Annotated in this window: 9 protein-coding genes (2 of these 9 only partly in view); 8 read left to right on the top strand and 1 reads right to left on the bottom strand. The window is 72.8% G+C overall.

The window, feature by feature from the left end:
• Window positions 1-2,370, top strand: the 3' portion of a protein-coding gene (locus FH608_RS11405; protein ID WP_139630380.1) for a helix-turn-helix transcriptional regulator. The gene continues 411 nt to the left of window position 1, outside the view; the window shows 2,370 of its 2,781 coding nt (coding positions 412-2,781); its start codon lies off the left edge, out of view; the stop codon is at window positions 2,368-2,370.
• 33 nt (window positions 2,371-2,403) lie between these two features.
• Here FH608_RS11405 and metF read toward each other — a convergent pair whose 3' ends face one another.
• Window positions 2,404-3,312: a methylenetetrahydrofolate reductase [NAD(P)H] gene (metF, locus tag FH608_RS11410; RefSeq protein WP_139630381.1), complete on the bottom strand. Its 909-nt coding sequence runs from the start codon at window positions 3,310-3,312 to the stop codon at window positions 2,404-2,406.
• A 328-nt stretch (window positions 3,313-3,640) separates the two neighbouring features.
• Here metF and FH608_RS11415 point away from each other — a divergent pair, with 328 nt between their 5' ends.
• The 7 genes from FH608_RS11415 to FH608_RS11490 all read left to right on the top strand — a co-directional run.
• Window positions 3,641-4,573 carry an ABC transporter ATP-binding protein gene (locus FH608_RS11415; RefSeq protein ID WP_226899304.1) on the top strand — a complete coding sequence of 311 codons (933 nt, stop codon included), beginning with the start codon at window positions 3,641-3,643 and terminating at the stop codon, window positions 4,571-4,573.
• Window positions 4,557-5,330 (top strand): ABC transporter permease, encoded by a 774-nt coding sequence (locus FH608_RS11420; RefSeq protein WP_139630383.1) that lies wholly within the window; start codon window positions 4,557-4,559, stop codon window positions 5,328-5,330. The genes FH608_RS11415 and FH608_RS11420 overlap by 17 nt, the downstream gene beginning before the upstream one ends.
• A gap of 182 nt (window positions 5,331-5,512) precedes the next feature.
• Window positions 5,513-11,182 carry a non-ribosomal peptide synthetase gene (locus FH608_RS11425; RefSeq protein WP_193318355.1) on the top strand — a complete coding sequence of 1,890 codons (5,670 nt, stop codon included), beginning with the start codon at window positions 5,513-5,515 and terminating at the stop codon, window positions 11,180-11,182.
• The gene (locus tag FH608_RS52565; protein ID WP_226899306.1) at window positions 11,182-29,364 is read left to right on the top strand and encodes a type I polyketide synthase; all 18,183 of its coding nucleotides are present in this window, start codon (window positions 11,182-11,184) and stop codon (window positions 29,362-29,364) included. The genes FH608_RS11425 and FH608_RS52565 overlap by 1 nt, the downstream gene beginning before the upstream one ends.
• A gap of 25 nt (window positions 29,365-29,389) precedes the next feature.
• Window positions 29,390-45,649: a type I polyketide synthase gene (locus FH608_RS11480; protein ID WP_139630385.1), complete on the top strand. Its 16,260-nt coding sequence runs from the start codon at window positions 29,390-29,392 to the stop codon at window positions 45,647-45,649.
• A gap of 18 nt (window positions 45,650-45,667) precedes the next feature.
• Window positions 45,668-56,932, top strand: coding sequence for a type I polyketide synthase (locus FH608_RS11485; RefSeq protein ID WP_139630386.1), 11,265 nt, complete (start codon window positions 45,668-45,670; stop codon window positions 56,930-56,932).
• Window positions 56,933-56,982: 50 nt separating this feature from the next.
• Window positions 56,983-57,671 carry the 5' portion of a beta-ketoacyl synthase N-terminal-like domain-containing protein gene (locus tag FH608_RS11490; RefSeq protein WP_317135554.1) on the top strand. It continues 1,612 nt past the right edge of the window, so only the first 689 of its 2,301 coding nucleotides appear in the window; the start codon lies at window positions 56,983-56,985; its stop codon lies beyond the right edge, outside the window.

Below are 57,671 nucleotides of genomic sequence, written 5' to 3' on the forward strand. Positions count from 1 at the left end.
GACGTGCAGCACGCCGACAACGCGTCCCTGGTCTGCCTCGCCTACCTGTGCAGGCGCGTGCGCTTCGCGCGGGTGGCGGCGGTGTTCGGCCACGCCGACCACGGCGGCTACGCCGAGACCTCGTTCCAGACCGAGCTGACGCGCCAGCCCCACTGCCGCCGCGTCCAGCTCCCGCTGCTGTCGCGCGACGGCGTGCTGGAGCTGGCGGCACGCCGGCTCGGGCCGGGGCCGGCCGAGCGCTTCGCCGCGCCCTGGTACGACCTCAGCGGCGGCAACCCGCTGCTGGTGACCGCGCTGGCCGAGGACCACGAGGACGCCGGGCGCGCGGCGGGCGAGCCGCCCGAGGACGTGGTGGTCGGCGACAGGTACGGCCACGCCGTCCTGTCCTGCCTGCGCCGGGGCGGCCCGCGGCTGCTCCGCGTGGCCAGGGGCCTGGCGGTCCTGGGCGGGACGGACGGGCTCGACGAGCTCCTCGGCCTCGGGGCGGCGGACGTCGCCCGGGCCGTGCAGGCGCTGGCGGTCGCCGGGCTGCTCGCCCGCGACGGGTTCCGCCACGAGGCCGCGCGCTCCGCCGTACTGGCCGAGATGGCGCCGGAGGAGCGGGCCGGGCTGTTCCAGAGGGCGGCCGAGCTGGCCCACGGCAGCGGCGCCCCGGCGAGCGTGGTCGCCGGGCACCTGCTGAGCGCCGGGCGGGCGGACGGGGCGTGGGCCGTGCCCGTGCTCGAAACCGCGGCCAGGCAGGCGCTGCGCGACGGGCTCGTCGAGCCGGCCGTCGCCTACCTCAAGCTCGCCCTGCACGCCTGCACCGACGAGCGCGAACGGGTCAAGATCACCACAGCGCTGGTACGGGCGGAGTGGCGGATCAACCCCAGCGCGTCCGCCGGGCACTTCCCCGAGCTGACCGACGCGATGCACCGCGGCATCCTGCGCGGCTACCCCGCCGTGGTGCTGGCCAAGGCGCTGCTGTGGCACGGCAGGTTCGACGACGCCCAGGAGGTGCTCGACCACGTCGCCGACCCCGGCGCGGACCTGGACCAGGAGGCGCAGGCCGAGCTGGGCGCCGCCCGCTCGTGGCTGCGCTCGGCCTACCCGTCGCTCGTCGCCCACCTGCCGCGCGCCCTGGGCGAGCGGGGGCAGGCGGCGCTCTCCTCGGTGGCGGCCAACCGGCGCGGCCGGGCCGCGGCCATGCTCGAAGGCGTGCTGACGCGCGGCCCCGGCGACGACCTGATCGCCGTGTCGGAGCGGATCCTGCGCAACTCCAAGCTGGACGAGGGCTCCCTGGACACGGTCGAGAGCGCGCTGCTCGCGCTCACGTACGGCGGCGCGGCCGACGCCGCCGCGCCCTGGTGCGACCTGTTCATGGAGGAGGCGATCACGCGCCGGGCGCCCAGCCGGCAGGCCAGGCTCGCCGCCGTCTGCGCCGAGGTGGCGCTGCGGCGCGGCGACCTGCCCGCCGCCGAGCGGCACGCGCGGCTCGCGCTGGAGATCATGCCGCACACCAGCTGGGGCGTGGCGGTGGGGGCGCCGCTCGGCACGCTCGTCCTCGCGGCCACCGCGATGGGCAAGCTCGCCGACGTCAACGACCTGCTCGACGTGCCGGTCCAGGACGCCATGTTCCAGACCAGGTACGGCCTGCACTACCTGCAGGCGCGCGGCCACTACAGCCTGGTCACCGACCACCCGCGGGCCGCGCTGAGCGACTTCGAGTGGTGCGGGCGGCTCATGGACGAGTGGGGGCTGGACGTGCCGGGCCTCATCCCCTGGCGGATCGACGCGGCCGAGGCCTGCCTGCGCATGGGCGGGCACGACCGGGCCCGCCGGCTGGTCGAGGGCCAGCTGGCCAGGTGCGGCACGAACGCGCCGCGCGTCCAGGGCGTCGCCATGCGGCTGATGGCCGCCATGAGCGAGCCGCGGCACCGCCCCATGCTGCTGCGCCGGTCGTCGGACCTGCTGCAGTCGGCGGGCGGCGACCGTTACGAGCTGGCCAGGACGCTGTTCGACCTCACCGACGCCTACCACGCGCTGGGGGAGTACCGCCGGGCCGGCATGATCACTCGCAGGGCGACCGCGTTCGCCCGCGAGTGCGAGGCGCAGCCGCTGCTGCGGGCCCTGTCGCGGGGCGGTGCGGGCGGCGAGGCGCAGGCCGCCGACACGGAGCCGGCGGCCATGCTCAGCGACGCCGAGCGCCGGGTGGCCGCGCTCGCCGCCGCCGGCTACACGAACCGGGAGATCGCCGGCAAGCTCTACGTCACGGTGAGCACCGTGGAGCAGCACCTCACGCACACGTACCGCAAGCTCAACATCACCAACAGGGCGGACCTGCCGACGAGCGCGGAGCTCGGCTCGTCGACCGCCATCCTGGAGCTGTGACTGCGACCCGCGCGAGCGACCGGCCGCCCGCCTTCAGGGGCGGGCGGCCGGCAGGCCGAGGGCGCGGTGGATGTCCAGGACGACCCCGGCCCGGTTCAGCGTGATGAAGTGCAGGCCGGGGGCGCCCTCCGCGAGCAGGCGGGCGCCCATCATGGTGGCGTGCTCGACCCCGATGGCGCGCACGGCGGCCGGGTCGCCGGCCGACCGCACCCGCGAGGCCAGCGGCTCCGGCAGGGTGGCGCCGCTGAGCGCCGCGAACCGCTCGATCTGCGCGGCGTCGGTCACCGGCATGATCTCGGGAATGATCTTCACGTCGCAGCCGGCGGCGGCCACCCGGTCGCGCAGCCGTAAGTAGTCCTCCACGTCGAAGAACATCTGGGTGATCGCGTAGTCCGCGCCGGCCCGGCACTTGTCCACGAAATGGCGGATCTCGCTCTCCCAGTCGGGGGAGCGGGGGTGCTTCTCGGGAAACGCGGCGACGCCGACGGTGAAGTCCCCGTGTTCGCGGATCAGCCGGACCAGGTCCACGGCGTGGGCGACGCCGCGGGGATGGGGCACCCACTCCGCCTGGGGGTCGCCGGGCGGGTCGCCGCGCAGCGCGAGCACGTCCCTGACGCCGGCCTCGCGGTAGCGCTCCAGGATCAGCCGCAGGTCGGCCACCGAATGGCCGACCGCGGTGAGGTGCGCCACCGGAATCATGGTGGCCGTCCTGGCGACGGCCGCGACCACGTCGATCGTGCGGTCGCGGGTCGAGCCGCCGGCCCCGTAGGTGATGGACACGAAGCTGGGCCGTACGGCCTCGATCTCCCGCACGCACTCCCAGAAGCGCCCGGTCGCGGCGCCGTCCTTCGGCGGGAAGAACTCGAATGAAATGGTGGGCCGTCCTGAGGCGAGCGCCTCTTTCACCGTGGCCGGCCGTCGGGCGAGCATGCTGATGGACATGCGACAAACGTACGGAGCGAACGCGCGGGCGATAACCGGTAGGCCGGGAAAGCCATTCCCTAGGGGGCCGGCAGGGGTTTCGCGCGACGCCCGGGAATACCTACCCTCGGGGTGTCGGCTTGCGCGGGAGTTTAACCCATCGGCGAGGTGATGAACGACTTTCGAACGTCTGCCCCTCATGGCTCGGGAGCCGCCCGGCGAAGCATTCTTCGCGGGCGGCTCCCGGTGTTTTCTGGGGTGAGCGGCCGCCGGAATAGGGGTGTCGCCAGGGCAGCCGAGAAAGGCTCGTCGAATCTATCCTGACCCGTGAGAAATGGAGGTGAACGAGTTGCTGGAAATCGCAGGACTCGCAAAGCGTTACGGTGACAGGGAAGTGCTGCGCGGTGTCGACCTGACCGTACGCGCCGGGCAGGTCCTCGGCCTGCTGGGAGCCAACGGCGCGGGAAAGACGACCATGGTGTCGATCTGCGCGGGGCTCAGGTCGGCGGACGGCGGGAGCGTTCACGTCGCCGGGATCGACGTGGCCCGTCACACCGGCAGGGCCCAGGCCCGCATGGGCATCGCGCCGCAGGCGCTCGGGGTCTACCCGACGCTGTCGGTGGCGGAGAACATCGCGCTGTTCGCGCGGCTCGCCGGCATGAAGCCGGCGGAGGTGCGCGCGCGGGTGACGGAGGTCGCCCGCCTGATGGGCCTGGACGACCGGCTCGGTGTCAAGGCCGAGGTGCTGTCCGGCGGTCAGAAGCGCCGGCTGCACACCGGGATGGCGATCGTGCACCGCCCGGACGTCCTCTTCCTCGACGAGCCGACGGTCGGAGCGGACGTCCAGTCGAGGTCCGGCATCCTGGACGTCGTGCGCGACCTGGCCGCCTCCGGGAGCGCGATCGTCTACACCACCCACTACATGACCGAGCTGGAGCAGCTCGACGCCGACATCGCCGTGCTGCACGACGGCCGGATCGTGGAGTCCGGCTCCATCGACGAGCTGGTGCAGCGGCACGCCACCGCGTCCGTGCGGCTGAGGTTCGAGGGCGACGCCCCGGCCGAGCCGCCGTCCGGCTGGGAGGCGGAGGGCGAGCTGCTGGTCTCCACGCTCGCCGCGGCCAACCCCGGCCCGGCGATCGCGCAGGTGCTCGCGGAGCTCGGCGAGGACGCCAACCGGCTCAAGGGCATCGACCTGGAGCGGGCCAGCCTGGAGTCCGCCTACAGAGCCATCACCGGTGACACCTCCAGGAAGGAGGAGCTCGATGTTGTCGCGGCGTAGCCTCGTCATCGCCCGTTCGGGGCTCAAACTGGTGCTCACCGACCCGGCGCCGATGGTCACCACCATCGCGATGCCGCTCCTGCTGGGCGCCTTCCTCATCCCCAACGCCCGCGCCACCCTGCGCCTGCGCGGGTTCGCCAACGCCACGGGAGCCGAGTACGTCATCCCCGGCATGGCCGTCCTGTTCGCGTTCTTCGGCATCACGATGATCGGCACCCTGTTCTTCCGCGAGCACGCGTGGGGCACCTGGGACCGGCTGCGCGCCAGTTCCGCCACCACGGCCGACCTGCTCGTCGGCAAGCTGACCCCGCTCTACCTGTGCTACCTGGTGCAGATGGCGGTGCTGTTCGGGCTCGGCTACCTGCTCTTCGGGTTCCGCGTGACCGGCTCGATCATGGGGCTCGCGCTGCTGGTGCTGGTGCTCGTCCTGGTGCTGGTCGCCTTCGGCGCCATGCTGGTGGCCGTCTTCTCCACGATGGACCAGGCGCTGACCGTGGGCAGCCTGCTCGGCATGGTCATGTCGGGCCTGGGCGGCGCGCTCGCCCCGTCCAACACGCTGCCGGAATGGTCGCAGGCGATCGCGCACTTCATGCCGCCGTACTGGGCGCTGGAGGGGCTGCGGAAAGTCAGCCTGGAGCACGGCACGCTGAGCGACGTCACCACCAACCTGCTCGTGCTGGGCGTTTTCGCGGTGATATTCGCGGGCGTCGCCACGTTCCGGTTCAACGCCAGCGACGCGAAGGTGGGGAACACCTGAATCGCATTCATGTGCAAGGGCCCGGCACCGCCGGGCCCTTTTTCGTGCCCGGGGTGGGGCCGACGGCCATTAGGGGCCTATTAGGGGAACGGAAAACAATCCCCGGTTTATAGCATTTTCTCGCGGCTGTCCGGATGAACAGCCTGGTCCGCTTTGGCCGTGCACCCGAATACGGAGTAGTGATGGCGACAGCAGAAAGCAACGCGCCGCGCGGCATCCGCCGCGGGGAGAGGCCGGCCCGGCTCCCCCTTTCCTTCGCGCAGGAGCGCCTGTGGTTCCTGGAGCAGCTGGTTCCCGGCACGGCCGTGCAGAACGTGCCGCTGGCCGCCCGGTTGCGCGGCCCGCTCGACGTCTCCCTGCTGCGCGCCGCGCTCGGCATCGTGATCCGCCGGCACGAGGTGCTGCGCACCGTCTTCGTGACCGAGGGCACGGGGCCCGAGCAGCGGGTCCTGGCCGAGCTCGACCTGCCGCTGGAGACGGCCGACCTGAGCGGGGAGGACCCCGCCGTCCGGGAGGCCGCCTGCGCGGACCTGCTGGCGCGCCGCGCCGGCGAGCCGTTCGACCTCGGGACCGGGCCGCTGATCCGCGCCACGCTGGTCCGCACCGCCCCCGACGACCACGTGCTGCTGCTGGTGATCCACCACATCGTGGCCGACGGCTGGTCCGTGAGCGTGCTGCTGACCGAGCTGTCGGCCATCTGCGCCTCGCTGCACGCGGGCGGCGGCGACCCGCTGCCCCCGCTGACCGTCCAGTACGCCGACTTCGCCCTGTGGCAGCGCGAGCGCCTGGCCACCGGCGGCTACGACCGGGACCTCGCCTACTGGAAGCAGCGCCTCGGCGCCACCCTGCCCGTGCTGGAGCTGCCCATGGCACGGGCCGCCGCCCCCGGCGAGTTCACCGGCCGGGTGCTGACCCGCGAGCTGAGCCCCGAGCTGTCCGAGGCGGTCGAGCGGACCAGCCGCCAGGAGCACTGCACGCCGTTCATGACGCTGCTGGCCGCGTACGTGACCCTGCTGCACCGGCACAGCGGCGAGAACGCCCTGGTCGTCGGCACGCCGATCGCCAACCGCAACAACCTGGACACCGAGCAGCTGATCGGCTTCTTCGTCAACACGCTCGCGCTGCGCTTCGACGTCGACCCCCGCCAGAGCTTCCGCGACCTGCTCAAGCAGGTCCGCAAGGTCGCCATCGGCGGCTTCGCCCACCAGGACCTGCCGTTCGAGAAGCTGGTGGAGGAGCTCAGGCCGGAGCGCCGGGTCAGCCAGGCCCCGCTGTTCCAGGTCATGTTCGTGCTGCAGAACGCGCCCAGGCAGCCGTTCGAGCTGCCCGGCCTGGAGATCAGCGCGGTGGACGTGCACAACGGCACCGCCAAGTTCGACCTGCTGCTGTCGGTGTGCGCGCGCGACGGCCGGCTCTTCGCCACGTTCGAGTACGACGCGGCCAAGTTCGACGAGGACACCGTCGGGCGGCTGCTCGACCGCTACCGCACGCTGCTGGAGTCGATCGTCGAGGACCCGGGCGCCACCCTGTCGGCGCTGCCGATGACCCCTCCCGAGGAGCGCGCCGAGCTGCTGCGCAACGGCCGCGCCAGGGCGAGCTTCCCCGCCGGCGCCTGCCTGCACGACCTGTTCGCCGAGCAGACCGCCCGCACCCCGAACAACATCGCCGTCACCTTCCAGGGCCGCCACCTCACCTACGCCGAGCTGGACGCCCTGGCCGAGGACCTGGCCGCCCGCCTGCACGCGGCCGGCCTGCGCGACGGCGGGCGCGTCGGCCTGTTCCTGGACCGGTCGCTGGACACGGTCGTCGCCATCGTCGGCGTGCTCAAGGCCGGCGGCGTGTACGTGCCCATGGACGCTGCCTACCCCGCCTCCCGGCTGCGGGCCATCGTCGAGGACGCGCGCCCGGACGTCATGCTCACCCAGCGGCCCATGCTCGACCGGCTGCCCGCCTGCCCCGGCACGCTCATCTGCGTGGACGAGCCCTCCCCGCGGGTGGAGGCGCCGTACTTCCCCGTCCCCGGCGACCCCGACTCCGGCGCGTACGTCATCTACACCTCCGGCTCGACGGGCCGGCCGAAGGGCGTGCTGATCAGCCACCGCAACGTGGTCCGCCTGTTCGAGTCCACCGAGGCCATGTTCGGCTTCGGCGAGAGCGACGTGTGGACCCTGTTCCACTCCGCCGCCTTCGACTTCTCGGTCTGGGAGCTGTGGGGTGCGCTCCTCTACGGCGGCCGGGTGGTCGTGGTCCCCGCCGACGTCGCGCGGGCGCCCGAGACCTTCTACGAGCTGGTCGCCGCCGAGGGCGTGACCGTGCTCAACCAGACCCCGTCGGCCTTCGTGCACTTCGCCGCGGCCGACGCCCAGCGCCCCGGCTCCGAACTTGCGCTCCGGTACGTCGTCTTCGGCGGCGAGGCGCTGGAGCCCGGCTCGCTGCGCCAGTGGATCGCCCGGCACGGCGACGACCACCCCCGCCTGATCAACATGTACGGCATCACCGAGACCACCGTGCACGTCACCTACCGGCCCATCACCGCGGCCGACATCGACCAGCCGGGCCGCAGCCCGATCGGCGCCCCGCTGCCCGACCTGGAGCTGTACGTCCTGGACGAGCACCTGGCCCCGGTGCCGTACGGCGTGACCGGCGAGCTCTACGTCGGCGGCGCGGGGCTGGCCGCCGGCTACCTCGGCGCGGTGGACCTGACCTCGCAGCGCTTCGTGCCGCACCCGTTCGCCGCCACCGACGGCGCCCGCCTCTACCGCAGCGGCGACCTGGCCAGGGTGACGCCCACCGGCGACATCGAATACCTGGGCAGGGCCGACCACCAGGTGAAGATCAGGGGCTTCCGCATCGAGGCCGGCGAGATCGAGGCAGGGCTCCTGGCGCACCCCGGCGTCTCGGCCGCCGTGGTCACGCCGCACACCGCCGCCGACGGCGACAGGAAGCTCGTCGCCTACGTCGTGGCCGACCCGGCAGCCCTCCCCGACGACGACGTCACCGCCACCGACGGAGCCTCGCAGGAGCAGGTCGGCGAGTGGGAGCTGGTCTTCGACGGCATGTACGGCTCCACCCGCGAGGGCCTGGCCGACGACTTCGTCATCACCGGCTGGAACAGCAGCTACACCAACGAGCCGATCGCGGCGGAGGAGATGGCCGAGTGGGTGAGCGCCACCGTCGACGGGATCCGGGCGCTGGAGCCCCGGCGGGTCCTCGAGATCGGCTGCGGCACCGGCCTGCTGCTCCAGCGGCTCGCCCCGCACGCCGACGACTACTACGGCACCGACCTGTCGGGCGGCGCCCTCGCCTCTCTCAGCAGGCGGCTGACCAGCGACAACGTCACCCTGCTGCACCAGGCCGCCGACGTGATGGACGGCCTGCCCGCCGGCCACTTCGACACGGTCGTGCTGAACTCCGTCGCCCAGTACTTCCCCGACGTGCACTACCTGACGGACGTGCTGGTCCGCACCGCCGGGACCGTCGCCCGCCCGGCCACCCTGTTCGTCGGCGACATCAGGGACCTGCGCCTACTGGAGGCGTTCCACCTGTCGATCGAGCTGTTCCGCGCCGAGGACTCGATGCCGCTGTCGCGGCTGCGCCGGCAGATCGCCCGCCGCATGCAGGAGGAGGACGAGCTGCTGTGCGACCCGCGCTACTTCCACGCGCTGCACCGCCTCATCCCCGACCTGGCCGGGGTGGAGATCCTGCTCAAACGCGGCAGGCACCGCAACGAGATGAGCTGCTTCCGCTACGACGTCCTGCTGCACCTCGGCGAGCGGCCCGAGCGCGGCACCGGCACGCGCCTCGACTGGAACGCCGACCGGCTCGACGCCGCCCGCCTCGACCGGCTGCTCGCCAGTGGCGCGCCCCTCACCGTCGGCGGCATCCCCAACCCGCGCGTCGCCACCGAGCTGCTGGCCCTTGACCTGCTCGACGCCGCCCAGCCCGAGGCCACGGTCATCGACCTGCGCAGGGAGCTGGAGCGGGCCGGGCTGGACGGCGGCGGCATCGAGATCGAGGACCTGCACGACCTGGCCGCGCGGCACGGTTACGAGCTGCGCACCGTCGCGCACCCCGACCTGCCCGGCGCGTACGACGCCGAGCTCGTCCCGGCCGGCACGTCCCGCACCGCCACGGCCGCGGCCACGCGCTGGGAGGCGGGCCTGGCCGAGCCGCACCACTACGCCAACGACCCGCTGCGGGCACGCAGGCGCCGCAACCTGGTGCCGGGGCTGCGCTCCTTCCTGAAGGACCGGGTCCCGCACTACATGGTGCCCTCCGCGTTCATCGTCCTGGACGAGCTGCCGCTGACCCCCAACGGCAAGGTGGACCGGCAGGCGCTGCCGCATCCCGACGCCGAGCGGGCCGTGCAGCACCACGCCTACGTCGCCCCGCGCACCCCCACCGAGCGCGCCGTGACCGAGCTGTGCGCCGCCACCCTCGGCATCGAGCGGGTCGGCGTGGACGACAACTTCTTCGAGCTGGGCGGCCACTCGCTGCTCGCCACCCAGCTCGTGTTCCGGCTGCGCGACGAGCTCGGCGTCGAGCTGCCGCTGCGCGTGCTGTTCGATTCGCCGACCATGGCCGGCATCGCCGCCGCGATCGACGCGGGCACCGACGGCACGGCCGGCGGCGCCGCGGACGAGGACCTGGCCGCCGAGGTGGGCACGCCCGCCGACATCCGGCCGGCGGCCGAGGTCGTCACCGTCGCGGCCGACCCGGCCACCGTCCTGCTGACCGGGGCCACCGGCTTCCTCGGCGCGTTCCTGCTGCGCGAGCTGCTGCGCCGTACCCGGGCCGAGGTGGTGTGCCTGGTGCGCGGCCGGGACGAGGAGGACGCGGCCGAGCGGCTGCTCGGCACGCTGGAGCGGTACGGCGTCCGGGACGAGCCGGGCGTGTCCGGGCGGGTGAGCGTGCTCGTCGGCGACCTGGCGGCGCCGCGCCTCGGGCTGACCGCCGAGCGCTACGACCACCTGGCACGCACCGTCGACGCCGTCTACCACTCGGGCGCGAGCGTCAACCTCGTCTACCCGTACTCCGAGCTGAAGGCCCCGAACGTCACCGGCACCGAGGAGATCCTGCGGCTGGCCGCCGCGCACCGCACCGTGCCCGTGCACTACGTCTCCACGATCGGCGTGTTCGGCGCGCCCCCGGCCGACGGCGTGGCGATCAGGGAGGACGACGTCACCGGCCCGCCGCGCGGGCTCGGCACCGGCTACACGCGCAGCAAGTGGGTGGCCGAGGAGAACGTCAGGATCGCCAGGGAACGCGGCCTGCCGATCTCCGTGTACCGGCCGTCCAGGATCGCCGGCGACTCCTCGACCGGCGCGTGCCAGAGCGACGACTTCCTGTGGCGCGTGCTCAAGGGCTGCGTCCAGGCCGAGGCGACGCCCGCCGGCGCCGAGATGCTGGTGGACCTGGTGCCCGTCGACTACGTCAGCTCCGCCGTCGTGGCGCTCTCGCGGTGGGAGCCCGCCGGCCGGGCCTACCACCTGACGAACTCGGGCGACCGCGTCCGGCTGTCGGAGGTGTTCGAGCACCTGCGCTCGTTCGGGTACGCGCTGCCCGAGCTGCCCTTCCAGGACTGGGGGCGCATCGTCGCCGCCGACCCTGACAACGCCGCCTACCCGCTGCTCGGGGTGCTCGGCGACGCGCCCGCAGGCGGGCTCGGGGACCTGGCGTTCGACGCCGCGAACACCGAGCGCGGCCTGTCCGGCACCGGCGTCGCGGTGCCCGCCATCGACCGCGAGCTGTTCGCCACGTACGTGGCCTACTTCGTCCGGTCCGGCTTCCTGCCCCCGCCCGACGGGACGGCCGCCGAGAGCGGCATCGACATCGAAGGAGCGACCCGCTGATGCGCGACTCCGCCGCCGCCCGCCCCACCCCGCCCGCCCCCGATCTCGACGACGTCGCCGCGCGGTCGGGGCAGGCGGTCGCCATCGTCGGGCTGGCCTGCCGCCTGCCCGGATCCCCGTCCGTCGCCGCCTTCTGGCGCCTGCTCCGGGACGGCCGCGACGCCATCACCGACGCGCCGCCCGGCCGCTGGGACGCCGGCCAGGTCACCATCCGCAGGGGCGGATTCCTGGACGAGGTGGACGCCTTCGACGCCGCCTTCTTCGGCATCGCGCCGCGCGAGGCGGCCGCCATGGACCCGCAGCAGCGGCTCGTGCTGGAGCTCACCTGGGAGGCGCTGGAGGACGCCGCCATCGTGCCGGGCGACCTGCGCGACAGCCGTACCAGCGTGTTCATGGGCGCCATGAACGGCGACTACGCGACCCTCGCCGGCGGCCTGGACGAGATCACCCCGCAGACCCTCGCCGGGCTCACCAGGGGCATCATCGCCAACCGCGTCTCCTACACCCTCGGGCTGCGCGGCCCCAGCCTCACCGTCGACTCGGCGCAGTCGTCCTCGCTGGTCGCCGTCCACCTGGCCTGCGAGAGCCTGCTGCGCGGCGAGTCCTCCCTGGCGATCGCCGGCGGCGTCAACCTCAACCTCACCCCCGAGGGCACGCTCGCCGCCTCCCGCTTCGGCGGCCTGTCGCCCGACGGCCGCTGCCGCACCTTCGACGCCGCCGCCGACGGGTACGTGCGGGGCGAGGGCGGGGCCGTCGCCGTCCTCAAGCCGCTCGCCGCCGCCCTGGCCGACGGCGACGACGTGTACGCCGTCATCCTGGGCAGCGCCGTCACCAACGACGGGGCCACCGACGGGCTCACGTCGCCCAGCCCTCAGGCACAGGCCGACACCATCAGGCTCGCCTGCGCGCGGGCCGGCGTCCCCGGCACGGCCCTGCGGTATGTCGAGCTGCACGGCACCGGCACCCGACTCGGCGACCCCGTCGAGGCGGCCGGCCTGGGGCTGGCGACCTCCGACGGACGCGAGTCGGAGCTGGTCGTGGGCTCGGCCAAGACCAACGTCGGGCATCTGGAGGGGGCGGCCGGCATCGTGGGGCTGGTCAAGACGGCCCTGTCGGTCCGGTACGGGCAGATCCCCGCCAGCCTCAACTTCGAGACGCCCAACCCGGACATCCCCTTCGATGAGCTGAAGCTCCGCGTGCAGACCGCCCTCGGGCCGTGGCCGGGCGGAGATCGGGTGGCGGGGGTGAGCTCGTTCGGGATGGGCGGCACCAACTGCCACGTGGTGCTGGGCGACCTGCCCGCAGGGCGTCCGGGCGCCGGTGCGGCGGACGGTGCGGCGGATGGGGCGGCGGCGCCCGTGACGCTGTGGCCGATCTCCGGCAAGGGCGAGGCGGCGCTGCGCGGGCAGGCCGCTCGGCTGCGGGCGCACCTCGACGAGGACGGCGCTGAGCACCCGACCGCCTCGGTGGGGTACTCGCTGGCGACCACCCGCGCCGCCTTCTCCCACCGCGCCGTGATCGTGGCCGGCACCCGCGAGCGGTTCACCCAGGCGCTCGACGCGCTCACCCGGGGCGAGCCGTCCCCGGACGTCGCGCGCGACCGGGCCGGCGACGGGCGGGCCGCGTTCCTCTTCTCCGGCCAGGGCAGCCAGCGCCCCGGCATGGGCCGGGACCTGTACGCCGCGTACCCCGTGTTCGCCGACGCCGTGGACGAGATCACCGCCCACTTCGACGCGGGCCTGCGCGAGGTGATGTTCGACGACGGATCCGGCCTGCTCGACCAGACGGCGTACACGCAGACCGCGCTGTTCGCGTTCGAGGTGGCGCTGGCCCGCCTGGCCGGGCACTGGGGGCTGCGGCCCGCGTACCTGATGGGCCACTCGATCGGGGAGATCGCCGCCGCGCACGTGGCGGGCGTGCTCACCCTGCCGGACGCCTGCGCGCTGGTGGCCGCCCGCGGCCGCCTCATGCAGGCACTCCCCGCCGGCGGCGCGATGGTCTCCCTCGCCGCCACCGAGGACGAGGTGCGCCCCCTCCTCACCGGCGGCGCCGACATCGCGGCCGTCAACGGGCCGAACTCCGTCGTCGTGTCCGGCGACGAGGACGCGGTGGCCGCCATCGCCGCCCACTTCGACGCGGCCGGCCGCAAGACCAGGCGGCTGCGGGTCAGCCACGCCTTCCACTCGCCCCGCATGGAGCCCATGCTCGCCGAGTTCGCCGAGGTCGCGGGCGGGCTGTCGTACGCGCCGGCGCGCATCCCGCTCGTGTCCAACCTCACCGGCCGCCTTGCCGGCGACGAGCTCGGCACCCCTGACTACTGGGTCCGCCACGCGCGCCAGGCCGTCCGCTTCCACGACGGCGTACGAGCCCTCGCCGCCCTGGGGGCCGGCACGCTCGTGGAGGTCGGCCCCGACGGCGTGCTGTCCGGCATGGCCCAGCACTGCCTGCCCGGGGACGGGGACGCCCCCGCGTGCGTCCCGCTGCTGCGGCGCGGCCGGCCCGAGCCGGACAGCGCCCTCATGGGGCTGGCCCGCGCGTACGCACGGGGCTGCGACGTGTCGTGGGATGCGGTGTTCGAGGGGCAGGACGCCCGGCGAGTCAAGCTTCCGACGTACGCCTTCCAGCGCACCCGCCACTGGGTCTCCCCGGCCGCCCCCGGCTCGCGCCTGGAGGGCCAGTCGCCGGTCCGGGCAGCCGCAGGCGGGCCGATTCCTTCGGAGGAGCAGGCTCCTTCCGAGCACCAGGCTCTTCCGGAGCGGCAGGCTGCTTCGCAGGAGGGGACTCTTCCGGAGCGGCAGGCTGCTTCGGAGGAGCGGCCTCTTTCGGAGGAGCAGGCCGTACGGGTGGTGCGGCAGTGCGCCGCCGCCGTTCTCGGACACGCCTCCGCCGAGTCGGTCGACCTGGACCTGACGTTCAAGGACCTGGGATTCGACTCGTACAGCACCGTCGAGTTCCGCGACCAGCTCAACGCCGCGACCGGCCTCAGCCTCCCCGCCACCCTCCTGTACAGCTACGCGACGCCGAGAGCGGTCGCCGGCCACCTCAGCTCGGCCGCACCCCGCCCCACTGACGACCCGGGCGTCACCGCGTCCGACGAGCCGATCGCCATCGTGGGCATCGGCTGCCGGTTCCCGGGCGGGGTGTCCTCGCCGGAGGACCTGTGGCGGCTGGTGGCCGGCGAGGTGGACGCGGTCGGGGCGTTCCCCGCCGACCGGGGCTGGGACCTGGAGGGGTTGTACGACCCGGACCCGGATCATGCGGGTACGTCCTACGTCCGCGTGGGCGGGTTCCTGGGGGACGCCGCCATGTTCGACCCCGCGTTCTTCGGGATCAGCCCGCGTGAGGCGCTCGCCATGGACCCGCAGCAGCGGTTGCTGCTGGAGACGGCGTGGGAGGCGATCGAGCGGGCCGGGATCGACCCGCTGTCGCTCCGGGGCAGCCGCACCGGCGCCTTCGTCGGCGCCGTCACCTCCGACTACGGACCTCGCCTGCACGAGGGCACCGAGGGCGCCGACGGCTACCTGCTGACGGGGACGTCGGCGAGCGTGGCGTCGGGGCGTCTGTCGTATGTGTTCGGGCTTGAGGGTCCGGCGGTGACGGTGGACACGGCGTGTTCGTCGTCGCTGGTGGCGCTGCACCTGGCGGTTCAGGCGTTGCGGAGCGGGGAGTGCTCGCTGGCGCTGGCCGGGGGCGCCATGGTGATGGCCAATCCCGGCATGTTCGTGGAGTTCAGCCGGCAGCGGGGGCTCGCTCCTGACGGTCGGTGCAAGGCCTTTTCGGCGGCTGCCGATGGGACGGGGTGGGCTGAGGGTGTCGGGTTGCTGCTGGTGGAGCGGCTGTCCGATGCCGAGCGCAACGGGCATCAGGTGCTGGCCGTGGTACGGGGTTCCGCGATCAATCAGGACGGGGCCTCCAACGGGTTGACGGCGCCGAACGGGCTGTCCCAGGAGGGGGTCATTCGCCAGGCGCTGGCGAACGCGGGGTTGTCGGCTTCGGAGGTGGATGCGGTCGAGGCCCATGGGACCGGCACGGCGCTGGGTGATCCGATCGAGGCTCAGGCGCTGCTCGCTACCTATGGGCAGGGGCGTGAGGAGCCGTTGTGGCTGGGGTCGTTGAAGTCGAACATCGGTCATGCGCAGGCGGCTGCGGGTGTCGGCGGTGTGATCAAGATGGTCATGGCGATGCGGTACGGGGTGCTGCCCAAGACGCTGCATGTGGATGAGCCGTCGCCGCATGTGGACTGGGCGTCGGGCGCGGTGGAGTTGCTGACGGACGCTCGTGAATGGCCCGGGACGGATCGGCCTCGGCGGGCGGCGGTGTCGTCTTTTGGGATCAGCGGCACGAACGCCCACGTGATTTTGGAGGAGGGCCAGCAGCCGGTCGAGATGTCGGTTGAGGGTGTCGTGCCGTGGGTGCTGTCGGCGAAGTCGGAGGCGGCGCTGCGGGTTTCGGCCGAGCAGTTGGCCGGGGTCGAGGCGGATCCGGCCGGGGTCGGGTTGGCGTTGGCCAGGCGTTCGGTGTTCGAGCATCGGGCGGTCGTGGTGGGTGGCGGGCTGGAGGAGTTGCAGTCTGGTGTGGCGGTGCCGGTTGGGTCGGTGGGGGTGTTGTTCACCGGTCAGGGTGCGCAGCGGGTTGGGATGGGTCGTCAGTTGGCGGCTCGGTTCCCGGTGTTCGCGCGTGCACTGGATGAGGTGTGCGGGGAACGTCTGCGGGCGGTGATGTTCGGCGACGACACCACGGCAGACCTGAATGACACCGAGTGGGCGCAACCGGCGTTGTTCGCTTTCGAGGTGGCCATGTATCGGCTGCTCGAATCATTCGGCATCGCACCGAAGATCCTGGTCGGTCATTCGATCGGGGAGATCGCCGCTGCTCATATCGCCGGAGTCCTCGACCTGGACGATGCGCTGGCGTTGGTGACTGCGCGCGGCCGGTTGATGCAGCAGCTCCCGTCTGGTGGCGCGATGGTGGCTGTCGAAGCCGCCGAGGCCGAAGTCGAGCCCCTGCTGGAAGGGTTAGTGGGCGTCGCGGCGGTGAATGGGCCGCGCGCGGTGGTGGTCTCCGGCGAGCAGGGTGCGGTGGAGCGGATCGCCGCTCACTTCCAGGAGTTGGGTAGACGGACTCGGCGGTTGCGGGTGAGTCACGCCTTCCATTCGCCGTTGATGGAGCCGATGCTGGCCGACTTCGCCCAGGTCGTGGAGGGCTTGACCTTCCGCGAGCCGGCCGACGACTTCATGCTGGTCTCCACGGTCACCGGGCAACCCATCGAGCCAGGGGAGTGGTCCACTCCGCAGTACTGGGTGGAGCATGTGCGTCGCCCGGTCCGCTTCGCCGACGCCCTGACCGCAGCACAGGCGGACGCCTGGGTAGAGGTCGGCCCGGATGGGGTGCTGACCGCGCTGGCTGATGCCTGCCTGACCGACCCGGTGCCGTTGGCGGCGCTCTCCCGTAAGGGCCAGGACGAGGTAGTGGCCCTGATCAGCGGGTTGGGCCGGTTGTGGACAGCGGGAGGCCACGTCGACTGGCGGCCGTTCTTCCTCGAAGGCGTCACCGCGAGCGTGGACGTGCCGACGTATCCTTTCCAGCGTCAGCGTTACTGGCTGGAGTCCTCGGCCGGACGGGCGGATCTGTCGTCGGCCGGCCTGACCGCACCCGGGCACCCCTTCCTGACCGCCACAACCCCGCTGGCCGACGGTGACGGTCACCTGTTCACCGGGACGGTCTCTCTCGACACCCACCCCTGGCTGGCCGACCACGCCATCATGGCCGTGCCGGTCATGCCTGAAGCGGCGCTGGTCGAGCTGGCGTTGTTCGCGGGTGACCAGGTTGGTTGTCCTCGCATCGGCCGGCTCACCGTCGAGGAGCCTCTGCTTCTCCCCGAGCATGGCGGCGTCCGCATCCAGGTCAGGATCGGCCTGAGCGACGAGCCGGACGGCCGTACGATCACCATTCACGCCCAAACCGGTGACGCCGAATCCGGCTGGACGAGGCATGCCCACGGCCGGCTGACCGGCAAAACAGCGGTCACGACACCAGACCTGACGGTGTGGCCGCCGAAGGGCGCCGCGCCGGTGCCCGTCGAAGGCGTCTACGACTCGCTGGCCGAGCAGGGGATCGACCTCGGGCCCGCATTCCAGGGGCTCACGGCGGTGTGGCGCCAGGGCGGGACAACCTACGCCGAGGTGCGCGTACCGGATGGGGACCAGAACTTCACCCTCCACCCCGCCGGCTTGGACGCCGCTCTGCGAGCCCGCACCGACGAGTCGGGCATCGCCTGGCGTACGTCGTGGACGGGTGTTTCGATCGGCGCTGTCGGCGCCACGGCCCTGCGGGTTAGGCACACCCCCTCGGGCGAGATCACGATCGCCGACCACACGGGCGCGCCGGTGGCGACGATCGACTCGGTGGCCACGACGTCCCTTCAGCTGTCCGCGTTCAAGCCCGTCGCGAAAGACGGCTCCCTGCTCGCACTCGACTGGGTTCCTGTGGCGGTGCCTGAGCGGGTGGAGCGTGGTGCGTGGGCGGTCATGGACGATCCGGTCCTGGCTGAGGTGCTGGGCGCAGGGTCGTCTGATGCTCTGGATGTGGTGTTCGTGTCCGCCCCCGACGGGGATCCGTTGGGTGCGGTGACGGAGGTCCTGTCGAGGGTTCAGGCGTTCCTGGCCGAGGAGCGGGACTCGCGGCTGGTGGTGCTGACCGCTGGAGGGTTGGCGGGGGCGTCGGTGTGGGGGTTGGTGCGGGCGGTTCAGCTGGAGCACCCAGGCCGGATCGTGCTGGTCGACTGGGACGGTGACGTCGTCGGGCTGGCGGGGGCGCTGGCCACGGGTGAAGGCCAGCTGGTGGTTCGTGATGGCGCGGTGCTGGTGCCGAGGCTGGGCCGGGCATCGGCGCAGGCTGAGGGCGGGCCGGTGTTCGATCGTGAGGGCACGGTGTTGGTGACCGGCGGCACGGGTGGGCTTGGTGGTGTGGTGGCCGAGCATCTGGTGGCCTCTTATGGGGTGGGCCGGTTGGTGCTGGTCAGCCGCCGTGGTGAGGGCACCCCCGAGTTGCGGGAGCGGTTGGAGGCGGCCGGGGCGCGGGTGGAGTTCGCCGCCTGCGATGCCTCCGACCGTGATGCGCTCGCCCGCGTGGTCAACACGATCCCCACCGAGCACCCGCTGGTGGGTGTGGTGCATGCGGCCGGCGTCCTGGATGACGCCGCGGTCGAGAACCTCACCCGGGAACGGGTGGAGCGGGTGTGGGCGGCCAAGGCTCAGGCGGCGTGGAACCTGCACGAGCTGACCACCGACCTCGATCTGTCCGCATTCGTGCTGTTCTCGTCGGTGGCCGGCGTCGTGGGCAGTGCCGGACAGGCCAACTACGGTGCCGCCAACGCCTTCCTGGATGCTCTGGCCGAGCACCGCCGGAGCCTGGGTCTGCCGGCGACGTCGCTGGCCTGGGGGCTGTGGGCCGACGGCATGGGAGCGAATCTCACCCAGGCCGACCTCGCGCGATGGTCGCGCCTCGGCGTGGCGCCCATCTCACGCCAGGAAGGGCTCGCACTCCTGGACGCCGCGCTCCGCCGCCCCGAACCGGTGCTGGTCCCCGTACGGCTCGACCTGGCGGCTCTTCGCGCCCACGGTGTGATCCCACCGATCCTGCGAGGCCTGGTCCACGTTCCCAGGCGCCGCAAGGCCGGTCCAGCGGCCCCGGCCTCCACGCTCGCACAGCGCCTGACAGCTCTCCCGGAGGGGGAGCGGGCGGCGCACCTGCTCGACCTCGTACGCGCGCAGGTCTCCCTCGTCCTGGGCCATGCCACGCCGGAGACCATCGACCCCGGGCGGGCGTTCAAGGACCTCGGCTTCGACTCGCTCACCGCCGTCGAGCTGCGCAACCGCCTCGCCGCGACCTCCGGTCTGAACCTGCCCAGAACACTCCTGTACGACTACCCGACCCCGAACGCCGTGGTCGAATACCTCCTGTCGGAGTTCCCCGGCGCGCGTACGGAGACCACTGCTGAAACCCGCACCGCGACGGACGAGCCGATCGCCATCGTGGGCATCGGCTGCCGCTACCCCGGCGGGGTGCGTTCGGCGGAGGACCTTTGGCGGCTCGTGCTGGCCGAGACCGACGCGATCGGCGACCTGCCCACCGACAGAGGGTGGGACATTGACGCTCAGTACGACCCCGACCCTGACAAGGTCGGCACCTTCTACGCCAAGACCGGCGGCTTCCTGTACGACGCGGCCGATTTCGACGCGGAGTTCTTCGGGATCAGCCCGCGTGAGGCGGTGGCGATGGATCCGCAGCAGCGGTTGCTGCTGGAGACGGCGTGGGAGGCGGTCGAGCGGGCCGGGATCGACCCGGCGACGTTGAGAGGCACGGACACCGGGGTCTTCGTCGGCGCCGCGCCTCAGGACTACGGGCCTCGCCGCGACGCGGTGCCGGACGGTGTCGAGGGCTATCTGCTGACGGGGACGTCGGCGAGTGTGGCGTCGGGGCGTTTGTCGTATGTGTTCGGGCTGGAGGGGCCGGCGGTGACGGTGGACACGGCGTGTTCGTCGTCGCTGGTGGCGCTGCATCTGGCGGTTCAGGCGTTGCGTAATGGAGAGTGCTCGCTGGCGCTGGCCGGGGGCGCCATGGTGATGGCGACCACCAACACGTTCGTGGAGTTCAGCCGGCAGCGGGGGCTTTCTCCCGATGGTCGGTGCAAGGCGTTCTCGGCGGCTGCCGATGGGACGGGGTGGGCTGAGGGTGTCGGGTTGCTGCTGGTGGAGCGGCTGTCCGATGCCGAGCGCAACGGTCATCAGGTTCTCGCCGTCGTTCGAGGGTCGGCGGTCAATCAGGATGGCGCTTCCAACGGGCTGACGGCTCCCAACGGGCCTTCGCAGCAGCGGGTGATCCGGGCTGCGCTGGCGGGTGCTGGGTTGTCGGCTTCGGAGGTGGATGCGGTCGAGGCGCACGGCACTGGTACGGCGCTGGGTGATCCGATCGAGGCTCAGGCGCTGCTCGCCACCTATGGGCAGGACCGCGTCGAGCCGCTGTGGCTGGGGTCGTTGAAGTCGAACATCGGTCATGCGCAGGCGGCTGCGGGCGTCGGCGGTGTGATCAAGATGGTAATGGCGATGCGGCACGGGATACTGCCCAAGACGTTGCACGCTGACGAGCCTTCACCGCACGTGGACTGGGCCTCTGGCGCGGTCGAGCTACTGACCGAAGCTCGCGAATGGCCGCAAACAGGTCGCCCCAGGCGGGCTGCCGTGTCGTCGTTCGGCGTCAGCGGCACGAACGCCCACGTGATCCTGGAGGAGGGCCGGCACCCGGTCGAGACGTCGGTTGAGGGTGTGGTGCCGTGGGTGCTGTCGGCCAAGTCGGAGGCCGCGCTGCGTGCTTCGGCCGGGCAACTGGCGGCGGTGGAGGCTGACCCGGCCGGGGTCGGGCTCGCGCTGGCCAGGCGTTCGGTGTTCGATCACCGGGCGGTCGTGGTCGATGGCGAGCTGGAGAATCTGCAGCCGAGCCTGGCGGTGCCGGTTGGGTCGGTGGGGGTGTTGTTCACCGGTCAGGGGGCGCAGCGGGTCGGGATGGGTCGTGAGCTGGCGGCTCGGTTTCCGGTGTTCGCGCGGGCGCTGGATGAGGTGTGCGGGGAGTCGTTGCGGGCGGTGATGTTCGGTGATGACTCCTCGGCGGATCTGGATGACACAGAGTGGGCGCAGCCGGCGTTGTTCGCTTTTGAGGTGGCGATGTATCGGCTGCTCGAATCATTCGGGGTCGCGCCGAAGGTTCTGGTGGGGCATTCGATCGGGGAGATCGCCGCCGCTCACATCGCTGGAGTCCTCGACACGGAGGATGCGCTGGCGTTGGTGTCGGCGCGTGGCCGGTTGATGCAGCAGCTTCCGTCTGGTGGCGCGATGGTGGCTGTCGAAGCCGCCGAGGCCGAGGTGGAGCCCTTGCTGGAAGGGTTAGTGGGTGTTGCGGCGGTTAATGGGCCGCGTGCGGTGGTCGTCTCCGGCGAGCAGGATGCCGTGGAGCAGGTCGCCCGGCACTTCCAGGAGTTGGGCAGGCGAACCCGGCGGCTGCGAGTCAGCCACGCCTTCCATTCGCCGTTGATGGAGCCGATGCTGGCCGAGTTCGCCCAGGTGGTGGAGGGTCTGTCCTTCCACGATCCGGCCGACGATTTCATCTTGGTTTCCACAGTCACCGGGCAACCCATCGAGCCAGGAGAGTGGTCCAGTGCGCAGTACTGGGTGGAGCACGTGCGCCGCCCCGTTCGTTTCGCAGATGCGCTGGTGGCTGCTCAGGCGGATGCCTGGGTGGAGGTCGGCCCGGATGGGGTGCTGACCGCGCTCGCCGATGCCTGCCTCACTGACCCCACGCCTCTGGCGGCGCTCTCTCGTAAGGGCCAGGACGAGGTAGTGGCTCTGATCGGCGGGTTGGGTCGGTTGTGGACGGCGGGTGGCCATGTCGATTGGCGGCCGTTCTTCCCTGAGGGTGTCACCGCGAGTGTTGAGGTGCCGACGTATGCGTTCCAGCGGCAGCGCTACTGGATCGACGCCCGCGGTGACACCTCCATCCTGACCACCATGACCGAGCTGGCCGACACCGACACGGTGATCTTCATCGGCCGCCTGTCCACCCGTGCCCACCCCTGGCTCACCGACCACGTCATCTCCGGCACCACCCTCCTCCCCGGCACCGCACTACTCGACCTGGCACTACAAGCAGCCGGCCAGACCGGCTGGCCTGAGGTGGAGGAGCTGATCCTCCACGATCCGCTGCTCATCCCCGAACGCGGCGACGTGACCCTCCAGGTCACCGTGGGCACGCCCGACGACGACGGCGAGTACCGTCCGATCACGATCCACTCGCGGAGCGACCAGGGCTCCTGGGTGCGGCATGCCGCCGGCTCGCTCGCCCGCCGTGACAGCGTCCCGTCGTTCGCCCTCGATGTGTGGCCACCCGCCGGAGCGGTGCGGATCGAGATGGACGACCCGTACGGGGTCCTCTCCGGACGCGACTACCAGTACGGGCCGGCGTTCCAGGGCTTGCGGGGCGTCTGGCGGCATGACGAGGACGTCTACGCCGAGGTGGTGCTCCCCGACGGGCAGGATCCGCAGGGCTTCGGCGTGCACCCGGCGCTGCTGGACGCCGCGCTGCACCCGCTGGCGCTCAGGCTGGCCGGCATCGGCGAGGACGATTCGCGCGTGCTGCTGCCGTTCTCCTGGTCCCAGGTCAGCCTGCACGCCGAGGGCGCGACGGCGCTGCGGATCAGGATCGCGGTGACCGGCGGCACCGAGGTCCGCCTCGACGTCGCCGACCACACGGGCGCGCCGGTCATGTCGGCCGGATCGCTCGCGCTGCGCCCGGCCGGGTCCGGGCAGCTCGCGCCTCCGACGGCCGCCTCCGGAGACCTCCTGTACGAGGTCGACTGGGTCCCCGTCGAACGTCCCGAAAAGCACGCGCCGGTGTGGATCGAGCGGGCCGAGGACCTGTCCACGCTGCCGGAGCCCGTACCTCCCGTCGTGATGGCCAGGTGCGAGCCGGGAACGGAGGGATCGGCGGCCGAACGGGCGCACAACGCCGCACGGCAAGGGCTTGCCCTGGTGCGGGCCTGGCTCGCCGACGATCGCTGCGCGGACTCCCGCCTGGTCCTGGTCACCAGGAACGCGGTCGCCGTACCCGGACATGACGGGACGGATCCGGCGTCGGCCGCGCTGTGGGGGCTGGTCCGGTCGGCGCAGAGCGAGCATCCGGGACGCTTCGGACTCCTCGACCTCGACGGCGGCGAAGCGGCGGCGGCCGTTGCGGATGAGCCGCAGATCGCCCTGCGCGACGGCACCGCGTACGCCCCCCGCCTCGCCCGCACGGCCGCGCCCCAGAAGGCGGCGCCGGAGTGGAATCCCGACGGCACGGTGCTGCTCACCGGCGGCACGGGCGCGCTCGGTGCGCTGCTCGCGCGGAGGCTGGTGGAGCTGCACGGCGTACGGCATCTCGTCCTGGCGGGCAGGTCGGGCCCGGCGGCACCGGGCGCCGCGGAGCTGCGGGACGCGCTCGCCGAGCTGGGCGCCGAGGTCACCCTGGCCGCGTGCGACGCCGCCGACCGCGAGGCACTCGCCGCGCTGCTCGCGGACATCCCCGCCGAGCACCCGCTGACCGCGGTGGTCCACCTGGCCGGCGTCGTGGACGACGGGGTGGTGGCCGCGCTGACCGACGAGCGGCTGGACGCGGTGCTGCGCCCGAAGGCCGACGCCGCCTGGCACCTGCACGAGCTGACCGCCGACCTGGATCTGTCCGCGTTCGTGCTGTTCTCGTCGGCGGCGGGCACGGTCGGTACGGCGGGCCAGGGCAGCTACGCCGCCGCGAACGCCTTCCTGGACGCCCTCGCCGCCCACCGGCACGACCTGGGCCTGCCGGCCACGTCCCTGGCCTGGGGCCTGTGGGCCGGCGGCATGGGGGCCAGGCTGCACGACGCCGACCGGGCACGGCTGCGGCGGGCCGGGATCGGCGAGCTGTCCCCCGAGGACGGGATGGCGCTGTTCGACCTCGCCCTCGACTCCGACCGGCCGGCGCTCGTTCCCGCACGCCTCGACCTGGCGGCACTGCGCGCCCAGGAGACCGTGCCCGCCCTCTTCCGGCGCCTCGTACGGCCCCGCCCCCGCCGCATCACCGGAGCCGGAGTCGGAGCCGCGGCGGGCCGGACCGGAACACTCGCCGAACGCCTGGCCGCGCTGCCGGTCGAGGAGCAGACGCGCGAGCTGTCCGAACTGGTCGGCACGCAGGTCGCCCTGGCCCTCGGGTACGCCGGGAGCGGACCGGTCGACGTCGGCAAGGCGTTCAAGGACCTCGGGTTCGACTCGCTCAGCGCCGTGGACCTGCGCAACCGCCTCAACGCGGCGACCGGCCTGCGGCTGCCCAGCACGCTGCTGTTCAACTACCCCAGCCCGGCCGCGCTCGTCGAGCACCTGCGCGGCGAACTGCTGGGCGTGACCGCCCCCGCCGCGCCGCCCCGGCCCGAGGCCAGGGACAGGGCCGACGAGCCGATCGCGATCGTCGGCATCGGCTGCCGGTACCCGGGCGGGGTCGGCTCCCCGGAGGACCTGTGGCGGCTGGTGACGGACGGGACCGACGCCGTCTCTGCGTTCCCCGCCGATCGCGGATGGGATGTGGAGCGCCTCTACCACCCCGACCCCGACCATTACGGGACGTCCTACGCACGGGGCGGCGGCTTCCTGCACGACGCGGCCGACTTCGACGCCGCGTTCTTCGGGATCAGCCCGCGTGAGGCGCTGGCGATGGATCCGCAGCAGCGGTTGCTGCTGGAGACGGCGTGGGAGGCGTTCGAGCGCGCCGGCATCGACCCGGCGGCGTTGCGCGGCTCGCGTACCGGGGTGTTCACCGGGGTCATGTATCACGACTACGGCTCCCGGGTGGGACAGGCGCCCGACGGGCTGGAGGGGTACCTGGTCAACGGCAGCGCGGGAAGCGTGGCGTCCGGGCGCCTGTCGTACGCCTTCGGGCTGGAGGGTCCGGCGGTGACGGTGGACACGGCGTGCTCGTCGTCGCTGGTGGCGCTGCATCTCGCGATCCAGGCGTTGCGTAATGGCGAGTGCTCGCTGGCGCTGGCCGGTGGGGTGACCGTGATGGCCACGCCTGCCGTGTTCGTGGAGTTCAGCCGGCAGCGGGGGCTTGCTCCTGACGGTCGGTGCAAGGCCTTTTCGGCGGCTGCCGATGGGACGGGGTGGGCTGAGGGTGTCGGGTTGCTGCTGGTGGAGCGGCTGTCCGATGCCGAGCGCAACGGTCATCAGGTTCTCGCCGTGGTGCGGGGGTCGGCGGTCAATCAGGACGGGGCTTCCAACGGTCTGACGGCTCCCAACGGGCCTTCGCAGGAGCGGGTGATCCGAGCCGCGCTGTCCAGTGCCGGGCTGTCGGCTTCGGAGGTGGATGCGGTCGAGGCGCACGGCACCGGAACGACGTTGGGGGACCCGATCGAGGCTCAGGCGCTGCTCGCTACCTATGGGCAGGGGCGTGAGGAGCCGTTGTGGTTGGGCTCTTTGAAGTCGAACATCGGTCATGCGCAGGCGGCTGCGGGTGTCGGCGGGATCATCAAGATGGTCATGGCGATGCGGCACGGGGTGTTGCCGAAGACGCTGCATGTGGATGAGCCGTCGCCGCACGTCGACTGGGCGTCGGGCGCGGTCGAGCTACTGACCGAGGCTCGCGAATGGCCGGAGACGGGTCGTCCCCGGCGGGCTGCGGTGTCGTCGTTCGGAGTCAGCGGCACGAACGCGCACGTGATCCTGGAGCAGGGTCCGGTTCCGGTGGAGACCTCGGTTGAGGGTGTGGTGCCGTGGGTTCTCTCCGCCACGTCCCGGGAGGCGTTGCTCGCTTCGGCTGAGCGGCTGGCCGGGGTGGAGGCTGACCCGAGTGCGGTGGGGCTGGCGTTGGCCAGGCGTTCGGTGTTCGAGCATCGCGCGGTCGTGGTCGGTGCTGAGCTGGAGGATTTGCAGCCGAGCCTGGCGGTGCCGGTTGGGTCGGTGGGGGTGTTGTTCACCGGTCAGGGGGCGCAACGGCTGGGGATGGGTCGTGAGCTGGCGGCTCGGTTTCCGGTGTTCGCGCGGGCGCTGGATGAGGTGTGTGGAGAGCGTCTGCGGGCGGTGATGTTCGGTGATGGCTCCTCGGCGGATCTGGATGACACCGAGTGGGCGCAGCCGGCGTTGTTCGCTTTTGAGGTGGCGATGTTTCGGCTGCTCGAATCGTTCGGGGTCGCTCCGAAGGTTCTGGTGGGGCATTCGATCGGGGAGATCGCCGCCGCTCACATCGCCGGAGTCCTCGACGTGGAGGATGCGCTGGCGTTGGTGTCGGCGCGTGGCCGGTTGATGCAGCGGCTTCCGTCTGGTGGCGCGATGGTGGCTGTCGAAGCTGCCGAGGCCGAGGTGGAGCCCTTGCTGGAAGGGTTAGTGGGTGTTGCGGCGGTTAATGGGCCGCGCGCGGTGGTCGTCTCCGGCGATGAGCATGCGGTGGAGCGGATCGCCCGGCACTTCCACGAGTTGGACAGGCGGACCCGGCGGTTGCGGGTGAGTCATGCGTTCCATTCGCCGTTGATGGAGCCGATGCTGGCCGACTTCGCCCAGGTGGTGGAGGGCTTGTCCTTCCGTGAGCCGGCTGAGGCATTCACCGTGGTGTCCACCGTCACCGGGCAACCCGTCGAGCCCGGGGAGTGGTCCACTCCGCAGTACTGGGTGGAGCACGTGCGCAGTCCGGTCCGCTTCTCCGATGCGCTGGTGGCTGCTCAGGCGGATGCCTGGGTGGAGGTCGGCCCGGATGGGGTGCTGACCGCGCTGGCCGACGCGTGCCTGACCGACCCCACGCCCCTGGCGGCGCTCTCTCGCAAGGGCCAGGACGAAGTAGTGGCCCTGATCAGCGGGTTGGGTCGGTTGTGGACCGCAGGTGGCCACGTCGATTGGCGGCCGTTCTTCCCCGAAGGCGTCACCGCGAGCGTTGAGGTGCCGACGTATCCGTTCCAGCGCCAGCGTTACTGGCTGGAGTCCTCGGCCGGGCGGGCGGATCTGTCGTCGGCCGGCCTGACCGCACCCGGGCACCCCTTCCTGACCGCCGCAACCCCGCTGGCCGGCAGCGACGGTCACCTGTTCACCGGGACGGTCTCCCTCGACACCCACCCCTGGCTGGCCGACCACTCGATGCACGACGACGTGGTCCTCCCCGGTGCCGCGTTCGTCGAGCTGGCGCTCAGCGTGGCAGAGCACGTCGGCTGCGCCGGGGTGGAGGAGCTGACCTTGGAGGCCCCGCTCGTCCTCCCTGACAAGGCCGTACTGGCGGTGCAGGTCAGCGTCGGAGCCGAGGACGAGCACGGTGGCAGGCCGCTGACCGTGCACTCGCGCGGCCAGGACGCTGACTGGACCCGCCACGCGAGCGGAACCCTGACCTCGGCACCTCCGGAGGAGGCGCGCGATCTGACCGCGTGGCCTCCGGCAGGAGCGACGCCCGTGCCGGTCGACGGACTCTACGAGCGGCTCGCCGACTCCGGTTACGGGTACGGTCCCACGTTCCAGGGACTGCGGGCGGCCTGGCGGCGCGGTGCGGAGCTGTTCGGCGAGGTGACGCTGGACGAGCAGGGCGACCAGGACGGTTTCCGCCTGCACCCGGCGCTCATCGACGCGGCCCTGCACCTGCAGCTCCTCGAGGACGCCCCCGTACGGATGCCCTTCACCTGGACCGGCGTCTCCAGCGTGGCCTCCCGCGCCAGGCGGATGCGCGTGCGGATCGCCGAGCTGGGCCAGGACACGATCGCCCTCACCCTGGCCGACGAGACGGGCCTCCCCGTGGCCACCGTCGAGTCGCTGGTGTCGCGGGCCTCGTCACCAGGGCAACGCCGCCACGAGAACCTGTACCACGTCGCCTGGACCCCGATCGCCGTACCCGAGGCCGCCCCGGCGGGACGGTGGGTGGTCCTGGGCGGCGAGCTGCTGGACGTGAAGGGCGTGGAGCTCGCCCGCCACGCCCGCCTCGGCGAGGTCCCGGGGGCAGACGTCATCGTCGCCACCTGCACGGACCGGCGCGCGCCGACCGCCTCCGGCGTGCACGAGGTCACCGCCCAGACGCTCGCCCTCGTACGGGACTGGCTCGCCGAGGACAGGTTCGCCACGTCGCGGCTGGTCCTGGTGACGCGCGGCGCGCTCGCGGTCATGCCCGGCGAGGACGTTCCCGGTCTGGCGCAGGCCACGCTCTCCGGTCTGGTCCGTTCCGTCCAGGCCGAACACCCCGGACGCGTCGTCCACGTGGACATCGACGGGTCGCAGGCGGCGCCGCTGGCCGCGGCCGTGGCCACGGGCGAACCGCAACTCGCGGTCCGCCAGGGGAGCGTCTACGCGCCCCGCCTGTCCCGTGGGGTGCCCCAAGCGGCGGAGGCGTTCGCGGGTGAGTGGGACCCGGAGGGGACCGTGCTCGTCACCGGCGCCACCGGCACGCTCGGGCGGCTGGTCGCCCGGCACCTGGTCGCCGCCCGTGGCGTACGGAACCTCCTGCTGCTCAGCCGGCGCGGCGCCGCGGCCGACGGCATGGCCGAGCTGCGGGAGGAACTGGCCGGGCTCGGCGCGACGACGACGGTCGCCGCCTGCGACGCGGCGGACCGCGACAGCCTCGCCGCGGCGCTCGCCGCCGTCCCGGCCGAGCACCCGCTGACCGCGGTGATCCACGCCGCCGGCGTGCTCGACGACGGCGTGGTCGAATCTCTTACCGAGGAACGGCTCGCCCGGGTCCTGCGCCCCAAGGTGGACGCCGCGCTGAACCTGCACGAGCTCACCCGCGACCTGGCCGCGTTCGTCCTGTTCTCCTCCACGACGGGCACGATGGGAGGGCCCGGGCAGGCCAACTACGCGGCGGCCAACACGTTCCTCGACGCCCTCGCCCATCACCGCCGCGCTCTCGGGCTGCCCGCGACCTCGCTGGCGTGGGGCCTGTGGGCCGGCGGCATGGGGGCCAAGCTGCACGACGCCGACCTGCGGCGCATCGAGCGGGCCGGCATCAAACCGCTCTCCTCGGAGGAGGGCCTGGCCCTGCTCGACGCCGCCCTCGCCGCTCCCCACCCCCACCTGGTGCCAGTACGGCTCGACCCGGCGGCCGTACGCGCCCAGGGCGAGATCCCGGCGCTGCTCAGAGGCGTCGTCAAAGCCGCGCCACGCCGCCCCGAGCGGTCGTTCCGCGACCGGCTGGACGCCCTGCCCGCCCAGGAGCGGTACGCCGCGCTGCTCGAAGCCGTCAGAGCCCAGGTGGCGGGCGTGCTCGCGCACGCCGACCCGGCCGCCGTGGCCGACGACATGGCGTTCTCCCGCCTCGGCTTCGACTCGCTCACCGCGGTCGAACTGCGCAACCGGCTGAACGGCGTCACCGGGATCCGGCTGCCCGCCACCCTGCTGTTCGACTACCCGAGCCCGGCCGCGCTGGCCGGGCACCTGCTGGAACTCATCCATCCGCCAACCGCCGAGACCGCCGAGGCCGACGAGGCGGAGATCCGCCGGGCGCTGTCGTCCATCCCGATCCACCGCCTCCGCGCGGCCGGGCTGGCCGAGACGCTGCTGCGCCTGGCGGGCGACACCGACGACGCCGCAAACCCCCGTACGACGGCCACGGACGAGGACATCGACGCGATGGACGTCGACCACCTCGTCCAACTGGCGCTCGAATCGTGATCCGGTCGGGAATCTGGAGCTCACCATGACGTCCAACGAGAAGATCGTCCAGGCCCTGCGGACCTCCCTCAAGGAGACGGAGCGGCTGCGACAGGAGAACGAAGCGCTGCTCGCCAAGGATCGCGAGCCGATCGCGATCGTCGGCATCGGCTGCCGGTTCCCAGGTGGGGTGTCCTCGCCGGAGGAGCTGTGGCGGCTGGTGGCCGGTGGAGTGGACGCGGTCGGGCCGTTCCCCGCCGACCGGGGCTGGGACCTGGAGGGGCTGTACGACCCTGACCCGGATCACGCGGGCACGTCCTACGCGCGCGAGGGCAGTTTCCTCTACGCCGCCGGGCGGTTCGACGCCGGGTTCTTCGGGATGAGCCCGCGTGAGGCGCTGGCGACGGATCCGCAGCAGCGGTTGCTGCTGGAGACGGCGTGGGAGGCGATCGAGCGCGCCGGGATCGATCCCGCGTCGCTGCGGGGCTCGCGTACCGGGGTCTTCGCCGGAGTCATGTACCAGGACTACGCGGGGCGGGTCTCCGAGGCGCCGGAGGAGCTCGAAGGGTACCTGCGTACCGGGTCCACGGGCAGCGTGGCGTCGGGGCGGGTGGCGTACACGCTGGGGCTGGAAGGCCCGGCGGTGACGGTGGACACGGCGTGCTCGTCGTCGCTGGTGGCGCTGCACCTGGCGGTTCAGGCGTTGCGCAATGGCGAGTGCTCGCTGGCGCTGGCCGGCGGGGTGACCGTGATGGCCACCCCGAACACCTTCGTCGAGTTCAGCCGGCAGCGGGGGCTCGCGCCCGACGGCCGCTCGAAGGCTTTCTCCGCCGCCGCCGACGGTGTCGGGTGGGCGGAGGGTGCGGGGTTGCTGCTGGTGGAGCGGCTTTCGGACGCTGAGCGGAACGGGCATCGCGTGCTTGCCGTGGTGCGGGGGTCGGCGGTCAATCAGGACGGGGCCTCCAACGGGCTCACCGCGCCTAACGGGCCTTCGCAGCAGCGGGTGATCCGAGCCGCGCTGTCCAGTGCCGGGCTGTCGGCTTCGGAGGTCGATGCGGTCGAGGCCCATGGGACCGGCACGGCCCTGGGCGATCCGATCGAGGCTCAGGCACTTCTTGCTACCTATGGGCAGGACCGCGACGAGCCGTTGTGGCTGGGGTCGGTCAAGTCGAACATCGGCCACACGCAAGCGGCTGCCGGCGTGGCCGGGATCATCAAGATGGTCATGGCGATGCGGCACGGGATGATGCCCAAGACGCTGCACGCCGATGAGCCGTCGCCGCACGTGGACTGGGCCTCGGGCGCCGTGGAACTGCTCACGGACGCTCGCGAATGGCCCGAGACGGACCGGCCTAGACGAGCCGCGGTGTCGTCCTTCGGGATCAGCGGCACGAACGCCCACGTGATCCTCGAACAGGGTCCGGCGCAGGTCGAGACGTCGGTCGAGGCTGTGGTGCCGTGGGTGCTGTCGGCCAAGTCAGAGGCCGCGCTGCGTGCTTCGGCCGAGCAGCTGGCCGAGGTGGAGGCTGACCCAGGCGCGGTGGGGCTGGCGTTGGCGAGGCGTTCGGTGTTCGAGCATCGCGCGGTCGTGGTCGGTGCTGAGCTGGAGGATTTGCAGCCTGGCGTTGCGGTGCCGGTTGAGTCGGTGGGGGTGTTGTTCACCGGCCAGGGAGCGCAGCGGCTGGGGATGGGCCGTCAGCTTGCAGCCCGGTTCCCGGTGTTCGCGCGGGCGCTGGATGAGGTGTGTGGAGAGCGTCTGCGGGCGGTGATGTTCGGCGATGACTCCACGGCGGATCTGAATGACACCGAGTGGGCGCAGCCGGCGTTGTTCGCTTTTGAGGTGGCGATGTATCGGCTGCTCGAATCATTCGGGGTCGCGCCGAAGGTTCTGGTGGGGCATTCGATCGGGGAGATCGCCGCCGCTCACATCGCTGGAGTCCTCGACGTGAACGATGCGTTGGCGTTGGTGTCGGCGCGTGGCCGGTTGATGCAGCAGCTTCCGTCTGGTGGCGCGATGGTGGCCGTCGAAGCCGCTGAAGCCGAGGTGGAGCCCTTGCTGGAAGGGCTGGTCGGTGTTGCGGCGGTTAATGGGCCGCGTGCGGTGGTCGTTTCCGGCGATGAGCATGCGGTGGAGCGGGTCGCCCGGCACTTTGAGGGGTTGGGTAGGCGGACCCGGCGGTTGCGGGTGAGTCATGCGTTCCATTCGCCGTTGATGGAGCCGATGCTGGCCGACTTCGCCCAGGTGGTGGAGGGCTTGTCCTTCCGTGAGCCGGCCGACGATTTCATCTTGGTTTCCACGGTCACCGGGCAACCCGTCGAGCCGGGAGAGTGGTCCACTCCGCAGTACTGGGTGGAGCACGTGCGCCGCCCGGTCCGCTTCTCCGATGCGCTGGTGGCTGCTCAGGCGGACGCCTGGGTGGAGGTCGGCCCGGATGGGGTGCTGACCGCGCTCGCCGACGCCTGCCTCACCGACCCCACCCCCCTGGCAGCCCTCTCCCGCAAGGGCCAGGACGAGGTAGCAGCCCTGATATCAGGGCTGGGTCGGTTGTGGACCGCAGGCGGCCACGTCGACTGGCAGCCGTTCTTCCCCGAAGGCCTCACCCCCGCCGCGGAGCTGCCCACATACCCCTTCCAACGCCAGAACTACTGGCTGGACGTCCCCACCGGCCGTCGTGACCTCGTGGCGGCCGGCTTGAGCGTCACCGACCACCCGCTGCTGGGCGCCCTGGTGACGCGGCCGGAGGACGGCGGGTTGCTGTTCACCGGCAGGCTGTCGCTCCGCACCCACCCGTGGCTGGCCGACCACACGATCACGAACACCGTTCTGCTGCCCGGAACGGCGTTCGTCGAGCTGGCGCTGCATGCCGGCCTGCACGTGGGCGCCGCCCGGCTCGACGAGATCACGCTGCGCAGCCCGCTCGCGTTCACTGCGGACGGCGCCGTTCGGCTCCAGGTGTGGGTGGGCGGTGCGGACCCGTCCGGCCGCCATCCCGTGGCGATCTACTCGTCCCCGGACGGCTCCGACACCTGGACCTGCAACGCCACCGGCGCCCTGACCGCGGACGAGATCCCCGCCGAGGGACTGTCCGGCGAGTGGCCGCCACCCGGTGCCACCCGGCTCCCGGTGACCGACCTGTACGAGGGGCTGGCCGAGCGCGGCTACCAGTACGGCCCGCTGTTCCAGGGTGTCGAGGCCTCCTGGCGACTCGGTGACGACCTGTACGCCGAGGTCGGCCTCCCGGCCGGCACCGACACCGGCTCCTACGGCATCCACCCCGCCCTGCTCGACGCCGCCCTCCACTGCCTGGCCCTGGAGGACCAGGAGGACGCCGTCCGGCTGCCGTTCACCTGGTCCGGGGTGACGCTGCACGCCTCCGACGCCTCCACGCTCCGGGTGCGCCTGTCGCTCCGAGGCCCCGACGAGGTGGCGCTGACGGCGGCCGACCCCCTCGGCCAGCCGGTGATCACGGTGGACTCGCTAGTGCTGCGGCACATCCCCGCCGGGCAGCTCACCCTCACGGGCACGGCAGGGGAAGCGCTCTTCCGCGTCGAATGGACGGCCGTCCCCACGCCGGCGCCACTGACCACGGACACCTGGGCGGTGCTCGGGGCGGACCGCGTGCCGGGCGTCACCGCGTACCCGGAACTGGCGGCGGTGGCCGAGGCAGGACCCGACACGGTCCTGCTGCCGTGCCTGCCCGAACAGGGGGACGTGCCGGAGCAGGTCCATGGCCGCACCCGGCGGCTGCTCCGCACGATCCAGGACTACCTGGCCGACGACCGGCTCGCCGCCACCCGCCTGGTGGTCCTCACCAGCAGCGCTATGGGACCCGGCGCTGAGGCCGACCCGGCTGGGGCCGCCGCCTGGGGTCTCGTACGGGCCGCGCGGGCCGAGCACGCGGACAGGTTCGTCCTGGTCGACCTGGACGACGACCCCGCGTCCGCCCGCGCCCTGCCCGTCGCGCTGGCCACGGGCGAGCCCGAGCTCGCGATCCGGGGCGGCACCGTTCACGCCTCCCGGCTGGTACGCGCCCCGGGCGAGGACGGCGAGCCCGTCACCTTCCACCCCGAGGGCACCGTACTGATCACTGGAGGGAGTGGCTCGCTCGGCGTGCTCATGGCCAGGCACCTGGCGGCCGAGCACGGCGTCAAGCACCTGCTGCTCATCAGCCGCAGGGGCCGGCACGCGCCCAGCATCGCCAGGCTCAAGGCCGAGCTGCACCTCATGAACGTGCACGTGAAGGTCGTCGCCAGCGACGTCGCCGACCGCGACGCCCTGGCCGCGGCCATCGCCGCCGTCCCCGCCGAGCACCCGCTGACCGCGGTGATCCATGCCGCCGGAGTGCTCGACGACGGCGTAATTACATCGCTGAACGACGAGCGGCTGGACGCCGTGCTCAGGCCGAAGGCGGATGCCGCCTGGCACCTGCACGAGCTGACCGCCGACCTGGATCTGTCCGCGTTCGTGCTGTTCTCCTCGATGGCGGGCACGGTGGGCGGCGCCGGCCAGGCCAACTACGCCGCCGCCAACGCCTTCCTGGACGCCCTCGCCGCCCACCGGCACGCCTCGGGCCTGCCGGCCACATCGCTGGCCTGGGGCCTGTGGGCCGACGGCATGGGGACCGCCGTCAAGGACGCCGACCGGGCACGGCTGGCCAGGTCCGGCGTGGTCGCGATGACCGAAACCGAGGGAACCGCGCTGTTCGACCGGGCCCTCGGACGGCCCGAGGCGGCGCTCGTGCCCGCCAGGATCAACCTGTCCGCCCTGCACGGCCGCGCAGACCTGCCCGCCCTCTACCGCAGGCTGGTCCGGACGCCGATGCGCCGCGCCGCCGACACCTCCGTCGCGGCCGGCACGCTCGGCGGCAGGCTGGCGGCGATGACCCCGCAGGAGCGGGAACGCACGCTGATCGACCTCGTCTGCGGGCAGGTCGCCCAGGTCCTCGGCTACTCCGGCGAGGAGACGGTCGAGCCGGGGCGGGCGTTCAAGGAGCTGGGCTTCGACTCGCTCACCGCCGTCGAGCTGCGCAACCGCCTCAACAACGCGACCGGCCTGCGCCTCCCGACGACCGTCGTCTTCGACTACCCGAGCCCGGCCGCCGTGGCTGCCTACCTCGGCGGCGAACTCCTCGGCACCCCCGCCGCACCCTCCCCGACCGGTGTGGTCGGCGCGTCCGACGAGCCGGTGGCGATCGTGGGCATCGGCTGCCGGTTCCCAGGTGGGGTGTCGTCGCCGGAGGAGTTGTGGCGGCTGGTGGCCGGTGGAGTGGACGCGGTCGGGCCGTTCCCCGCCGACCGTGGCTGGGACCTGGACGCCCTCTACCACCCGGACCCCGACCACAACGGCACCTCGTACGTGCGGGACGGCGGGTTCCTGTATGACGCGGCGGACTTCGACGCGGGGTTCTTCGGCATGAGCCCGCGTGAGGCGCTTGCGACGGATCCGCAGCAGCGGTTGCTGCTGGAGACGGCGTGGGAGGCGATCGAGCGCGCCGGGATCGATCCCGTGTCGCTGCGCGGCAGCAGGACCGGGGTGTTCACCGGGGTCATGTACCACGACTACGGCGCTCAGCCTCCGGAGGGCATGGAGGGCCACCTGCTGACGGGGACGTCGGCGAGTGTGGCGTCGGGGCGTCTGTCGTATGTGTTCGGGCTGGAGGGGCCGGCGGTGACGGTGGACACGGCGTGTTCGTCGTCGCTGGTGGCGCTGCACCTCGCCGTTCAGGCGCTGCGGAACGGCGAGTGCTCGCTGGCGCTGGCCGGCGGGGTGACGGTCATGGCCAGCCCGGAAACGTTCATCGGCTTCAGCCGGCAGCGGGGACTTTCCCCCGATGGTCGGTGCAAGGCCTTTTCGGCGGCTGCCGATGGGACGGGGTGGGCTGAGGGTGTCGGGTTGCTGCTGGTGGAGCGGCTGTCTGATGCTGAGCGCAACGGTCATCCGGTTCTCGCCGTCGTTCGAGGGTCGGCGGTCAATCAGGATGGCGCCTCCAACGGGCTGACGGCTCCCAACGGGCCTTCGCAGCAGCGGGTGATCCGGCAGGCTTTGAGCAGTGCTGGGCTGTCCACGTCAGAGGTGGACGTGGTCGAGGCGCACGGCACCGGCACCGCGTTGGGCGACCCGATCGAGGCTCAGGCGCTCCTCGCTACCTACGGCCAGGACCGCGACGAGCCGCTGTGGCTGGGGTCGGTCAAGTCGAACATCGGCCACACGCAAGCGGCTGCTGGCGTGGCCGGGATCATCAAGATGGTCATGGCGATGCGGCACGGGGTGCTGCCCAAGACGCTGCATGCCGATGAGCCGTCGCCGCACGTGGACTGGGCCTCGGGTGCCGTGGAACTGCTCACGGACGCTCGCGAATGGCCCGAGACGGACCGGCCTCGACGAGCCGCGGTGTCGTCCTTCGGGATCAGCGGCACGAACGCGCACGTGATCCTCGAACAGGGTCCGGTGCAAGTCGAGACGTCGGTTGAGGGTGTGGTGCCGTGGGTGCTGTCGGCGAAGTCGGAGGCCGCGCTGCGTGCTTCGGCCGGGCAACTGGCGGCGGTGGAGGCTGACCCGGGCGCGGTGGGGCTGGCGCTGGCCAGGCGTTCGGTGTTTGAGCATCGGGCGGTCGTGGTGGGTGGCGAGCTGGAGAATCTGCAGCCCGGTGTGGCGGTGCCGGTTGGGTCGGTGGGGGTGTTGTTCACCGGTCAAGGGGCGCAACGGCTGGGGATGGGCCGCCAGCTTGCAGCCCGGTTCCCCGTGTTCGCGCGTGCGCTGGATGAGGTGTGTGGAGAGTCGTTGCGGGCGGTGATGTTCGGCGACGACACCACGGCGGATCTGAATGACACCGAGTGGGCGCAGCCGGCCTTGTTCGCTTTCGAGGTGGCCATGTATCGGCTGCTCGAATCGTTCGGGATCGCACCGAAGGTTCTGGTGGGGCATTCGATCGGCGAGATCGCCGCCGCTCACATCGCCGGAGTCCTCGACGTGGAGGATGCGCTGGCACTGGTGACCGCGCGCGGCCGGTTGATGCAGCAACTCCCGCCCGGTGGCGCGATGGTGGCCGTCGAAGCCGCCGAAGCCGAGGTGGAGCCCTTGCTGGAAGGGTTAGTGGGCGTCGCGGCGGTTAATGGGCCGCGCGCGGTGGTCATCTCCGGCGAGCAGGATGCCGTGGAGCAGGTCGCCCGGCACTTCCAGGGGTTGGGCAGGCGGACCCGGCGGCTGCGAGTCAGCCATGCCTTCCATTCGCCGTTGATGGAGCCGATGCTGGCCGACTTCGCCCAGGTCGTGGAGGGCCTGTCCTTCCGTGAGCCGGCCGACGATTTCATGCTGGTCTCCACGGTCACCGGACGCCCCGTCGAGCCGGGGGAGTGGTCCAGTGCGCAGTACTGGGTGGAGCACGTGCGCCGCCCGGTCCGCTTCGCCGACGCCCTGACCACAGCACAAGCGGACGCCTGGGTGGAAGTAGGCCCGGATGGGGTGCTGACCGCGCTGGCCGACGCCTGCCTGACCGACCCCACCCCCCTGGCAGCCCTCTCTCGCAAGGGCCAGGACGAGGTAGCGGCCCTGATCAGCGGGTTGGGGCGGCTGTGGACCGCAGGCGGTCACGTCGATTGGCGGCCGTTCTTCCCTGAGGGTGCGACCGCGAGTGTTGAGGTGCCGACGTATGCGTTCCAGCGGCAGCGCTACTGGATCGACGCCCGCAGTGACACCTCCATCCTGACCACCATGACCGAGCTGGCCGACACCGACACGGTGATCTTCACCGGCCGCCTGTCCACCCGTACCCACCCCTGGCTCACCGACCACGTCATCTCCGGCACCACGCTCCTCCCCGGCACCGCACTACTCGACCTCGCATGCCAGGCCGGGCGGAAGGTCGGCAGCGGGGCGATCGGCGAGCTGGTCATCGAGGCGCCGCTGACCATCCCCTCAACGGGTGAGTGCGACCTCCAAATCGTCGTCGGTGAGCCCGACACTTCCGGCGCGCGTACGATCACCTTCCACTCCAGGACGGCGGACGACGAGTGGACCCGTCACGCGACGGGCACGCTGGTCGCGGACGGGCCGGAGCCTCCGCAGGAGCCGGCCGCCTGGCCGCCCGCCGGTGCCGTGCCGGTGCCGATCGACGACCTGTACGACCGGCTGGCGGACCGGGGCTTCGACTACGGCCCGTCCCTCCGGACGCTGACCGAGCTCTGGCGAGTCGGCGACGACCTGTTCGCCAAGGTCACGCTCCCCGAGCCGGAGCAGCCCATCCCTTCCGGCTTCACCATCGCACCGTCCCTCCTGGACGGCGCGCTGCACGCGCTCCACGCCGACGCGGACACCACCGTGACCAGGCTGCCGTTCTCGTGGTCGGGCGTCTCCCTGTACGGCACCGCCGCCCACGAGATCCGGGTCCGGCTGTCGCGAACCGCCGACGACGAGGCCACGCTGCTGCTGACCGAAATTTCCGGTACGCCGGTGGCCCGGATCGACGGACTCGTCCTGCGGACCACCCACCTGTCCACCGCGACCCGCAACCTGCTCGCACTCGACTGGGTTCCTGTGGCGGTGCCTGAGCGGGTGGAGCGTGGTGCGTGGGCGGTCATGGACGATCCGGTCCTGGCTGAGGCGCTGGGCGCAGGGCCTTCCGATGCCCCGGATGTGGTGTTCGTGTCCGCCCCCGACGGGGATCCGTTGGATGCGGTGACGGAGGTCCTGTCGAGAATTCAGGCGTTCCTGGCCGAGGAGCGGGACTCGCGGCTGGTGGTGCTGACCGTTGGAGGGTTGGCGGGGGCGTCGGTGTGGGGGTTGGTGCGGGCGGTTCAGCTGGAGCACCCAGGCCGGGTCGTGCTGGTCGACTGGGACGGTGATGTCGCCGGGCTGGCGGCGGCGCTGGCCACGGGTGAAGGCCAGCTGGTGGTTCGTGATGGCGCGGTGCTGGTGCCGAGGCTGGGCCGGGCATCCGTTCAGGCTGAGGGCGGGCCGGTGTTCGATCCTGAGGGCACGGTCCTGGTGACCGGCGGCACGGGTGGGCTTGGCGGTGTGGTGGCCGAGCACCTGGTGGCCTCCTACGGAGTAGGCCGGTTGGTGCTGGTCAGCCGCCGGGGCGAGGGCACCCCCGAGTTGCGGGAGCGGCTGGAGGCGGCCGGGGCGCGGGTGGAGTTCGCCGCCTGCGATGCCTCCGACCGTGATGCGCTCGCCCGCGTGGTCAACACGATCCCCACCGAGCACCCGCTGGTGGGTGTGGTGCATGCGGCCGGTGTCCTGGATGACGCCGCGGTCGAGAACCTCACCCGGGAACGGGTGGAGCGGGTGTGGGTGGCCAAGGCCCAGGCGGCGTGGAACCTGCACGAGCTGACCACCGACCTGGATCTGTCCGCGTTCGTGCTGTTCTCCTCGATCGCCGGCGTCGTGGGCAGTGCCGGGCAGGCCAGCTACGGTGCCGCCAACGCCTTCCTGGATGCTCTGGCCGAGCACCGCCGGAGCCTGGGTCTGCCGGCGACGTCGCTCGCCTGGGGACTGTGGGCCGACGGCATGGGAGCCGACCTGGGAGACGCCGACCGCGCGCGGCTCGCCCGTACCGGCATCGTCCCCATGACCCAGGCCGACGGGCTGGCCCTGTTCGACGCCGCGCTGGCCGACGGGCGGGCGGTGCTCGTACCCGCACAGCTGGACACCGCCGCGCTGCGGGCCAGGGCGGACCTGCCCGACGTGCTGCGGCGGCTGGTACGCCCGGCGGCACGGCCCGCCAGGACGGACGCCTCGGCACCGCTCGGAGAGCGGCTGGCCCGGCTCGACCCGCAGGAGCGAGAGCAGGCCCTGCTGGACCTGGTCAGGAGCCAGGTGGCGCAGGTCCTCGGTCACGCGGGAACGGAGTCGGTCAAGGCGGAACGGGCGTTCAAGGACCTCGGCTTCGACTCCCTCACCGCCGTCGAGCTGCGCAACCGCCTCAGCACCGCCACCGGGATGCGGCTGCCCGCGACCCTGGTGTTCGACTTCCCGAACCCGGCCGCCGTCGCCGGGCACCTCCAGCACGAGCTCCTCGGAACGGCCGCTGTCGCTGAGGCCCGCCCGGCCGCCGCCGTGGACGAGCCGGTCGCGATCGTCGGCATCGGCTGCCGGTTCCCCGGCGGGGTCGGCTCGCCGGAGGACCTGTGGCGGCTGGTCGCCGATGCCACGGACGCGATCGGCGACTTCCCCACCGACCGGGGCTGGGATCTCGACGGCCTGTACGACCCGGACCCGGACCGGCCGGGCAGGTCGTACGTGCGCGAGGGCGGGTTCTTGTACGACGCGGCCGGCTTCGACGCGGAGTTCTTCGGGATGAGCCCGCGCGAAGCGGTGGCGACGGATCCGCAGCAGCGGTTGCTGCTGGAGACGGCGTGGGAGGCGATCGAGCGCGCCGGCATCGACCCGGCGTCGCTGCGCGGCAGCAGGACCGGGGTGTTCACCGGGGTCATGTACCACGACTACGGCGCTCAGCCGCCGGAAGGCATGGAAGGGCACCTGCTCACCGGAACCACGGGCAGCGTCGCGTCCGGCCGGCTGTCGTACGTGTACGGCCTGGAGGGTCCGGCGGTGACGGTGGACACGGCGTGTTCGTCGTCGCTGGTGGCGTTGCACCTGGCCGCGCAGGCGCTGCGGAACGGCGAGTGCTCGCTGGCGCTGGCCGGCGGGGTGACGGTCATGGCCTCCCCGAACACCTTCGTCGGCTTCAGCCGGCAGCGGGGGCTCGCCCCCGACGGCCGCTCCAAGGCGTTCTCCGCCGCCGCCGACGGCGTGGCCTGGGGCGAGGGCGTCGGGATGCTGCTGGTGGAACGCCTGTCCGACGCCGAGCGCAACGGCCACCAGATCCTCGCCGTCGTGCGGGGGTCGGCGGTCAACCAGGACGGCGCCTCCAACGGGCTGACCGCGCCCAACGGGCCCTCCCAGCAGCGCGTGATCCGGCAGGCCCTGAACAGCGCCGGCCTGTCCACGTCAGAGGTGGACGCCGTCGAGGCGCACGGCACCGGTACGGCGCTGGGCGACCCGATCGAGGCCCAGGCGCTCCTCGCCACCTACGGCCAGGACCGCGTCGAGCCGCTGTGGCTGGGGTCGGTCAAGTCCAACATCGGCCACACCCAGGCCGCCGCCGGCGTGGCCGGGATCATCAAGATGGTCATGGCGATGCGCCACGGCGTCCTGCCCAAGACCCTGCACGCCGACGAGCCGTCCCCGCACGTGGACTGGGCCTCGGGCGCCGTCGAGCTGCTGACCGAAGCTCGCGAATGGCCCGAGACGGACCGGCCTAGACGAGCGGCGGTGTCGTCCTTCGGGATCAGCGGCACGAACGCGCACGTCATCCTCGAACAGGGCCCGCTTCCGGCAGCGACACCTGGCGAGGGTGTGGTGCCGTGGATCCTCTCGGCCAAGTCCGAGACCGCCCTGCGCGCGTCGGCCGAGCACCTGTCGGAGGTGGACGGCGACCCGGGCGTGGTGGGATCCGCGCTGGCGGCTCGTGCGCGGTTCGAGCATCGGGCGGTGGTGGTGGGTGCCGATGGTGCGCAGTTGCGGGCTGGTCTGGCGGCGTTGGCTTCGGATGGTAGTGCGCCGCAGGTGGTGCGGGGGGTGGCGAATGTCGGTGGTAAGCGGGTGTTCGTGTTCCCGGGTCAGGGGTCGCAGTGGGTGGGGATGGCGAGGGAGTTGTGGGATGGCTGCCCGGTGTTCGCGGAGGAGATGCGGGCGTGTCAGGAGGCGTTGGCTCCGCATGTCGGGTGGGAGTTGCGGAAGGTGATCGGTGATCCGGCCGCGTTGGAGCGGGTGGATGTGGTGCAGCCGGTCCTGTTTGCGGTGATGGTGTCGCTGGCCAGGGTGTGGCGGTGGCTGGGTGTCGCCCCGGATGCGGTGGTGGGGCATTCGCAGGGGGAGATCGCGGCTGCCTATGTCGCGGGTGGTTTGTCGTTGGAGGACGCCGCCAAGGTGGTGGCGTTGCGGAGTCGGGCGTTGCGGGCGATCGCCGGTCGCGGGGCGATGGCGTCGGTCGCTCTCTCTGCTGATCAGGTGCGGGCGCGGTGGGGGGATCGGGTGTCGGTCGCGGTGGTGAACGGCCCGTCGGCCACGGTGGTGGCCGGGGATGTGGATGCGGTGGAGGAGGTGTTGCTGGAGTGTGAGGTCGATGGGGTACGAGCCCGTCGGGTGGAGGTGGATTACGCGTCGCATTCGGCGCATGTGGCCGCCATCGAAGAAGATCTGGCCGGCTTGTTGGAGGGGCTGTCCCCGCAAACGGGTTCGGTGCCGTTCTACTCGACGGTGACTGGCGCGGTGCTGGATACCGCTGGGTTGGATGCGGGGTATTGGTATCGGAATCTGCGGCAGGCGGTGGAGTTCGAGCAGGCGGTGCGGGGGTTGGTGGCCGATGGTCATCGGGCTTTCGTGGAGGTCAGCCCGCATCCGGTCCTGACCATGGGCATCCAGCAAATACTGGAGACCCTGGAGGACGAAGCCACCGTCACCGGAACCCTCCGCCGCGAAGAAGGCGACATGACGAGGGTCCTGCTCTCCGCCGCCCAGGCCTTCGTCCAGGGCGTGGACGTGGACTGGACCCCCGTGCTGCCCGCGAGCGGGTCGGCCGTCGTGGCGGAGCTGCCGACGTATCCCTTCCAGCACGAGCGGTACTGGCTGGAGGCTCCGGCGAGCACGGGCGACGCCACCGGTTTGGGGTTGGAGGCGGCCGCGCATCCGTTGCTCGGCGCCGCCGTCCCGCTGGCCGACGGCCAAGGGCTGCTGTTCACGGGGAGCATCTCCACCCGCACCCACCCGTGGCTGGCCGACCACGCCGTCGGCGGGACCGTGCTGCTGCCCGGCACGGCGTTCGTGGACCTCGCCATCCACGCGGGCGACCACGCCGGCTGCGGCAGGATCGACGAACTCACCCTGCAGGCCCCGCTCGTCCTGCCCGCCGGCAGCGCCGTGCGGCTCCAGGTCACGCTCGGCGCCGAGGACGAGGCGGGACACCGCGCGCTCGCCGTCTACTCCCGGCCGAACGACGCGCTCGACCAGGACTGGACCTGCCATGCCAAGGGCACCCTGTCCGCCGCAGGGCAGGCCGAGCCCGAGCACGTACGGGCCTGGCCGCCGGAAGGGGCGGTGCCGGTCCCCGTCGAGGACGCCTACGAGCGGCTGGCCGGAACCGGGCTCGACTACGGGCCCGCCTTCCAGGGGCTGCGTGCCGCCTGGCGGCGGGACGGCGAACTGTTCGCCGAGGTGGCGCCGCCCGGCGACCCTGCCGGGTTCGGCATCCACCCGGCGCTGCTCGACGCCGTGCTCCACCTGCTGCCCCTGGAGGGCGACGGCTCCGGCGTGCGGCTGCCGTTCGCCTGGTCCGGGGTGTCCCTGCACGCCACCGGCGCCACGGCGGCCCGCGCCCGGATCGCCGTGACCGGGCCGGACGAGGTGTCGCTGAGCCTCGCCGACCAGACCGGCGCACCGCTCCTCACCGTCGAGTCGCTGGTCGTCCGGCCGGTCGCCACGGCCGGGCTCGCCGCCGCCGAGGACCTGTTCCACATCGAGTGGACGGCGGTGCCCGCACCCGAGCGGTTCGCGGGCGGTCTGGCCCTGGTCGGTCCCGACTCGCTGGGGCTCGCCGAGGTGCTGAACATCGACGCGTACGCCGACCTCGCCGCGCTCAAGGCGGCCGGCGTGCCGGGCGTGGTCCTCGCCGGCGCCCCCGGCACGGCCACCGCGCGGGAGCACACCGAGCGCACGCTCGCGCTGCTCCAGGAGTGGCTGGACGACGACGCCCTCGCCGGGGCGAGGCTCGTCGTCCTCACCCGCGAGGCCGTCGCCGCCCGCGCCGGGGAGACCTGCGCCGGGCTCGACCAGGCGGCCGTCTGGGGGCTGCTGCGGTCGGCGCAGACCGAGCACCCCGACCGGTTCGCGCTGCTCGACCTGGACGGGCAGGACGTCTCGCTGGGCGCGGTCGAAGCCGCGATCGCCACCGCCGAGCCGCAGCTCGCCATCCGGGAGGGCGACCTGTACGCCCCCCGCCTCGCCAAGCCGCGGCCGGACGCCGCGCTGGCCGAGCCGCCCGGCGTGGGCGACGCCTGGCAGCTCGACGTCACCGCCAAGGGCAGCCTGGAGAACCTCGCGCTCGTCCCGTCCCCAGAGGCGTCCCAACCGCTCAGGCCCGGCCAGGTACGGCTCGCCGTACGGGCGGCGGCGCTCAACTTCCGCGACATCCTCATCACGCTCGGCATGGTGCCCGACGACGGCCGGCCCGCGGCGTCCGAGGGCGCGGGGGTGGTGCTGGAGGTGGGCGACGGCGTGACCGGGTTCGCGCCAGGCGACCGGGTCATGGGCCTGATCGGCAAGATCGGCCCCGTGTCGGTGGCGGACCACCGGCTGCTCACCCGGATGCCCACGGGCTGGACGTTCGCCGAGGCCGCCGCCGCGCCCGTCGTCTACCTGACCGCCTACTACGGCCTGCGGGACCTCGCCGGGATCCGGCGGGGCGAGTCGCTGCTGCTGCACGCCGCCGCCGGCGGTGTCGGTCTGGCGGCGCTGCAGCTGGCCCGGCACTGGGGCGTGGAGGTGTACGGCACGGCGAGCGCGGGCAAGTGGGCCGCGCTGCGCGCCCGTGGCCTGGACGACGACCACATCGCGTCCTCCCGCAACCTCGACTTCGAGGAGCGTTTCCGCGCGGTGACGGGCGGGCGGGGTGTCGATGTGGTGCTGAACTCGCTGGCGGGGGAGTTCGTGGACGCCTCGGCGCGGCTGCTGGCCCCTGGCGGCCGGTTCATCGAGATGGGCAAGACCGACATCCGGGACGCCGCCGGTTTCCCCGACCACCACTACCAGGCGTTCGACGTGATGGACCCGGGTCCGGAGCACGTGCAGCGGATGCTGTCGGAGCTGGGCGAGCTGTTCGAGAGCGGGGAGCTGGAGCCGTTGAAGGTGACGGCGTGGGACATCCGCCGGGCTCCGGAGGCGTTCCGCTTCCTGAGCCAGGCCCGCAATGTCGGCAAGGTGGTGCTGACCGTGCCGGCCGCGCTGGATCCGGAGGGCGCGGTCCTGATCACCGGGGGCACTGGGGTGTTGGGTGCGGCGCTGGCTCGTCACCTGGTGATCGAGCGCGGGGTGCGGCATCTGGTTCTGACCGGCCGTAGTGGCGGTGGGGCGGAGTTGGTGGCGGAGCTGGAGGCGGCGGGTGCGCGGGCGCGGGTGGTGGCCTGCGACGCGGCCGATCGGGAGGCCATGACCGGTCTTCTGGCCGAGATCCGCTCGGAGCGTCCGTTGACGGGTGTGGTGCACGCGGCGGGAGTCCTGGACGACGCCACGGTGGAGAACCTCACCGCGCGGCAGGTGGAGCGGGTTTTGCGGCCGAAGGTGGATGCCGCCTGGAACCTGCACCGGCTCACCCGTCACGACGATCTGGCCGTGTTCGCGCTGTTCTCCTCGGCGGCGGGCATTCTGGGCAACGCGGGCCAGGGCAACTACGCGGCGGCCAACGCCTTCCTGGATGCCCTGGCCGTCCACCGGGCCGGGACCGGGCTGCCCGCCACCTCCCTCGCCTGGGGACTGTGGGCCCAGGCCAGCGCCATGACCGGCCACATGTCCGAGACCGACCTGCGCAGGATGAGCCGCGGCGGCTTCCTGCCGATCACCACGGACCAGGGCCTGGCCCTGTTCGACGCGGGCGTCGCCGCCCCCGAAGCGGCCCTCCTGCCCGCCCGGCTCGACCTCGCCACCCTGCGCGGCAGGGCGCCCGCCCTGCTCAGCGGGCTCGGCAGGCCCGTCGTCCGGCGCGCCGCCCAGGCCGCCGCCGTGTCCGCCGCGTCGCTGGAACAGCGGCTCGCCGGACTGCACCCGAACGAGCGCGACCGGCTGCTGCTCGACATCGTCCGCGACAACGTCGCCACGGTGCTCGGCCACGCCGCCGGCACGGCCGTCAACCCCGGCAAGACGTTCAAGGAGCTCGGCTTCGACTCGCTCACCGCGCTGGAGCTGCGCAACAGGCTCAACGCCGCCACCGGGCTGCGGCTCGCCGCCACGCTCGTCTTCGACCACCCCACGCTGGACGCCGTCGCGGCGCACCTGCGTACCAGGATCCTGCCCGACGCGGAGACCGCCGCCGGAGCCGTGCTCGCCGAGCTCGACAAGCTCGAGTCGGCGCTGCTCGGCATCGACGCCGAAGGCGAGGAACACGGCAGGATCGCCGCCCGCATCCAGGCGCTGCTCTGGAAATGGAACGGCGCCCGCGCCGGCACGGAACAGCCCGCGGAGCAGGACGACCTCGACTTCGCCACGGACGACGACCTGTTCGACGTCCTCGACAACGAACTAGGCATCGGCAAGTAACGCATCAGGAGCACGTACATGTCGAACGAGCAGGTATTGCGCGACTATCTCAAGCGGGCCACGGCCGATCTGCGGCAGACGCGCCGCCTCCTTCGCGAGGCGGAGGAGCGCGAGCACGAGCCCATCGCGATCGTCGGGATGAGCTGCCGCTTCCCCGGCGGCGCCGACACCCCCGAAGACCTCTGGCGCCTGCTCGTCACAGGGGAGGACGCCCTCACCGACTTCCCCGGCGACCGCGGCTGGGACGTCGAGGACATCTACCACCCCGAACCGGGACAGGCCGGGAAGACGTGCACCCGGCGCGGCGGCTTCCTCCACGACGCCGGGGACTTCGACGCGGGCTTCTTCGGCATCAGCCCGCGCGAGGCCCTCGCCATGGACCCGCAGCAGCGCCTGCTGCTGGAATCGTCGTGGGAGCTGTTCGAGCGGGCGGGCATCGACCCCACCACCGTGCGGGGCGGCCAGACCGGCGTCTTCCTCGGAGTGATCTTCCAGGGGTACGGGCCGCGGCCCAGCGACCCCGGCGAGGACCTGGAGGGCTACCTCCTGACCGGCGGGACGACCAGCGTCGCCTCCGGCCGCGTCGCCTACACCTTCGGGCTGGAGGGGCCCGCCGTCACCATCGACACCGCCTGCTCCTCCTCCCTCGTCGCCCTCCACCTCGCCGTCCAGGCGCTGCGCAAGGGCGAATGCTCGACGGCGCTCGTCGGCGGCGTCACCGTCATGTCCACGCCCGGCATCTTCCTGGAGATGAGCAGGCAGCGCGGCCTCGCCCTCGACGGGCGCTGCAAGGCGTTCGCCGCGGCGGCCGACGGCACCGGGTTCTCCGACGGGCTCGGGCTGATCCTCCTGGAGCGGCTCTCCGACGCGCGCAGGAACGGCCACCACGTGCTCGCGGTCGTCCGCGGCTCCGCCATCAACCAGGACGGCGCCTCCAACGGGCTCACCGCGCCCAGCGGGCCCGCCCAGGAGCGGGCCATCGAGCAGGCGCTCGCCGACGCCTGCCTCACCACCGCCGACGTGGACGCGGTCGAAGCCCACGGCACCGGCACCACGCTCGGCGACCCGATCGAGGCGCGGGCGCTGCTGGCCACGTACGGGCAGGGGCGGGAGACGCCGGTCCTCCTCGGCTCGGTCAAGTCCAACATCGGCCACACCCAGGCGGCGGCCGGGGTGGCCGGGGTCATCAAGATGGTGCTGGCCATGCGGAACGGGGTGCTGCCTCGCACCCTGCACGTCGACGAGCCGTCGCCGCACGTGGACTGGGCGTCGGGCGCGGTCGAACTGCTCACCGACAACCAGCCGTGGCCGGAGACCGGGCGTCCCCGCCGGGCCGCCGTGTCGGCCTTCGGCATCAGCGGCACCAACGCCCACGTCATCCTCGAACAGGCCCCTCCCGCGACCGAGCCCGCCACCGACCCCTCGGCGCCCCAGCCCGCCGCCACCACCGCCGGTCCAGTCACCGTCGCCGACCCAGTCACCGTCGCAGGCCCTGCCAGCACCGCCGGCCCGGCCGTCGAGTCGGCTTCGGCCGCGGCGCACGAGGTCGGGGTGCTGCCCTGGGTGCTGTCCGCGCGGAGCGAGCGGGCGCTGCGGGACCAGGCGGCCCAGCTGCTGGACGCCGTACACGCCGGCCCCGAACCGGCCCCCGCCGACATCGGCGCCGCGCTGGTGGCCACCCGCGCCACCCTCGACCACCGGGCCGTCGTCCTGGCCGCCGACAGGGAGGGCCTCCTGGCCGGGCTCCGGGCCGTCGCGGCGGGCGAGAGCAGCGCGGACGGCGCCACCGTCGTCCACGGACTCGCGGGCGACACGGGCCAGGTGGCGTTCGTCTTCCCCGGCCAGGGCTCGCAGTGGGCCGGGATGGCCGTCGACCTGCTGGACTCCTCCGAGACGTTCGCGGCGAGCATCCGGTCCTGCGAGGCGGCGCTGCGCCCGTACGTCGGCTGGTCGCTGACCGGCGTGCTCCGGGGCGCGCCCGGCGAGCCCTCGCTGGAGCGGGTGGACGTGGTCCAGCCCGTGCTGTTCGCGGTCATGGTGGCGCTCGCCCGCCTGTGGCAGTCGTACGGCGTCACCCCTGACGCCGTGGTCGGCCACTCGCAAGGCGAGATCGCGGCCGCCCACGTGGCGGGCGCGCTGACTCTCGACGACGCCGCGAAGATCGTCGCCCTGCGCAGCAAGGCCCTCGTCGCGCTGGCCGGCACCGGCGGCATGATGTCGCTCGCCCTGCCCGCCGCCGAGGCCCGCATCCTGCTGGAGCGGTGGGACGGCCGGGTGGAGGTCGCCGCCGTCAACGGGCCGCGCGCCACCGTCGTCGCCGGCGACCCCGGGGCGCTGGACGAGCTCGCCGCCCACTGCGAGTCTGCCGGTGTACGGGCCCGCCGCATCCCCGTCGACTACGCCTCCCACTCCGCGCACGTCGAGACCATCGAGGAGGACCTGCTGCGGACCCTGGACGGCATCACGCCGTCCGCGTCCGCCGTCGCGTTCTACTCGACCGTCACCGGAGAGCGGCTGGACACCACCACGCTGGACGCCGCCTACTGGTACCGCAACCTGCGCCACACCGTCGACCTCGACGGCGCCGTCCGCGCCCTGCGGCGCGACGGCTACGGCGTCTTCGTCGAGTCCAGCCCGCACCCCGTGCTGGTCGCGGGGCTGCAGGAGATCCTCGACGACGTCCCCGCCGACGCGCCGGCCGTCGTCACCGGCTCGCTGCGCCGCGACCAGCCCGGCTGGGAACGGTTCCTCGCCTCCATGGCGGACCTGCACGTACGCGGCGGGCGGGTGGACTGGCGCGCGGTGCTCGACGGGTCCGGCCCGGTGAACTGGGAGGAGATCGTCAGCGGCCCCGGCAGGGTCGAGCTGCCCACCTACCCGTTCCAGCGCACCCGCTACTGGCTCGACGCGCGGGCCGCCGCCGGGCACCCCGACGACGTGCTCTTCTGGGACGCCGTCGAGCGTGAGGACATCGAAGCCCTGGCCGGGACGCTGGAGGTGGACGGCGCCTCGCTCGACGCCGTGGTGCCCGCCCTGTCGTCGTGGCGCCGCCGCCGGACCGGCGGGAAGGCCGCCAACGGCCGCCGCTACCGGGTGTCATGGCGCCCCACCCCGGACACCGGCCCGGCCACCCTCACCGGGACCTGGCTGGTCCTTACCCCCGGAAGCGGCGTACCGGGGGCTGGTGGCCGCGTGCCCGGAGGCGGTGCGGCGGCGTTCGGGGACGTCGGCCGGGACGCGAGGGCCGTCGCGGACGCCCTGGCCCGGCACGGGGCGGTCGTCATCACCGCCGCACTCGCCGAGCCCACCGCCGAGGGCGTGCGCGAGCTGGTCGCCGGTCACGACCTGGCCGGGGTCGTCTCGCTGCTGCCGCTGGACGAGCGCCCGCATCCCGTCCACGAGTCGCTCACCCGGGGACTGACCGGCACGCTCGCGCTGGTCCACGGCCTGGCCGGGCTGGACATCCCCGTGTGGTCCCTCACCCGTGGCGCCGTGCGCCTGCCCGGCACCGACGCGGTGGAGAACGTCCGGCCTGCCCAGGCACCGGTGTGGGGGCTGGCGCGGGTCGCGGCCGTCGAGCATCCGGGCAGCTGGGGCGGCCTCGCCGACCTTCCGGCCGAGCTGGACGACGCCGCGCTCGACCGCCTCTGCGCCGCCGTCGCGGGCACCGGCGGTGAGGACCAGATCGCCATCCGCCCGTCCGGCGCGTTCATCCGGCGCCTGGTGAGGGCGGCTCCAGGCCACGCCACCCCCACCCGGACGGACACCGGCGGGTGGCGTCCGGACGGGACCGTGCTCGTCACCGGCGGCACCGGCGGGCTGGGCGCGCATGTCGCCCGGTGGCTCGCCGACCTGGGCGCGGAGCACATCGTGCTCGCCGGCCGCCGGGGCGCGGACGCCCCAGGGGCCGCCGAGCTCGAAGCCGAGCTGCGCGAGCGGGGCAGCCAGGTGACGGTCGCCGCCTGCGACGTCGCCGACCGCGCCACCCTGGCGGCCCTCATCGACGGGCAGACGGCCGACGGCACCCCCATCCGCGCGGTGTTCCACGCCGCCAACGTCCTGGACGACGGCCCGGTCGCCGAGCTGGACCCGGGCCGGATCGCCGCCATCGCGCAGGCCAAGATCACCGCCGCCGCCACCCTGGACGAGCTCACCCGCGGCCTCGACCTGTCCGCCTTCGTGGTGTTCTCCGCCCTGTCCGGCGTGCTCGGACTCCCCGGCCAGGGCGGGCAGGCGGCCGGGAACGCGTACCTCGACGCCCTCGCCGACCGGCGCAGGGCGGCCGGCCTGCCCGCCACGTCCGTCGCCTGGGGGCCGTGGAGCGGCGCGGGCCGCGACGCCGACGAGGCCATCGCGGAGCTCCGCCTCCGGCACGGCGTCCCGCCGATCCCGGCAGGCCAGGCGATCGAGGCGCTCCAGCAGGCGCTGGACGGCGGCGAGACGGCCCTCGTCGTCGCCGACATCGACTGGGAACGGTTCTTCCTGGCGTTCACCGCCAGCCGCCGCCGCCCGCTGATCGAGGACGTCCCCGAGGTGCGCGCCCTGCTGGAGGCAGGCGCGGGCGGGCAGACCGAGCCCGTCTCGGCGCTCGCCGCCCGCCTGGCGGGACTCACGGAGAAGGAACAGGACGAGATCGTCCTGGACGCCGTACGCGACCAGGTCGCGGCCGTCCTGAGGCACGCCACAGCCGACGAGGTACGGTCCGACACCGCCTTCAAGGAGGCCGGTTTCGACTCCATCACCGGCGTCGAGCTGCGCAACCGGCTCGGCAACCTGACCGGCCTCACCCTGCCCGCGACCCTCGTCTTCGACTACCCCAACCCGGTGGCGCTGGCCCGGTTCCTGCGCGCCGAGCTGGCCGGGTCCAGCGAGAGGGCCGCCGTCGTGACGTCCGCCGCCGTCGCGGCCGACGACGACCCCATCGCGATCGTCGGCATGAGCTGCCGCTTCCCCGGCGGTGTCGCCTCCCCCGAGGACCTGTGGCGGCTCGTCGCCGACGGCGTGGACGCCGTGTCCCCGTTCCCCACCGACCGGGGCTGGGACCTCGACGGCCTGTACGACCCCGACCCCGACAGCACCGGCAAGTCGTACACCCGCGAGGGCGGCTTCCTGGAGCGGCCCGCGCACTTCGACGCCGGTTTCTTCGGCATCAGCCCGAGGGAGGCCATGGCCACCGACCCGCAGCAGCGGCTGCTGCTGGAGACGGCGTGGGAGGCGTTCGAGCGGGCCGGGGTCGATCCGGCGTCGCTGCGCGGCAGCCGTACCGGCGTGTTCGTCGGCCTGACGTACCAGGACTACTCGGCCCGCCTGCACGAGGCGCCGGACGGGTACGAAGGCCACCTCATGATCGGTAACACGCCGAGCGTGGCGTCCGGGCGGCTGTCGTACGTGTACGGCCTGGAGGGTCCGGCGGTGACGGTGGACACGGCGTGTTCGTCGTCGCTGGTGGCGTTGCACCTGGCCGCGCAGGCGCTGCGGAACGGGGAGTGCTCGCTGGCCCTGGCCGGCGGCGTGGTCGTCATGGCCACCCCCGCCATGTTCGTCGAGTTCAGCCGCCAGCGCGGGCTGGCGGCCGACGGGCGGTGCAAGGCCTTCTCCGCCGCCGCCGACGGCTTCGGCGCCTCGGAGGGCGTGGGGCTGCTGCTGGTGGAGCGGCTGTCCGACGCCGAGCGCAACGGTCACCAGGTGCTGGCCATCGTGCGGGGGTCGGCGGTCAACCAGGACGGGGCCTCCAACGGGCTGTCCGCGCCGAACGGGCCCTCCCAGCAGCGCGTGATCCGGGCGGCGCTGGCGAGCGCCGGGCTCCAGGCCGGGGACGTGGACGCGGTCGAGGGCCACGGCACGGGGACTCCCCTCGGGGACCCGATCGAGGCCCAGGCGCTGCTGGCCACCTACGGGCAGGACCGGGAGGAGCCGCTGTGGCTGGGGTCGCTGAAGTCGAACATCGGCCACGCGCAGGCCGCCGCCGGCGTCGGCGGGATCATCAAGATGGTCATGGCGATGCGGCACGGCGTCCTGCCCAAGACGCTCCATGCCGACGAGCCGTCCCCGCACGTGGACTGGGCCTCGGGCGCGGTCGAACTGCTGACCGAGGCTCGCGAATGGCCGGAGACGGGTCGTCCCCGCCGGGCGGCGGTGTCGTCGTTCGGGATCAGCGGGACGAACGCGCACGTCATCCTCGAACAGGGCCCGGCTCCGGCCGTGGCGTCCGGCGGGGGTGTGGTGCCGTGGATCCTTTCCGCGAAGTCGGCGGGGGCGCTGCGGGAGCTGGGCGAGCGGCTGTCGGTCGTGGAGGCCGATCCGGCCGCCGTCGCGTCGGCTCTTGCGGCTCGTGCGCGGTTCGAGCATCGGGCGGTGGTGGTGGGTGCCGATGGTGCGCAGTTGCGGGCTGGTCTGGCGGCGTTGGCTTCGGATGGTAGTGCCGCGCAGGTGGTGCGGGGGGTGGCGAATGTCGGTGGTAAGCGGGTGTTCGTGTTCCCGGGTCAGGGGTCGCAGTGGGTGGGGATGGCGGGGGAGTTGTGGGATGGCTGCCCGGTGTTCGCGGAGGAGATGCGGGCGTGTCAGGAGGCGTTGGCTCCGCATGTCGGGTGGGAGTTGCGGGAGGTGATCGGTGATCCGGCCGCGTTGGAGCGGGTGGATGTGGTGCAGCCGGTGTTGTTTGCGGTGATGGTGTCGCTGGCCAGGGTGTGGCGGTGGCTGGGTGTCGCCCCGGATGCGGTGGTGGGGCATTCGCAGGGGGAGATCGCGGCTGCCTACGTCGCGGGTGGTTTGTCGTTGGAGGACGCCGCCAAGGTGGTGGCGTTGCGGAGTCGGGCGTTGCGGGCGATCGCCGGTCGCGGCGCGATGGCGTCGGTCGCTCTCTCTGCTGATCAGGTGCGGGCGCGGTGGGGAGAGAGGATCTCCGTCGCGGTCATCAACGGCCCCTCGGCCACGGTGGTGGCCGGGGACGTGGATGCGGTGGAGGAGGTGTTGCTGGAGTGTGAGGTCGACGGGGTGCGGGCCCGTCGGGTGGAGGTGGATTACGCGTCGCATTCGGCGCATGTGGCCGCCATCGAAGAAGATCTGGCCGGCCTGTTGGAGGGGCTGTCCCCGCAAACGGGTTCGGTGCCGTTCTACTCCACCGTGACTGGCGCGGTGCTGGACACGGCTGAGTTGGATGCGGGGTATTGGTATCGGAATCTGCGGCAGGCGGTGGAGTTCGAGCAGGCGGTGCGGGGGTTGGTGGCCGATGGTCATCGGGCTTTCGTGGAGGTCAGCCCGCATCCGGTCCTGACCATGGGCATCCAGCAGATCCTCGAGGCCGTCGACATCGAGGGCGCCGTCACGGGCACGCTGCGCCGGGGCGAAGGCGATCTGCGCCGGGTGCTGCTGTCGCTCGCCGACGCGCACACCCAGGGCGTGGACGTGGACTGGACCCCGGTCCTGCCCGCGAGCGGGTCAGCCGTCGTGGCGGAGCTGCCGACATACCCCTTCCAGCACGAGCGCTACTGGCTGGAGGCCCCGGCGGGCACCGGCGACGCCACCGGTTTGGGGCTGGAGGCGGCCGCGCATCCGCTGCTCGGCGCCGCCGTCCCGCTGGCCGACGGCCAGGGGTTGCTGTTCACCGGCAGGCTGTCGCTGCGGGCACACCCGTGGCTGGCCGGTCACGCCGTACAGGGAACGGTGCTCCTGCCTGGAACGGCGTTCGTGGACCTCGCCATCCACGCGGGCGACCACGCCGGCTGCGGCCGGATCGACGAGCTCACTCTGCAGGCCCCCCTCGTCCTGCCCGCCGACGCCGCCGTGCAGCTCCAGGTCACCGTCGGCGCGCCTGACGCGGCGGGACGGCGCGCGATCGGCGTGCACTCCCGGCCGTCCAACGCGCTCGACCAGGACTGGACCTGTCACGCCACCGGCCTGCTCGCCCCCGCCGACGCCACCGAGCCGGCGCCGATGACCGCCTGGCCGCCTCCCGGGGCGGAGCGGATCCCGATCGAGGAGTTCTACGAGCGGCTGCGCGCCACCGGCCTCGACTACGGGACCGCGTTCCAGGGGTTGCGCGCGGCCTGGCGGTCCGGCGACGACCTCTTCACCGAGGTCGCGCTGCCGGAGGGCGACGTGGACGGGTACGGGATCCACCCCGCGCTGCTGGACGCCGCGCTGCACGGCATCGGCCTCGGCGCCCTGGCGGAGCACGGCGAGAACACCGGCCTGATGCTGCCCTTCTCCTGGACGGACGTCACCCTCCACGCGACCAGCGCGACCGGCCTGCGCGTACGGCTCAGCCCGGCCGGAGCCAACGCCGTGTCGCTGGAGCTGGCCGACCCCGGCGGGCTGCCGGTCGCGTCGGTCGGCACGCTCGCCATGCGGCCCGTCATCAAGGAGCGGCTCGGCAGCCACCACGACGCGCGGTTCACGGTGGACTGGCAGCACATCCAGCCGCCCGCGGACGCCGTACCCGGTGACTGGGCGATACTCGGGGCCGACATCTTCGGCATCGGGACCGCCGCCCACGCCGAGACCGGCGCCGCCGCCTACGCCACCCCGGCCGAGGCGGCCGCGGCGCGGCCGGACACCGTGTTCGTCTGCTGCGACACCTCCAGCGCCTCCGGCTCGTGCGACGGTTCCTCCGGAGTCTGCGCAGGCACTTCCGGCGGCTGCGGCGGAAGTGCCTGCGGCGACGGCATCGCGCCGGCTGCTCGGGCGGGCGTCGAGCGGCTGCTGGGCATCCTGCGCGACTGGCTCGCCGCGCCCGAGTCGGCCGCCACCAGGCTCGCCGTCGTCACCCGCGGCGCGGTCGCCACCGCTGCCGCCGAGCCCGTCACCGACCTGGCCGCCTCCGCCGCCTGGGGGCTGATCCGCTCGGCCCAGTCCGAGCACCCCGACCGGTTCGTCCTGCTCGACCTGGACGGCCGGCACGAGTCCGCGCTGGCCATCCCGGCGGCGCTGGCCTCCGGCGAGAGCCAGCTCGCCGTACGCGCCGGACGGCTCTACACGCCGCGCATCGCCAGGACGACGGCCAGGCCCGCGCTCGTCCCTCCGGACGGCGTCGCGGAGTGGCGGCTGGAGATGCGCGAGAAGGGCGACTTCGACGCCATGTCCCTCGCGCCGTCCCCCGAGGCGGCGCAGGCGCCGGCAGCCGGCCAGGTACGGCTCGCCGTACGGGCCGCGGGGCTCAACTTCCGCGACGTCGTCATGGCGCTCGGCATGGTGCCCGACGACGGACGGCCGCTCACCACCGAGGGCGCGGGCGTCGTGCTGGAGGTGGGCGACGGCGTGACCGGGTTCGCGCCCGGCGACCGCGTCATGGGCCTGCTCTCCGGCGGCGTCGGCCCGGTGTCGGTGGCCGACCACCGGCTGCTCGCCCGCGTACCCGCCGGATGGACGTTCGCCGAGGCGGCGGCCGCTCCCGCCGCGTTCCTGACCGCGTACTACGCGCTGCGTGACCTCGCCGGGATCCGGCGCGGCGAGTCGCTGCTGCTGCACGCCGCCGCCGGCGGCGTCGGCCAGGCGGCGCTGCAGCTGGCCCGGCACTGGGGCGTGGAGGTGTACGGCACCGCCAGCTCCGGCAAGTGGGCCACCCTGCGCGGGCAGGGACTCGACGACGATCATCTCGCCTCGTCGAGGTCGCTGGACTTCGAGGAGCGCTTCCGCGCGGTGACGGGCGGGCGGGGTGTCGATGTGGTGCTGAACTCGCTGGCGGGGGAGTTCGTGGACGCCTCGGCGCGGCTGCTGGCCCCGGGCGGCCGGTTCATCGAGATGGGCAAGACCGACATCCGGGACGCTGCCGTTTTCCCCGACCACCACTACCAGGCGTTCGACCTCATGGACCCCGGCCCCGAGCACATCCAGCACCTGCTCTCGGAGCTGGGCGAGCTGTTCGAGGCGGAAATCCTCACACCGCTGCCGGTGACCGCGTGGGACATCCGGCGGGCTCCGGAGGCGTTCCGCTACCTGAGCCAGGCCCGGAATGTGGGCAAGGTGGTGTTGACCGTGCCGGCCGCGCTGGATCCGGAGGGGGCGGTCCTGATCACCGGGGGCACTGGGGTGTTGGGTGCGGCGCTGGCGCGTCACCTGGTGATCGAGCGCGGGGTGCGGCATCTGGTTCTGACCGGCCGTAGCGGTGGTGGGGCGGAGTTGGTGGCGGAGTTGGAGGCGGCGGGTGCGCGGGCGCGGGTGGTGGCCTGCGACGCGGCCGATCGGGAGGCCATGACCGGTCTTCTGGCCGAGATCCGTTCGGAGCGTCCGTTGACGGGTGTGGTGCACGCGGCGGGAGTTCTGGACGACGCCACGGTGGAGAACCTCACCGCGCGGCAGGTGGAGCGGGTTTTGCGGCCGAAGGTGGATGCCGCCTGGAACCTGCACCGGCTCACCCGTCACGACGATCTGGCCGTGTTCGCGCTGTTCTCCTCGGCGGCGGGCATTCTGGGCAACGCCGGTCAGGGCAACTACGCGGCGGCCAACGCCTTCCTGGATGCCCTGGCCGTCCACCGGGCCGGGACCGGGCTGCCTGCCACCTCCCTCGCCTGGGGACTGTGGGCCCAGGCCACCGCCATGACCGGCCACCTCGACACGGCCGACCGGGCCAGGATCGCCCGCAGCGGGGTCCTGCCCTTCACCGTGGACGAGGGGCTCGCCCTCTTCGACGCCGCGATCGGTGGCGAGGCGAGTCTCGCCGTGCTCAGCCGGTTCGACCTCGCGGGCCTGCGCAGGTCGGCGGCGGCCGGGGCGCTCGCGCCCGTGCTGCGCGCCCTCGCCGGCGGGCCCGCCAGACGCACCGCCGGCGGCGCCGTCGACCGCGACACCCTGGCCGAGCGGCTGAGCGGGCTCGACCCCGACGAGCGGCGCGCGTACGTGCTGGACCTCGTACGCGGCCACGTCGCCGTCATCCTCGGCCACGCCGGGCCGGAGAGCGTCGAGCCGGGACGGGTGTTCAAGGAGCTCGGGTTCGACTCGCTGTCGGCCGTCGAGTTCCGCAACAGGCTCAACGCCGCCACAGGCCTGCGCCTGCCCTCGACGCTCGTCTTCGACCACCCCACCGTGGCCGACCTCGCCGACCACCTCCTCGCCGAGATCGCACCGGACGCCCCTGGCACCTCCGTACTGGCCGAGATCGCCAGGCTGGAGGCCGGCTGGGCGCTCGCCCCGTTCGACGACGAGACCCGGGCCACCGTCGTGGCGCGGCTGCACGAGCTGATCGCCCAGGTCGGCGCGCCCGGCGACGACGGCGCCGCCGAGCGGATCAGCGACGCGACCGACGACGAGATCTTCGACTTCATCGACAACGAGCTCGGCATCTCCTGAGCCTCCGCAACAGGGAACCGCGTGACCCGCCAGAGCAAGGAAGAGACACCATGACGCAAGAGGAGAAGCTCCGCGACTACCTCAAGAAGGTCACCACCGACCTTCACCAGACCCGCAGGCGGCTCAAGGAGGTCACCGACCGCGACACCGAGCCCGTCGCCGTCGTCGGCATGGCCTGCCGCTTCCCCGGCGACGTCGAGACGCCCGAGGACCTGTGGCGGCTCGTCGCCGACGAGCGCGACGCCATGAGCGGCTTCCCCGCCGACCGCGGCTGGGACCCCGGGCTCTACGCCCCGGACCCCGACGCGCCCGGCAAGTCGTACGTGCGGACCGGCGGGTTCGTGCACGGAGCCGAGGACTTCGACCCCGGGTTCTTCGGCATCAGCCCGCGCGAGGCCCTCGCCATGGACCCGCAGCAGCGCCTGCTGCTCGAAACCGCCTGGGAGGCCGTCGAACGCTCCGGCATCGACCCCACCTCGCTGCGCGGCAGCCGTACCGGCGTGTACGCCGGCGTCGTCCACCAGGACTACCTCGGCCGCCTGGCCCGCATCCCCGAGGAGTGCGAGGGGTTCATCAGCACCGGCGGCTCCGCCAGCATCGCCTCCGGGCGCGTCGCGTACACGCTGGGACTGGAGGGGCCGGCCGTCACCATCGACACCGCCTGCTCCTCCTCCCTCGTCGCCCTCCACCTGGCCGTCCAGGCGCTGCGCAAGGGCGAATGCGGCCTCGCCCTGGCCGG

This window comes from Nonomuraea phyllanthi, assembly GCF_006334985.2.
In the GTDB taxonomy this organism is placed as follows: Bacteria; Actinomycetota; Actinomycetes; order Streptosporangiales; family Streptosporangiaceae; genus Nonomuraea; species Nonomuraea phyllanthi.

Bases quoted from the DNA above. Each gene is read 5' to 3' on its own strand.
- FH608_RS11425 (WP_193318355.1), top strand. From the start codon at position 5,513: ATGGCGACAGCAGAAAGCAACGCGCCGCGCGGCATCCGCCGCGGGGAG.
- FH608_RS11480 (WP_139630385.1), top strand. From the start codon at position 29,390: ATGACGTCCAACGAGAAGATCGTCCAGGCCCTGCGGACCTCCCTCAAG.
- FH608_RS11485 (WP_139630386.1), top strand. From the start codon at position 45,668: ATGTCGAACGAGCAGGTATTGCGCGACTATCTCAAGCGGGCCACGGCC.
- FH608_RS52565 (WP_226899306.1), top strand. From the start codon at position 11,182: ATGCGCGACTCCGCCGCCGCCCGCCCCACCCCGCCCGCCCCCGATCTC.
- FH608_RS11420 (WP_139630383.1), top strand. From the start codon at position 4,557: ATGTTGTCGCGGCGTAGCCTCGTCATCGCCCGTTCGGGGCTCAAACTG.
- metF (WP_139630381.1), bottom strand. From the start codon at position 3,312: ATGTCCATCAGCATGCTCGCCCGACGGCCGGCCACGGTGAAAGAGGCG.